The following is a 56,626-nucleotide window of genomic DNA, read 5'->3' as shown; positions in this document are numbered from 1 at the left end:
TCGCGTGGCACGAGACCGTGCCGGTGCGCGACGAGCTCACCGGCGAGACCTATCACTGGGGCAGGGCCGCTTACGTGCGACTGGAGCCGGGTGTCGCGCCCGCGCACGTACTCGCCCTGCGACCGTCCCCGCAGACCGGAGGGTCACCCGCATCATGACTGTCAACGAACCCGTCCCCGACACCTTCGAGGACACCCCCGCCAAGGACCGCGATCCCGAATGGTTCAAGCGGGCGGTCTTCTACGAGGTCCTGGTCCGTTCCTTCCAGGACAGCAACGGCGACGGTGTGGGCGATCTGAAGGGCATCACCTCCCGCCTGGACTACCTCCAGTGGCTGGGCGTGGACTGCCTCTGGCTGCCGCCGTTCTTCAAGTCCCCGCTGCGGGACGGCGGCTACGACGTGGCCGACTACACCTCCGTGCTGCCGGAGTTCGGCGACCTGGCCGACTTCGTGGAGTTCGTGGACGCGGCGCACGCGCGCGGGATGCGCGTGATCATCGACTTCGTCATGAACCACACGAGCGACGCCCACCCGTGGTTCCAGGAGTCCCGCAGCGACCCGGACGGGCCGTACGGGGACTACTACGTCTGGGCCGACGACGACAAGCAGTTCGCGGACGCCCGGATCATCTTCGTCGACACCGAGACCTCCAACTGGACCTTCGACCCGGTCCGCAAGCAGTACTACTGGCACCGCTTCTTCTCGCACCAGCCGGACCTCAACTACGAGAACCCGAAGGTGCAGGAGGAGATCATGTCCTCGCTGCGCTTCTGGCTGGACCTGGGCATCGACGGCTTCCGGCTGGACGCGGTGCCGTACCTCTACCAGGAGGAGGGCACCAACTGCGAGAACCTGCCCGCGACCCACGCCTTCCTCAAGCGGGTGCGGCAGGAGATCGACGACCACTACCCGGACACGGTGCTGCTCGCCGAGGCGAACCAGTGGCCGGAGGACGTCGTCGACTACTTCGGCGACTTCCGCTCGGGCGGCGACGAGTGCCACATGGCCTTCCACTTCCCCGTCATGCCGCGGATCTTCATGGCGGTGCGGCGGGAGTCGCGCCACCCGGTCTCCGAGATCCTGGCGAAGACCCCGGAGATCCCGGCGGGCTGCCAGTGGGGCATCTTCCTGCGCAACCACGACGAGCTGACCCTGGAGATGGTCACCGACGAGGAGCGCGACTACATGTACGCCGAGTACGCCAAGGACCCGCGGATGCGGGCCAACATCGGCATCCGGCGGCGGCTCGCCCCGCTCCTCGACAACGACCGCAAGCAGATGGAGCTGTTCACCGCGCTGCTCTTCTCGCTGCCGGGCTCGCCGGTGCTCTACTACGGCGACGAGATCGGCATGGGCGACAACATCTGGCTGGGCGACCGGGACGGGGTGCGCACCCCGATGCAGTGGACGCCGGACCGCAACGCGGGCTTCTCGTCCTGCGATCCGGGGCGGCTCTACCTGCCGACGATCATGGATCCGGTGCACGGCTACCAGGTGACCAACGTGGAGGCGGGGATGGCGTCGCCGTCGTCGCTGCTGCACTGGACGAAGCGGATGATCGAGATCCGCAAGCAGAACCGTGCCTTCGGGCTCGGCTCGTACACCGAACTGCCGTCCTCGAACTCGGCGGTGCTGGCCTTCCTGAGGGAGTCCGCCCCCGAAGAGGGACAAGAGGCCGACCTGGTGCTCTGCGTGAACAACTTCTCCCGGTTCGCGCAGCCGACCGAGCTGGACCTGCGCCGCTTCGCCGGGTCACGGCCGGTGGAGCTGATCGGCGGGGTGGAGTTCCCGGCGATCGGCGAGCTGCCGTACCTGCTGACGCTGGCCGGGCACGGCTTCTACTGGTTCCGCCTGAAGCGGTCCTGACGTAACGTCAATTCAGTCCCGACACGTGGGGCGGTTTCCTCCGCCCCACACCGGGAACTGTGTCCCACACACGATTCAGGTCAGTTCAGGTCCATACGGGCCTTCTTGCCGGGCCCATACGGATCTTCCCCTTCCGACACGTCCCGCACAGCCGGACAGCCCAAGCCGCCATCCGGGACACTCTGCGCATTTGAACGCATACGAACGCCTTGTGCGCGCCCCGGGGAAAGGACGCGATGCCATGCCGGAGACCGCATCCACCACCGAGGCCCAGGACGCCCTCCTTCCGTCACTCGCGCCGCTGCTGCACACCTGGCTGCCCCGGCAGCGCTGGTTCGCGGGCAAGGGCCGTCGGGTCACCGGATTCACGCTGGACGCGGCCACCGAGCTGCTGCCGCTCGACGGCAACGGGCCCGGGCTCCTCCATCTCCTCGTCCGGGTCGAACAACCGGCCCGCCCGGCCGGAACGCCCGCCGACTGCTACCAGTTGCTCCTCGGTGTCCGCCCCCAGCTGCCGCCCCGGCTCGCCCCCGCCCTGATCGGGCGGATCCGGCAGGGCCCGCTGGCCGGCCGGGCCGTCTACGAAGGGCTGCGCGACCCGCGGCTCGCCGGACTGCTCTACGACCGGCTGCGCACCCCGGGCCGGATCGGCCCGCTGCGTTTCCACGCCACCGCACCGCTGCCGCCGGCGCTCTCGCCGCGCATGCTGGACGCCGAGCAGTCCAACTCCTCGCTGATCTTCGGCGATTCGTTCATCCTGAAGATCTTCCGGCGGGTCTCGCCGGGCGCCAACCCGGACCTGGAGCTGCCGCTGGCGCTCGCCGGGGCCGGCTGCGCGCGGGTCCCGGCACCGGTCGCCTGGTTCGAGACCGGCGCGGCCACGCTCGGCGTCCTCCAGCCGTATCTGCGCGGCTCGCGGGACGGCTGGCGGCTCGCCCTCGACGCGCTCGCCGACGGCCGGGAGTTCACGACGGAGGCGCGCGCCCTCGGCCGGGCCACGGCGGAGGTCCACCTCGCGCTCGCCACCGCCCTTCCGACCGAGCGCCTCCCGCGCGACCGCGCCGCGCACCTCGCCGCCTCGATGGACGCCCGCCTGCACGCCGCCGCCCAGGCGGTGCCCGCGCTCCTGCCGTACGTGCCGGGGCTCCGCGCCGTCTTCGCCGCGGCCGGCGACTCGCTCGGCGCGGGGCGCCTCCAGCGCATCCACGGCGACCTGCACCTCGGCCAGACCCTGCGCGGCTCGGACGGCGCCTGGGCCGTCATCGACTTCGAGGGCGAGCCCGCCAAGCCGCTCGACGAACGCCGCAGCGCCCAGCCCCCGGTCCGCGACATCGCCGGCATGCTCCGCTCGTTCGACTACGCGGCCCGCACCCACCGCCCCTGGAACGCCGCCTGGGCGGCCCGCTGCCGCGCCGCCTACTGCGCGGGCTACGCGGAGGCGTCGGGCACGGACCCGCGCGAACAGCCCGCGCTGCTGCGGGCGTACGAGACGGACAAGGCGGTCTACGAGGTCGTCTACGAGGCCCGCCACCGCCCGGACTGGCTCCCGGTACCGATGGCGGCGATCGAACGTCTGGCGGGGGGAGCGTGAGGATCCTGCACGGCGTCGTGGGGCAATCGTTCCGCTCCGCCGTTCCGTTGTGGGCAGTCGTTCCGCGGGGCGGAACGGGTGGGCACACGGGATGGCGCCCCGGCGGGCGCGTTCCGCCCCTGTACGTACCCGCGCCACGACCACGCCGCCCATTCGGCCCAGTGCCGCCCCGAACGGCCGGGGCCACCGCCTGCGGCGACGCGGACGGTGCCCGTTCGGCCGAGTTTCCGAACGGACGCCCCCGCGTTCCGTACCCGTATCCCCCTCGCACCCCCAGGAGGCACCCCCGGTGACCGCCCGTCCCGCAGGAAAGCCCGCAGGAAAGAAGGCCGGCACGACGCCCCGTACGGCGCCCCCGCTCGACCCCGGTGACCGGGGCCGGCTGATCGCCGGGGAGCATCACGATCCGCACGGGCTGCTCGGGGCGCACCCGGTGCAGGGCGGGGTGGTGCTCCGGGTGCTGCGCCCGTGGGCGAAGGAGGTGGCGGCGGTCCTGCCGAAGGGGCGCCGGGTCGAGCTGCGGTCGGAGGGCGACGGGCTGTTCTCGGCGCTGCTGCCCCGGCTCCGCAAGGTGCCGGAGTACGAGCTCCGGGTCCGTTACGAGGACGCCGCCCCCGAACTCGAGCTCGACGACCCGTACCGCTTCCTGCCCGCGCTCGGCGAGCTCGACCTGCACCTCATCTCGGAGGGCCGCCACGAGGAGCTGTGGACGGCGCTCGGCGCCCGCGTGATGACCCACCAGGGCGTCACGGGCACCCGGTTCACGGTGTGGGCGCCCAACGCGCGCGGTGTGCGCGTCACCGGCGACTGGACGTACTGGGACGGCAGCGCGCTGCCGATGCGTTCGCTCGGGTCGTCCGGCGTGTGGGAGCTGTTCGTGCCGGGCGTCGGCGAGGGCGCGGTCTACAAGTTCGACATCGCCCGCCCGGACGGCTCGCACACGCTGCGTGCCGACCCGATGGCCCGCCGCACCGAGTGCCCGCCGAACACCGCGTCCGTCGTCACCGCCGACCACCACGTGTGGCAGGACGCCGAGTGGATGGCGCGGCGCGGCGCGCGCCCGGCCCACGAGGCGCCGATCTCGGTGTACGAGCTGCACCTGCCGTCCTGGCGGCCGGGCCTGACGTACCGCCAGCTCGCCGAGCAGCTCCCGGACTACGTCCGTGATCTCGGCTTCACGCACGTGGAGTTCATGGCGGTCGCCGAGCACCCCTTCCACGGTTCCTGGGGCTACCAGGTCACCGGCTTCTACGCGCCGACCGCCCGCATGGGCACCCCGGACGACTTCCGTCACCTCGTCGACGCGCTGCACCAGGCCGGCATCGGCGTGCTGATGGACTGGGTGCCGGCGCACTTCCCGCGCGACGACTGGGCCCTCGCCGAGTTCGACGGGCGGCCGCTGTACGAGCACGAGGACCCGCGCCGCTCGGCGCACCCGGACTGGGGGACCCTGGAGTTCGACTACGGCCGCAAGGAGGTGCGGAACTTCCTGGTGGCCAACGCGGTGTACTGGTGCGAGCAGTTCCACCTCGACGGCCTGCGCGTCGACGCGGTCGCCTCGATGCTCTACCTGGACTACTCGCGCGAGAACGGCGAGTGGCTGCCGAACGAGTTCGGCGGCCGGGAGAACCTGGACGCGGTGGCGTTCCTGCAGGAGATGAACGCCACGGTCTACCGGCGCTGCCCGGGCGTGGTCACCTTCGCCGAGGAGTCGACCGCCTGGGACGGCGTGACCCGGCCGACCGACCAGGTGGGGCCGGGCGGCTTCGGCGGGCTCGGCTTCGGCATGAAGTGGAACATGGGCTGGATGCACGACTCCCTCGGCTACGTCGAGAAGGACCCGGTGCACCGCAAGTACCACCACCACGAGATGACCTTCTCGATGGTGTACGCGTACAGCGAGAACTACATCCTGCCGATCTCGCACGACGAGGTCGTGCACGGCAAGCGGGCGCTGGTGTCGAAGATGCCGGGCGACTGGTGGCAGCGGCGCGCCAACCACCGCGCGTACCTGGGCTTCATGTGGGCGCACCCGGGCAAGCAGCTGCTCTTCATGGGGCAGGAGTTCGCGCAGGGCGCGGAGTGGTCGGCGGAGCACGGTCCCGAGTGGTGGCTGATGGACGAGACCTACCACTCGGCCGGCGACCACCGGGGCGTACGGGACCTGGTGCGCGACCTGAACACGGTGTACGCGGCGACGCCGGCGCTCTGGGAGCGGGACACCTCGCCGGAGGGCTTCCAGTGGATCGCGGGCGACGCGGCCGAGGACAACGTCTTCGCGTTCCTGCGCTTCGACGCGTTCGGCTCGCCGCTGCTCGCCGTCTGCAACTTCTCGCCGGTGGTGCGGCACGACTACCGGCTCGGCGTGCCGGACGACTTCGCCGCCTGGTCGGAGGTGCTGAACACGGACGCGGCCCGGTACGGGGGCGGTGACGTGGTCGCCACCGACCCGGTGAAGACCGAGTCGGTGCCGTGGCACGGGCGGGCGGCGAGCGTCCGGATGACGCTGCCGCCGCTGGCGACGGTCTGGCTCAGGCCCGCCTGACCGGAGGGCCTGCGTGATCGGGCCGCGTGCTGATCGGACCGCGCGCACGGTCGGACCGGGTGCCTGATCGGGCCGGGTGCCTGATCGGGCCGCGCACCCGGCCGGACGGCGTGCCTGGTCGACCACGCGGCCGGTCGCACCGCGTGCCTGATCAGGCGGCCTGCCGGACCACGCCCAGGCGCTGGGTGGCCCGGGTCAGCGCCACGTACAGGTCGTTGATGCCGTGCGTGGCGCCGGCCCGGATGCCGTCCGGGTCGACGACGAGGACGGTGTCGAACTCGAGGCCCTTGGCCTGCCGCGGGTCGAGCAGCACGACCCGGCGGGTCAGGTCGGGCTTCGGGCCGTGGGCGGCGTCGGGGAGGGCGGCGAGCAGCTCGGGGTGCAGGGCCTCGGGGGCGATGACGGCGAGCCGGCCCTCCTGCCGTGCCCTCAGCTCGGCCGCGACCGCGTCGGCGGTCTCCTTCACCGGGTCCTCGACCGTGCGGTCCCAGGGCTCGACGCCCGTGGAGCGGACCGAGCGCGGCGGCTCGAAGCCGGGGTCGGCCGCCCGGCGCACGTCGGCGGCGACGGCCATGATCTCGGCCGGGGTGCGGTAGTTGACGCCGAGCCGGACGAGCTCCCAGCGGTCCGCCACGTACGGGTCGAGGATGTCCTGCCAGGCGCCGACGCCGGCCGGGTCGCCGGTCTGCGCCGGGTCGCCGACCAGGGTCATGGAGCGGGTGGGGCTGCGGCGCATGAGGAGGCGCCACATCATCGCGGACAGCTCCTGCGCCTCGTCGACGATGATGTGGCCGAAGGCCCAGGTGCGGTCGGCGGCGGCGCGTTCGGCGGCGCTGCGGTGGTCGGCCTCCTCGTGGCGCTCGGCGAAGCGCTCGGCGTCGATGATGTCGTGCGCGGAGAGCACCTCGGAGGCGTCCTTGTCGACCTCCTCCTTGTCCTCGAACTCGTAGGTCCGGGAGGCGAAGGAGACGTCGAGGACGCCCTGCGCGTAGGCGATCTGCTTCTGCCGCTCGGCCTCCTCGGCGGCCCGGGCCGCGGAGTCGTCGTGGCCGAGGAGTTCGGCGGCCTCGTCGAGGAGGGGCACGTCGCCGGGGGTCCACGGACCGCCGTCCCGGCGGATCGCTTCGAGGTCGGCCTCGTCGTCGAGGTGGGTGGGCTCGGCGAGGTAGTCGGCGAGGAACTCCTGCGGGGTGAGCGCCGGCCACAGGGTGTCGAGGGCCGTGTGCACGTCGGGGTTGGCGGCGACGCCCTTGGCGAGCAGGGCGCGGTCGTCGGGGCCGAGGAAGTTGGGGCCGCCGTAGGGGTCGGCGCCGATGCGGTCGGCGAGCTGTTCGGCGAGCGCGTCGAGGACGTGGAAGACGAAGTAGGGGCGGGCCAGGTTGTGCGGGAGGAAGGTCTCGCGGGCCTTGTGCCGGGCTTCGAGGGCCATGTCCCAGTCGATGATCAGGTCGCCGTCCTCGTGGGCCACGATCAGCGGTTCGCCGCGCTCGGGGACCTGCTGCCGGTCCCGTACGGCCGCGGCGAGCGCCTCGGCCATCCGTGCCGAGCCCTTGACGGCGGCGGCGCGCGGGGTGTCCGTACCGGTGGCATGCACGCCGGGGAACAGCTCGCCGGGCGTGGCGAGCAGGACGCCGGTCTCGCCGAGGGAGGGCAGGACGTTGCCGATGTAGCCGAGGAAGGCGGGGTTGGGGCCGACGATCAGCACGGCGCGCTTGGCGAGCTGCTCGCGGTGCGCGTAGAGCAGGTACGCGGCCCGGTGCAGGGCCACGGCGGTCTTGCCGGTGCCGGGGCCGCCCTCGACGACGAGCACACCGCGGTGCGGGGAGCGGATGATGGCGTCCTGCTCGGCCTGGATGGTCTGCACGATGTCGTGCATCCGGCCGGTGCGGGCCGCGTCGAGCGCGGCGAGCAGCACCTCGTCGGCGTCGCGGTTCTCGTGCCCGGTGCGGGTGGCGTCGGCGAGGTCGAGCACCTCGTCGTGGAGCTGGACGACCTCGCGGCCCTGGGTGGTGATGTGCCGGCGCCGGGTCAGGCCCATCGGCTCGTAGCCGGTCGCGAGGTAGAAGGGGCGGGCGATCTCGGCGCGCCAGTCGACGACCAGCGGGGTGCGCTGGGCGTCGTCCTCGCGGACGCCGATGCGGCCGATGTGGTGGTCCCGCCCGTCCTTGAACACGAGGCGTCCGAAGCACAGCCCGCTCTCCCCGGCGTTGAGGGCGGAGAGCAGCCCGGACTGCTCGGCGACGAGCACGTCGCGTTCCAGGCGGGCCTGCGCGTTGCCCACGCCGGGGGTGCCGAGGGCGTGCGCGACGCCGGCTTCGGCCTGGTCCCTCAGGTCGTCGAGTCGCGCGTAGAGCTCGGTGATGAATCGCTGCTCTTTCCGAAATTCCTCGGTTGACAATTCGACTCCCGGCGGGTTACAGTGCTTTTAGTGAACTTCTCCGCGTCTTTCGGCTGCCATCTTTCGATTGCCAGACACGGAATCCATGAATATACGCGATGCACGACCCCGGCTGTCAATTCTAGTCCGGGGTATTTTTGTGCCCCATGGGAAGCGACCCGACCGACCCCGCCGCCTTCGCCGCGGCCCGCGACCTGCTGACCCGCCGCGGAGCGGCCACCCTCCCCCACCCCGGCGGCACCCTCCTCGCCCACCTCGAACGCGTCGAGTCCCGCCTCGCCGCCTGGGGCGGCCGCTCCGACCTGCGCCTCGCCGGCCTCTGCCACGCGTTCTACGGCACGGACGGCTTCGCCGAGAGCCTGCTCCCCCTGGAGCGGCGCGGCGAACTCGCGGCGGCGATCGGGACGGAGGCCGAGGAGCTCGTCCACTTCTACGCGAGCTGCGACCGGGAATTCTCGTACGGCCGCCTCGCCGCCGAGGACGGTCCCTTCCGCGACCGCTTCTCGGACACGACCTTCCTTCCGACGGCCCGGCGGCGAGCCGACTTCGCGGAACTCACGGCGGCGAACGAACTCGACCTGGCGGCGGCGAATCCGGAATTCCGCACCGCCTGGGGCGGCCCGCTGCTGCGCCTCTTCACCCGGTGGCGACCGCGCCTGAGCGAGCGGGCGTTCGCCGACGCGCGGGCGCTTCTCGTCCTGGACGCCGAGGAGCGCCGCAGCTTCCTGCGGGAGCTCCGGCTGGGCGAGGTCCGCACCGGCGTGGTGTCCCGGATCGAGGACTTCGGCGTCTTCGTGGAGCTGGGCGGTGTCGAGGGCATGGTCAACGCGACTCGGCTGACCCGGCACCACTACATCCGCTTCACCGACGTCGTCACGGTCGGCGAGGCGATCCGGGTCGAGGTCCTCGACATCGACCACGAGCGGGAGCGGATCTCCCTCTCCGCGAAGGGGCCGCTACGCCGATAATCGCCGCGCGCGGCGGGGCGCGGGCTGCTAGCGTCAGCGGCATGAAGCGCGCTGCCGTCCACACGACGACGCCGGAGAGTGTCCCGGCGCGCTGACAGCTGTCTTTGTCCGAAGCCCCGGGGCGAGTGCCCCGGGGCTTCGGCGTTTCCACGGGTGCTCGCCCCCTCCCTTCGACTTCACCGAACCGAGGAGTGACCATGAGCGAGTCCCACGACGTCGTCGACCACCGCAGGCTGGGCCGTGAGCTCGAACTGTTCGACACCGATCCGCTGATCGGGGCCGGGCTGCCCTACTGGCTGCCGGACGGGGCCGTCGTACGCCACGCCCTCGAGGAGTACGTAAGGGAGGCCGAGCGGCGGGCCGGGTACCGGCACGTGTACTCGCCGGTGCTCGGGAAACGCGAGCTGTACGAGATCTCCGGGCACTGGGCGCACTACAGCGACGACATGTTCCCACCCATGGACGTCGGCGGGGAGGAGATGGTGATGCGGCCGAGCCTCTGCCCGCACCACGCCGTGATCTTCCGCTCCCGCACCCACAGCTACCGCGAACTACCGCTGCGGATGGCCGAGTTGGGCGGCATGTACCGCTCCGAGCTGTCGGGCGTGCTCGGCGGCCTCACCCGGGTGCGGGCCATCCAGCTCAACGACGCGCACATCTTCTGCACCCTCGACCAGGTCGCCGAGGAGGCCGCCGGCGCACTGGAGCTGATCCGGGCGGCGTACGCCGCGATGGGCATCGTCCCGGTCCGCTACCGGCTCTCGCTGCCGGGCCCCGGCGGGAAGTACGTCGACGCGCCGGAGAAGTGGGAACGCTCGATCTCCCTCCTCCGCGAGGTCCTGGACGCGTCCGGGCTCGACTACGAGGAGGCGGAGGGCGAGGCCGCGTTCTACGGGCCGAAGATCGACGTCCAGGTCGCGGACCCGGCCGGGCGCGAGTCCACCCTCTCCACCGTGCAGGTCGACTTCCACCAGCCCGAGCAGTTCGACCTCCACTACATCGGCGCCGACGGCGCCAGGCACCGCCCCGTGATGGTCCACCGCTCCGTCGTCGGCAGCGTCGAACGCGCCGTCGCCCACCTCGTCGAACTCCACGCCGGCGCCTTCCCGGCCTGGCTCGCCCCGGTCCAGCTCGCCGTCCTCCCCGTCTCCGACGCCGAGTACGACGCCGCCGCCCGCCTCGCCGCCCACTGCACCGCCCTCGGCCTGCGCGCCGACATCCTCCCCCCGTCCCGCGGCACCCTCGGCGCCCGCATCCGCGCCGCCCGCCTCGCCCCGTACCAGGCGGTCATCGGCGCGAAGGAGGCGGCGGCGGACGAGGTCTCGGTCCGCCTGCGGGACGGCCGCCGCCTCGACCCGATGCCGGCGGAGGAACTCCTTGATCGGGTACGGGGGTTGGTGGCGGCGCACTCGACCGAGTTGTGGGCCTAGAGGAGCGGGGCCACGACCGCGAGGAGGCGGGCGCCGAGCTCGCGTCGCGCCTCCTCGGAGTCGGCGTGCGGGTCGCCGAAGCCGTCCCAGTCGACCTCGCCGAGCGCGGCCTCGAACATGCCCAGGGTCAGCGACTCGTTCGCGTACCCCGGCCACTCGTCCGCCTCCCGCAGCAGCCGCTCCACGAGCGCGAGCGGCGGCGGGCAGCTCTCGGCCAGGAGCACCGCGTCGTACAGGTCCTTGCCCTGCGGGTACATGTCGCTGAGCAGCCACATGAGTTTCCAGGCGAGGGAGAGTTCGCGGCTCGCGGCCGTCACGCCCACGCCCGCGACCTCGGCCGGCTCCGCGGACAGCGGAAGGGGCTCGTTGAAGACGAAGTCGAGCTGGACCTGGCCGCCGGGCAGGCCCGGCATCGTCCACGGGATCACCAGCCGGTGGCCGGGCACCCGCTCGTAGGTCCAGATCTCCTCGGTCACGGCCCCGGCCGCGGAGAGTTCGACCTCGGCCCCCACCGTACGGGCGTGCCGCTCGGCCGCCCCGGTGATGCCGTCGAGCATGGCGCGAGTGCGCGGCTCCTCGATGCGCCATGTCTCGGGGACCACGACGAAGTCGATGTCCTTGGGCGCGCGGGCGGCCTCGCCGAACCAGGCCGACATCAGCATGCTTCCGCGCAGGACCAGGGAGTCCGCCCAGGGCGAGCCGGCGACGGCAGCGAGGACCAGGTCGAGGGCGGAGCGGCGGGCGGTCTGCCAGCGGGCGCGGAGCTCCGGGTCCTGGACGACGGTGTCCGTGGGGGCGAAGGCCCGGTCGAACTGCTTGAGAGCCGGGTCGAAGGCCCGATGCCGGACGGCCGCGTCGCCGATCCCGGCGGTCAGGGTGCGGGGCAGCTGGTCTCGGTACCGCAGGTAGTCGGAGTCGGGGTCGGTCACGGGGTTTCCTCTCGTACGGTCTCGTCCAGCCAGCCCTCGTCGAGCGACAGGTCACTGTCCGACAGCACGAACTCCAGTTCCTGCGACAGGAGTTCGTGCCCGGCCTCGACCAGTGCGGCGCGCAGCGCGGCGCAGGCCCGGCCCGCCACGTCGGCGGGTCCCGGGTGCCGCTGTGTCACGAAGCGCTCATGCCGACCGCCCGGGCCCGGCAGCACCCGGCGGGCGTTCCAGGAGACATGGGCTCCGTGCGGGACGACGAGCGCTTCGAGCATGGCCCGGTCGTAGCGCGCGGGCAGCGCCAGCTTGAGGTGGTGCTCGTAGTAGCCGCCGCCCGGGCCCGCGGGCTCCTCGCTCCACGGCACCGTCTCGACCTTCACCCGAACCGGCTCGAACCCGTCGGCCCGCAGGGCGGCCACGACTCCCGGATGGCTCGTGCGGTCCGGCAGCGTCAGCATCGGCTGGACGGGCATGCGACCTCGGGCGAGGACGATGGTGGTGAGCTTCAGCCCCCGGTCCGCCGCCCACGCGCCGAGCCGGGTCCGCTCCCCCTCGGTCCCGCAGCGGACCGTGACATGCGTCTCGTGGATCTCGTACACCCGAGCGAGTCTGACACGCGGTGCGCGGGCGTATCACCCGGTTTCCCGGCGCACTGCTGCTCAGGGAGACCCTGGCCCGGCCCCGCTAAGCGCCCACCGGCTCCAGTACGTCCGACAGCTCCTCCAGGAGGCGGCGCTTCGGGCGGGCGCCGACCATGGACTTCACCGGTTCGCCGGAGCGGAAGACCAGAAGGGTGGGCATGGAGAGGACGCCGAAACGGGTGACGGTGGCCGGGTTGGTGTCGGCGTCGATCTGGACGATCTTGAGCCGGCCGGTCTGTTCCTCGGCGATCGCGCTGAGGACGGGGGCCAGTTGGCGGCAGGGGCCGCACCAGTCGGCGGTGAACTCGACGAGGACCGGGAGTTCGGCTCCCAGGACCTCGGTGTCGAAGTCGGTGTCGGTGACCTCGGCCACGCCCTTCGCTCGGATCATGATGTCCGCTCTCCCTGTTTCCGCTCGTGTGGTGTGAGTTCGCACCGCGGCTCCGGGCCGGCGGGCAGTTCCGCCTCGGCCCGGAGCAGCTGCGCGCCGACCTGGGCGCGCACCTGCTGGAGCTGTGCGATGAGTCCGTCGATCTCGGCGAGCTTGCGCCGGTAGACGGCGAGGGACGCGGGGCACGCGTCGCCCGCCAGGTGGCCGGCGCGCAGGCAGTCGACGAAGGGCCGGGTCTCCTCCAGGTCGAACCCGAAGTCCTGCAGGGTCCGGATCTGCTGGAGGAGCCGCAGGTCGTCCTCGTCGTAGGTGCGGTAGCCGTTCTCCGTGCGCCGTGCGGTCAGGAGGCCGCGGGACTCGTAGTAGCGCAGAGTCCGCGTGGTCGTACCCGCCCGCTCGGCCAGCTCGCCGATTCGCATGTCCACGAACGTAAGCCTTGACGCCGACGTCAGGGCAAGGAGGAATCCGTCAGACGCCCGGCGGGAGCAGTGGCTTGCGCTCGACCGGTGAGGAGAGCACCACGGAGGTCGTGGTGCGGCCGAGGGCCGAGGTCTGTTCCAGGATCTCCTCCAGATGCACCGTGTCGGTGACGGCGACCTTGAGGATCCAGCAGTCCTCACCGACCACGTGGTGGACCTCGCGGATCTCGGGGCGGGCGATCAGCTCCAGGGTGCGCGGGTGCTTGAGGTTGTAGCCGCCGTGCGGGTTGACCCGGATGAACGCCTGGATGCCGTAGCCGAGGCGGGCCGGGGCGACCTGGGCGCCGTAGCCGGTGATCGCGCCGCACGCCTCAAGGCGGCGGACCCGTTCGGTGACGGCGGCGGGGCTGAGCCGGACCCGGCGGCCGAGCTCGCTGAGCTTGATGCGGCCGTCGCTCTGCAGCAGGTCCAGGATCTGCCGGTCGATGGGGTCGAAGGCGCCCGCCGAGGTTTCGACGGTGGCGGCGCGCGGATGCCGTGGTTCCTTCGGTGCGACGGCCTGGACTCCCATGTTTCCCCCTTCAGACAGCGAGCGCTCAACGTAACACTTGAGGCATGGAGATTCTGATCATCGGCGGCAACCGCTATTTCGGAAAGCGCCTGACGGCGCGACTGCTCGACGGCGGGCACAGGGTCACGGTGCTCAATCGGGGTTCCTCACCGGCACCGGCCGGGACGATATCCCTGGTAGCCGACCGCGACGACGAGGCGGCCCTGGAAAAGGCGCTCGCCGGGCGGACTTTCGACGTCGTGGTGGACCAGGTCTGCTACACGCCGCGCCAGGCGGATATCGCCCGGCGGGTTTTCGCGGGGCGGACCCGGCGTTATGTGATGACGTCGACGGTGGAGGTGTACGAGTACGAGGACTCCGCCGTCCCGGTCGCCGAGGACGCGCTCGATCTGGACACGGTCACCGTCGACCTCGGACTGCCGTGGCAGGACCCGGAGTTCCTGGAGGCGCACTACGGGGAGGGCAAGCGGCAGGCGGAGGCGGTGTTCGCGGCGGCCGCGGCCGAGGCCGGCTTCCCTTGGGCCTCGGTGCGGGTCGCGCACGTGCTCGGCGGCGCCGACGACTTCACCGGGCGGGTGGCGCACTACGCGGACCGGATCCGGTCGGGCGAGCCCGTCGCCGTACCGACGACGAACCGGCCGGCGACCTATGTCTACGTGGAGGAGATCGCCGCGTTCCTCGCCTGGGCGGCGACCGGTTCGGAATTCACCGGGCCGGTGAACGCGCATTCCCACGGGCCGCTGACGACGGCGGAGATCTGCGCGGAGATCGAGGGCCTGGTGGGCGGCCGGACGATTTTCCAGGAGGTGGAGGTCGGGGAGGTGTCGCCGTTCTCCTTCGCGCGCGGATACGCGATGGACAATTCCCGCGCGGAGCAGCTCGGATATCGTTTCTCGCATTCCCGGGAATGGATCCGCACGGCCCTTTCCGAGACGATCACGGCGGAGGTCGCCCGATGATGCACCGCACGCTCGGCGACCGCGTCACCGTCAGCGCCATCGGGCTCGGCGCGATGCCCCTCTCCATCGAGGGCCATCCGGACGAGGCCCGCGCGCTGGCCACCGTCCATGCCGCCCTGGACGCGGGCGTGACCCTGCTCGACACGGCGGACTCGTACCATCCGCCGGGCGGCGCCACCGGCGCGAACGAGCGGCTGGTCGCGCGCGCCCTCGCCGGCCGGGACGACATCCTCGTCGCCACCAAGGGCGGCCGGGGCCGCAGCGCCGACGGCGGCTGGACGGTCGACGGCCGCCCCGAGCACCTGCGGCGCGCGGCGGAGGGCTCGGCGCGGCGGCTGGGCGGCGGCGCGATCGGCCTGTACCAGCTGCACAAGCCGGACCCGTCCGTCCCGTACGCCGAATCCCTCGGCGCGCTACGGGAGTTGGTCGACGCGGGCACGGTCCGGCTGGCCGGGATCTCCAACGTGGACCGCGAGCAGATCCTGCTGGCCCGCGAGATCCTGGGCGACGCCCTCGTCTCCGTACAGAACCAGTACTCGCCCGCCGTCCGGGACAGCGAGCCCGAACTCCGCCTCTGCGCCGAGCTCGGCCTGGCCTTCCTGCCGTGGAGCCCGCTCGGCGGGATCTCGCGCAGCTCCCTGGACGGGCCGTCCGGCCGGCAGGCCGACCCGCGCTTCGCCGCCTTCCACCGGGTGGCCGCGGCGCGCGGGGTCAGCCCCCAACGGGTGGCGCTCGCCTGGCTGCTGGCCCGCCCGGGTGGACACGTCCTGCCGATCCCGGGCGCGAGCCGCCCGGAGACCGCTCGCGACTCCGCCCTCGCCGCCGAACTGCGGCTGACGGCGGAGGAGTTGGCCGAGCTCGGCGAGTGAAACGGCGGAGGGCGACGGGATGCTCCCGGCCGCGATCGCCTGCTGCGCGACGGCGACGGAACGCCCAGGCCGGGCGAACCCCGCGACGACGACGGAACGCCCCCGGCCACGCGAACCACAGCGACGGAAGCCCCCGGCGCGCGGACCCCGCCACGACGACGGAACGCCCCCCCGGCCGCGCGGACCCCGCCACGACGACGGAATGCCCCCGGCCGCGCGGGCTGCGCGACCAGGGGCATTCCGTACCGGGACCCGGATCCGGCTCAAGGCCCGGGGCCCGGGGGTGCAGGGGCCGTCGGTGACCGTCGGCCGAGGGGTCAGACGCCCGCCCGCGCCTTCTCCTCGCCCTCGTCCGCAGGGCGCTGGTCCGGCACCGCCGAGGGCGCGCCGTGGCCGTCGTCGACGAGCGTGGTCTCGTCGAAGGGGACGCGGCCGGCGAGGACCTCGGCGGCCCGGGCCTTGTCGATCTCCTTGGTCCACGTGCCGACGAGCACGGTGGCGACGGCGTTGCCCGCGAAGTTGGTGAGGGCGCGGGCCTCGCTCATGAAGCGGTCGATGCCGACGATCAGGCCGACGCCGTCGACGAGCTCGGGGCGGTGGGACTGCAGGCCGCCGGCGAGCGTCGCGAGGCCGGCGCCCGTCACGCCCGCCGCGCCCTTCGAGGCGATGATCATGAAGACGAGGAGCGAGATCTGCTCGCCGAGCGCCAGCGGCTTGCCCATCGCCTCGGCGACGAACAGCGAGGACATCGTCAGATAGATCGCGGTGCCGTCGAGGTTGAAGGAGTAGCCGGTCGGGACGGTGATGCCGACCACCGGCTTGCTGACGCCCAGGTGCTCCATCTTGGCGATGAGCCGCGGCAGCGCCGACTCGGACGACGAGGTGGACAGGATCAGCAGGAACTCGCGGCCGAGGTACTTGAGCAGGGCCAGGATGTTCACGCCGGCGACGAGCCGCAGCAGCGTGCCGAGGACCAGGAAGACGAAGAGCGCGCAGGTGACGTAGAAGCCGACCATGATGACGGCGAGCGACTTCAGGGCGGCGGTGCCGGTCGCGCCGACGACGGCGGCCATCGCGCCGAAGGCGCCGACCGGGGCGGCCCACATGATCATGGCGAGGATGCGGAAGACGAGCTTCTGGATGTGTCCGATGCCGCGGAGCACCGGCTCGCCGGCCTTGCCCATGGCCTGGAGCGCGAAGCCCGCAAGCAGCGCGACGAGCAGGGTCTGGAGGACCTCGCCCTCGGTGAAGGCGGAGACCATGGTGTGCGGGATGATCCCGAGGAGGAAGTCGGCCGTGCCCTCGTGCGCGCCCTCCGCCTGCTTGGCGCCGGCGGCGGCGAGGTCCTTGGTGAGGTGGAGGCCGGAGCCGGGCTCCAGGATGTTGCCGACGACCAGGCCGATGGCGAGGGCAACGGTCGACATGACCAGGAAGTAGCCGAGGGCGAGGCCGCCGACGGCGCCGACCTTGGCGGCCTTCCGCACCGAGCCGACCCCGAGCACGATCGTGCAGAAGATGATCGGCGAGATCATCATCTTGATGAGGCTCACGAAGCCGGCGCCGAGCGGTTTCAGCTCGACGGCGAAGTCGGGCGCCAGGAACCCGACGGCGATGCCGAGCAGGACGGCGCCGATCACGGCCAGGTACAGATAGTGGGTGCGGTCCCGTCGTGCGGTTGCGGCCACGGGGTCCTCCTCGTGCTCGGGGGGTGTCCACGTCCCGGTGGACTCCGCGACTATCCACCAGCCTGTGACCGGGGTCACCCTTGCGTACGTTTCGTTCACGGTCGAACGGAAGTCCGCGACCGGCGATCGGCGGAACGGTCGGCATCCGGTCGACATAACGATTCGGGTCGCGCGGTACGAGGGAGCAAATCGGGCGGGGCACACTGGCAGTCATGCGTCTCCCCCTCCCCCGGCCCCGCAGCCTCGCAGCTCAGCTCTTCGCGATGCAGGTCGTGCTCGTGGCCGTCGTCGTCGCGGGATGCGCCGTCTTCGCGTACGTGACGGACCGCGCCCAGGCCGAGGAGACGGCGCGCCGCCAGTCGACGGCGACCGCGACGGCCGTCGCCGCCTCGCCCTCGGTGGTCGCGGCGGCGCGCGCGGCACGGACCGTGAACCCGACGACGGTGCTCCAGCCGTACGCGGAGGAGCTGCGCCGCCGGACCGGCGTCACCTTCGTCGTGATCATGGCCCCGGACGGCACCCGCTGGACACATCCGGAGCCGGAGCAGATAGGCCGCAGCTACCTGGGGCACATCGCGCCCGCCGTGCGCGGCGAGACCTTCTCCGAGACGCACCTGGGCGTGCTCGGGCCGTCGGTCCGCACGGTCGCGCCGGTCCGTGACCATGCCGACCACGACCGGGTGATCGCCCTGGTCAGCGCGGGCATCACGATCGAGCGGATCAGCGAGCAGGTACGGGAGCAGGTGACCGCGCTGCTCGGGATGGCGGGCGCGGCGCTCGCGCTCGGCGGCGTCGGCACGTACGTGATCAACGCCCGGCTGCGCCGGCACACCAAGGGGATGAACGCGACGGAGCTGAGCCGGATGCACGACTACCACGAGGCCGCGCTGCACGCGGTGCGCGAGGGTCTGGTGATGCTGGACGGGCAGCGGCGGATCGCGCTGATCAACGACGGGGCGCGGGAGCTGCTCGGGCTGGCGGACGACGCCGTGGGCCGCTCGGCGGCGGAGCTCGGGCTGCCGGCGCCGCTCACGGGCGCGCTGCTCGCGTCGGAGCCGCGGGTGGACGAGCTGCACCTGACGGACGAGCGGGTGCTCGTGGTCAGCACCCGCCCGGTGGTGGGCGGCGAGCGCCGCGGCACCGTCGTGACGCTCCGGGACCGCACCGAACTCCAGGCCCTTTCCGGCGAGTTGGATTCCGAGCGGGGCTTCACGGAGGCGCTGCGCTCGCAGGCCCACGAGGCCGCGAACCGCCTCCACACCGTCGTGTCGCTCATCGAGCTGGGCCGGGTCGAGGAGGCGGTGGACTTCGCCACGGCCGAGCTGGAGCTGGCGCAGGCACTGACCGACCGGGTGGTGAGCGCGGTCGGCGAGCCGGTGCTCGCCGCGCTGCTGCTCGGCAAGGCGGCGCAGGCCAACGAGCGGGGCGTGGAGCTGGTGCTGACCGAGGACAGCCGGATCGACGACGGCGTCCTGCCGGTGTCGCTGCCGGCCCGCGACCTGGTGACCATCCTCGGCAACCTCGTCGACAACGCGGTGGAGGCGGCGGGCGGCACCGTCCCCGCACCCCGCTCGGCCGGCCCGGCCCATGAACCCGGCTCGCTCGGTGACGCGCCGACCGCGCCGCGCAGCGGCCGGGTCACGGTGACCGCGCTCGCCGAGGGCGGCGAACTGCTGCTGCGCGTCGGCGACAACGGCCCCGGCGTACGGCCCGAGGACCGGGCCGCCGTCCTGGACCGCGGCTGGTCGACCCGGGGCCCGGGCCGCGGCCTCGGCCTGGCGCTCGTCCAGCAGGCCCTGACCCGGGCGTCCGGAAGCCTCACGCTCGCCGAGTCCGCGCTGGGCGGCGCTGAGTTCACGGCCCGGCTGCCCCTGGACCGTACCGCCGGCGGGGACGCCGGCCGTGTCCCCGCCGGCGCCCCCGCCCGTACCGCCCCGGAGACCGCCGCGGAGGTGCGCGCATGAGCGACGTCGCAGCGAAGCCCGGCATCCGGGTGCTCGTCGTCGAGGACGATCCGGTCGCCGCCGACGCGCACGCGCTGTACGCGGGACGGGTGGCCGGCTTCACGGTCGTCGGGGTCGCGCACTCGCGGGCCGAGGCCGTGCGGGTGCTGGACCGGGTGCCGGTGGACCTGATCCTGCTCGACCTCTACCTCCCCGACGGGCACGGGCTCCAGCTGCTGCGGGCGCTGCGCGCGGCCGGGCACGCGGCGGACGTGATCGCGGTGACCTCGGCGCGCGACCTGGCCATCGTCCGGGAGGGCGTGTCGCTGGGGGTCGTGCAGTACGTGCTCAAGCCGTTCACCTTCGCCACGCTGCGGGACCGGCTCGCCCGGTACGCGGAGTTCCGCGCGTCGGCCGGGGAGGCGTCCGGACAGGACGAGGTGGACCGGGCGCTCGCGACGCTGCGCGCCCCGCAGCCCGCCGCGCTGCCCAAGGGTCTGAGCGGGCCGACGCTGGAGGCGGTGACCCGCTCGCTGCGGGCGGCGGCCGACGGGCTCACGGCGGCGGAGGCGGGGGCGGCCGTCGGGATCTCGCGGATCACCGCGCGCCGCTATCTGGAGCACCTGGTGACGGCTGGCCGGGCGGCCCGGGCCCCGCAGTACGGACAGATCGGGCGGCCCGAGCTGCAGTACCGCTGGCTCGGGCCGACGGAGCGAACGCCCCGCGCCTACTGATCAGTTCCCATCTTCCTACGACCGTGAGCGTTGGGTGAACGCACCGTAGCCAACGGTCACCCTGCGCTCCTACCGTGGCGGGGTGCACCAACCCTCTCCGCCCTTCAACGCCCTCGCCGCTCGCCGTCTGCGCGAGGGTCTCGGCATGCAGCCCGGCCATGTCGCCTACGGTCTGCGTGCCCAGTACGGCCTCCTCGTCACCCCCGAGATCGTGATGGCCTGGGAGCGCGGCAGGATCGCCCCCACCTCCCAGGAGCTGACCGCGCTCGCCGGGGTCCTGTGGTGTTCCCCGGCCGAGCTGCTCGCCTCGGCGACCACCCTGCGCGAGCACCGGCTGGCCCGCGGCCTGGCGCCCGAGGACCTGGCCCGCCGGGTGGGCCTGGACGCCGCCGCCTACGTACGGATGGAGGAGTCGGACCAGTGGCGCGGCAACGAGCGGCAGACCGCGGCCCTCGCCGAGGTCCTGGGCCTCGCGCCGCGCGCCCTGCTCACCGCGACCGGCGCCGACGAGAAGCTGGCCGGGCTGCTGCGGGACGCGGCGACCACGCGCTGGCAGGGGTACGTGAAGCCGGTCGTGAAGCTGGTCCTGCTGCCGAAGCGGTCGGTGGAGGACGCGCTCCAGCAGCTGTTCGACGACTACCACTCCCGGATGGCGGCGACGAGCAGCTGGGGCGCGTCGGGGGCGACGGGCGACGCGGGCCGTGCGTACCTCGACGAGATCACGGAACACTTCTGGGCGGCCGTCGGCCAGTAGCTCCGGTGGCCGTGACCTCCGGTGGTCGTGACAGCGCGGCTGCCGTGCCTCAGTCCCGGCGGTCGAAGCTGAAGAGCTGGCCGCGGGCGTCCGGCCGGCACGGCGCCTGGGCGAGCGACGCCCACGCGGCCCTCGGGTCGCCGATGACGGTGACGCAGCCGCCGGGGACGCCGGAGCCGGCCGGGAGGATGCGCCAGCCGGTGACCGGGGTGCCGTACGGCGCCAGGACGAAGCCTTCGACGCGGGTCGCGTCGCCGCACTCGGCGTCCTCGAGCGCGGCGCCGGGTATCCGGCCGCGGGCCGGTATCCCGGCGCAGCCGGGGCCGCGGTCCGGGTGGTCCGTGGCGATCCGCCAGGTCGTGGATCCCAGTCGTCGAAGGGCGTAGGACGGCACGTCCGGGTCCGCGCAGTCCCGCTGGTGGACCTGCCCGCCGGGGCTGTCCCGGCGCTCGCCCAGGCACAGGTCCGAGCCGACGGCCCGGATCCGCACCGGGCCTTCGCCGGGCGCCGTGAGCACCGGGCGCCGGCGGGTGTCCGGGGGGCCGTCGCGCATGACCGCGACGACGCTGACGGTCGCGAGGACGAGCCCGGTCACGGCGATGCCGGCGACGAGGGTGCGGCGCAGCCGGGAGCGCGGGCCGGGCGGCTCCTCCTCGGGGAGGGGCGGCTCGTCGTCGGGGTCCGCCGCGTCGCAGCCGGGCCAGACGAGCGGGCCCTCGTCCGGCTCGTCCCTCGGCTCGTCCCTCGGCTCGTTCCCCGGCTCGTCCCCCGTGGTCATGCCTGCCGCCCCTTCGCCGCGAACCCAGGGGTCAAGCCTTGTTGATCGCGGCGCCGGGCTCAAGCGGGGATTCGGCCCGGCTCGTACGACCGGCCGTACGACGGCTCGTACGGCTCAGAAGACCGACTCGGCCTCGCGCATCCGGTCCTCCGGCACGGTCTTCAGCTGGGTGATGGCCTCGGCCAGCGGCACCATCCGGACGTCCGTGCCGCGCAGCGCCGTCATGTTGCCGAAGTCGCCGCGGTGCACGGCCTCCACCGCGTGCCAGCCGAAGCGGGTGGCGAGCACCCGGTCGTACGCGGTCGGGGTGCCGCCGCGCTGGACGTGGCCGAGGATGACGGGCCGGGCCTCCTTGCCGAGGCGGCGCTCCAGCTCGTACGCGAGGGCGGTGCCGATGCCCTGGAAGCGCTCGTGGCCGAACTGGTCGATCTCGCCCTTGCCGTAGTTCATGGTGCCGTCGGCGGGGTGGGCGCCCTCGGCGACGCAGATGACGGCGAACTTCTTGCCGCGCGCGAAGCGTTCCTCGACCATCTTGACCAGGTCGGCCGGGTCGAAGGGGCGCTCGGGCAGGCAGATGCCGTGGGCGCCGGCGGCCATGCCGGACTCCAGGGCGATCCAGCCGGCGTGCCGGCCCATGACCTCGACGACCATGACGCGCTGGTGGGACTCGGCGGTGGTCTTGAGCCGGTCCATCGCCTCGGTGGCGACACCGACGGCGGTGTCGAAACCGAAGGTGCGGTCGGTGGAGGAGATGTCGTTGTCGATGGTCTTCGGCACGCCCACGACGGGCACGCCGGCCTCGGACAGCATCCGGGCGGCGGTGAGCGTGCCCTCGCCGCCGATCGGGATGAGGGCGTCGAAGCCGCTCTTCTCGACGATCTCCTTGGCGTTGTCGCAGGCGGCTCGGAAGCGGGCGCGCTCCAGCCGGGAGGAGCCGAGGATGGTGCCGCCGCGGGCGAGGATGCCGCTGACGGCGTCGAGGTCGAGGCGGCGGTAGCGCCCGTCGAGCAGACCCGCGTAGCCGTCCTCGAAACCGATGACCTCGTCGCCGTAGTGCGTCACGGCCCGGTGCACGATCGACCGGATCACTGCGTTCAGGCCGGGACAGTCGCCGCCCGCTGTCAGAACTCCGATACGCATCGTGCTGGGTCTCCTGCTCGGTAGTGGTACGTGTGAGCCTCGTCGATTCTCACACGGTCGGCGGTGCGGGCGCGCTCGCTGCTACTCCGCGTCCGCGGCCCGGGCAGGCCCTCGGGGGCCTTTGGTCCCGGGCTTCGGGGCCCTTCGTCCAGCGGGCGTCGTATCGAGCCGCAGGGGTATTGTCAAGAGGGCATTGCCGCCCTATCGGTGGTTTTTACACACACCGGCTTGACATCAAGCCCATGGGAATTCGGACAGGAGACCACGGCGTGACGCGCAGCGTGTACGTGACCGGGATCGACCGCGGAGACGGCCGGCAGGTCGTCGAGCTGGGAGTCATGGAGCTCCTCACCCGCCAGGTGGACCGCGTGGGGGTGTTCCGGCCGCTGGTCCACCACCGCCCGGACCGCCTCTTCGACCTGCTGCGCAGCCGCTACCGGCTCACCCAGGACCCGGCCACCGTCTACGGCATGGACTACCACGAGGCGTCCGCGCTCCAGGCCGAGCGGGGCACCGACGAGCTGGTCTCCGTCCTGGTCGACCGTTTCCACGTCGTCGCCCGCGACTACGAGGTCGTGCTCGTCCTGGGCACCGACTTCGCCGACACCCAGCTGCCGGACGAGCTGGCGCTGAACGCCCGGCTCGCCAACGAGTTCGGCGCCTCGGTGATCCCGGTGGTCGGCGGCAAGGGCGCGACCGCCGAGTCCGTACGGGCCGAGGCGCGCAACGCGTTCCGCGCGTACGACGGGCTCGGCTGCGACGTGCTCGCGATGGTGGTCAACCGGGTCGCCGGCGAGGACCGGGCCGCGATAGCCGAGCGGCTCGCTGCCAGGCTGCCGGTGCCCTGCTACGCACTCCCGGACGAACCGGCCCTCGCCGCGCCGACCGTCGCCCAGATCACCCACGCGCTCGGCGCCTCCGTCGTCCTCGGGGACGACGCCGGGCTCGCCCGCGACGCCCTGGACTTCGTCTTCGGCGGCGCGATGCTGCCGAACTTCCTCAACGCGCTGACCCCGGGCTGCCTCGTCGTCACCCCCGGCGACCGCGCCGACCTGGTCATCGGCGCGCTCGCCGCGCACTCGGCCGGCACCCCGCCGATCGCCGGCGTGCTGCTCACCCTCAACGAGCGGCCCAGCGACGAGATCCTCACCCTGGCCGCGAAGCTCGCCCCCGGCACCCCGGTCATCTCCGTGCCCGGCAACAGCTTCCCCACCGCCGCCGAGCTCTTCTCCCTCGAGGGGAAGCTGAGCGCGGCGACGCCGCGCAAGGCGGAGACGGCGCTCGGTGTCTTCGAGCGTCACGTCGACACCGGCGACCTGCTGCGCCGGCTCTCCGTGGCCCGCAGCGGCCGGGTCACCCCCATGATGTTCGAGCACGAGCTCCTGGAGCAGGCCCGCGCCGACCGGCGCCGGGTGGTGCTGCCCGAGGGCACCGAGGAGCGGGTGCTGCGCGCCGCCGACGTGCTGCTCCGCCGTGACGTCTGCGACCTCACCCTGCTCGGCGACGTCGAGACCATCCGCAAGAAGGCCGCCGACCTGGGCGTGAGTCTCGGCGAGACCCAGCTGATCGACCCGCAGACCTCCGAGCTGCGCGACGCCTTCGCCGAGAGGTACGCGCGGCTGCGCGCCCACAAGGGCGTGACGGTGGAGCTCGCGTACGACGTCGTCTCGGACGTGAACTACTTCGGCACCCTGATGGTCGAGGAGGGCCTGGCCGACGGCATGGTGTCCGGTTCGGTGCACTCCACGGCCGCGACGATCCGCCCCGCGTTCGAGATCATCAAGACGAAGCCGGACGCGTCGATCGTCTCGTCGGTCTTCTTCATGTGCCTGGCGGACAAGGTGCTGGTGTACGGCGACTGCGCGGTCAACCCGGACCCCGACGCCGAGCAGCTCGCCGACATCGCCGTGCAGTCCGCGGCCACCGCCGCCCGCTTCGGCGTCGAGCCGCGCATCGCGATGCTCTCGTACTCCACCGGCACCTCGGGCTCCGGCGCCGACGTCGACAAGGTGCGCGAGGCGACCAAGCTGGTCCGCGAGAGCCGCCCGGAGCTGATGATCGAGGGGCCGATCCAGTACGACGCGGCCGTCGAGCCGTCCGTGGCGGCGACCAAGCTGCCCGGCTCGGAGGTGGCCGGCCAGGCGTCCGTGCTGATCTTCCCGGACCTCAACACCGGCAACAACACCTACAAGGCCGTGCAGCGCTCGGCCGGCGCGGTCGCCGTCGGCCCGGTGCTCCAGGGTCTGCGCAAGCCCGTGAACGACCTCTCGCGCGGCGCGCTCGTCAGCGACATCGTCAACACCGTCGCCATCACGGCGATCCAGTCCCAGGCCCAGGAGCTCCCGGCATGACGACCCCCACCCGTGTACTGGTCCTCAACTCCGGCTCCTCGTCGGTGAAGTACCAGCTGCTCGACATGCGAGACGACAGCCGCCTGGCGCAGGGGCTCGTCGAGCGGATCGGCGAGGAGACCTCGCGCCTCGTCCACACCCCGCTCCGGGGGAGCGGCCAGGAGAAGCGGGAGAAGAACGGGCCCATCGCCGACCACGCGGCCGCGCTGAAGGCCGTCGCCGAGGAGCTGGCCGCCGACGGCATCGGCCTGGACTCCCCCGAACTCGCGGCGATAGGCCATCGGGTGGTGCACGGCGGGCTGCGGTTCACCGCGCCGACGGTCATCGACGAGGAGGTCCTCGCCGAGATCGAGCGCCTGGTGCCGGTGGCCCCGCTGCACAACCCGGCGAACCTCACCGGCATCCGTACCGCGATGTCGCTGCGCCCCGACCTGCCGCAGGTCGCCGTCTTCGACACCGCCTTCCACACCACGATGCCGGAGGCGGCGGCGCGCTACGCGATCGACGTGGAGACCGCGGACGCGCACCGGATCCGCCGCTACGGCTTCCACGGCACCTCGCACGCCTACGTCTCCCGGGAGACGGCGCGGCTGCTCGGCAAGGCGCCCGAGGAGGTGAACGTGATCGTGCTGCACCTGGGCAACGGGGCCTCCGCGTCGGCGGTGGCGGGCGGCCGGTGCGTGGACACCTCGATGGGGCTGACCCCGCTGGAGGGCCTGGTCATGGGCACCCGTTCCGGCGACATCGACGCCGCGGTCACCTTCCACCTGATGCGGAACGCCGGCATGTCGGCGCAGGAGATCGACGAGCTGCTGAACAAGAGGTCCGGGCTCGTCGGGCTGTGCGGCGACAACGACATGCGGGAGATCCGGCGCCGGATCGACGAGGGCGACCAGCGCGCGGCGCTCGCCTTCGACATCTACGTCCACCGGCTGAAGAAGTACATCGGCGCCTATTACGCGGTGCTCGGCCGGGTCGACGCGGTGGTGTTCACGGCCGGGGTCGGCGAGAACGCGGCCCCGGTGCGGGAGGCCGCGATCGCCGGCCTGGAGGAGCTGGGCCTGGCGGTGGACGCGGACCTCAACGCCGTGCGGTCCGACGAGGCCCGGATCGTCTCGCCGGAGTACGCGCGGGTGGCGGTGGCCGTCGTGCCGACCGACGAGGAGCTGGAGATCGCCCGACAGAGCTACGCACTTGTGCGCGAATCGACCCCCGAAGGAGTGAACGCCTGAGCGGCCCCCCGCCCATTTGTACTTTCCACCAGACGGAATATTCCGCCGCGAAACAAACCGATAGGATCCGCCTCATGCGCCGTTCCAAAATCGTCTGCACGCTGGGCCCCGCCGTCGACTCCTATGAGCAGCTGAAGGCTCTCATCGAGGCCGGCATGAACGTGGCCCGATTCAACATGAGCCACGGGACCCAGGCAGAACACCAGGAGCGGTACGACCGTCTCCGCCGGGCGGTGGCGGACACCGGCCGTGCCGTCGGCGTCCTCGCCGACCTGCAGGGCCCCAAGATCCGTCTGGAGACCTTCGCGGAGGGCCCCGTCGAGCTGGTGCGCGGTGACGAGTTCACCATCACCACCGAGGACGTCCCCGGCGACAAGTCCATCTGCGGCACCACGTACAAGGGCCTGCCCGGCGACGTCTCCAAGGGCGACCAGGTCCTCATCAACGACGGCAACGTCGAGCTGCGCGTCGTCGAGGTCGACGGCCCGCGGGTGAAGACCGTCGTCATCGAGGGCGGGGTCATCTCCGACCACAAGGGCATCAACCTGCCCGGCGCGGCCGTCAACGTCCCGGCCCTGTCCGAGAAGGACGTCGAGGACCTCCGCTTCGCCCTCCGCATGGGCTGCGACATGGTCGCCCTCTCCTTCGTCCGCAACGCCGAGGACGTCAAGGACGTCCACAAGGTGATGGACGAGGAGGGCCGCCGGGTCCCCGTCATCGCCAAGGTGGAGAAGCCGCAGGCCGTCGAGAACATGGCGGACGTCGTCGCCGCCTTCGACGCCGTCATGGTGGCCCGTGGCGACCTCGCCGTGGAGTACCCGCTGGAGCGCGTCCCGATGGTGCAGAAGCGCCTCGTCGAGATGTGCCGCCGCAACGCCAAGCCGGTCATCGTCGCCACCCAGATGATGGAGTCGATGATCACCAACTCCCGGCCGACCCGCGCCGAGGCGAGCGACGTCGCCAACGCGATCCTGGACGGCGCGGACGCGGTCATGCTCTCCGCCGAGTCCTCGGTCGGCGCCTACCCGATCGAGACCGTGAAGACGATGTCGAAGATCGTCGCCGCGGCCGAGGAGGAGCTGCTCTCCAAGGGCCTGCAGCCGCTGGTCCCGGGCAAGAAGCCGCGCACGCAGGGCGGTTCGGTCGCCCGTGCGGCCTGCGAGATCGCGGACTTCCTGAACGGCAAGGCGCTGGTCGCCTTCACCCAGTCCGGCGACACCGCCCGCCGCCTGTCGCGCTACCGCACGCAGCAGCCGATCCTGGCCTTCACGACCGACGAGGGCACCCGCAACCAGCTCACCCTGAGCTGGGGCGTCGAGCCCCACCTGGTGCCGTTCGTGGACAACACCGACGCCATGGTCGACCTGGTCGACGCCGAGCTGCTCAAGCTCCAGCGCTACAACCCGGGCGACACCATGGTCATCACCGCCGGCTCGCCCCCCGGCGTCCCCGGCACCACGAACATGGTCCGGGTGCACCACCTGGGCGGCGCCGAGAGCGCCTGACGCCCGCGGCACACGACGGAGCCCCCGTCCCTCCTCGGAGGGGCGGGGGCTCCGTCGTGTGCGGCTCCCGGAAGGGTCTCGCGGGTTCCCGTGCGGTGCTCCGCGGTACGGGGACTCAGCTGGGCTCGATCGTGTTCCGCAGGCCCGGCACCGTGAGCGTGCCGCCGAACTGGCCGGCCTGCTTCACGGTGCAGCTGGTGAAGACGGCCCACGGCACGTCGAGCGGCGGCGGCGTCTCGGGGCTGAAGGTGACCGGGATGAGGCCGAAGAGGTTGCCCTTCAGCTCCTCCGTGTACATGGTCACCGTGCCGTTGCGCATCGTCGACTCCGACCCGGGGTTGGAGCGGACGTGGCCGGTCAGACCGTCGGAGTGGACGGTCAGCTGGTGCAGGTTCCAGATGTCCACCTCGTTCGCGGTGAACTTGAGGACCTTCTTGACCTTGCCGCTGCCCGTCTTCACCTCGACGATGCCGTGGTACTTGAGACCGCGCAGCTCCAGCTTGCTGGTCTGGAGGATCCACGGGTCGTCCGGGAGCAGCGGCACGCCCTCGTCCAGGTCGGCCGCGGCGAGCGCCTGCGGGTCGGCCGTCGGGCACGGGAAGCGCGGCTTGGCGCCGTCCGGGATGTCCGTGTCCTTCTTGACGTCGAGGCCCTTGGCGGAGTCGGCCAGCTCGGTGGTGGTGGCACCGGCCTTGTCGGCGGCGGCCTTGATGGCGTCCCTGGTCTTGTCGATGGTCGTGTCGGTGGACGTACCGGCAGTCGGCTTGTCGGCAGTCGGCTCCGGCCTCGGGGCCGTCGAGGCCGTCGGCTTCGGGGCCGTGGTCGTCGTCGCGGTCGCGGTCGGCTTCGGCGTGGTGGTGGGCTCCTGGGTCTTGCCCGGCAGGCCGAGCAGGTCCCCGAGCGCGTCGCCGACACCCAGAGGGTCGAGCGGGTTGACCGACTTGGTGGCGGTCGGCGTAGGCGCGGGCGCCTCGGCCTGCTTTTGCGCCGTCACGCCGGTGCCGGCGGTCGCGGTCGGCGTGGGTGCGGTGCTCGGCCCGGTGCTCGCGGAGGTGTCCGGCGACGGCGTCCCGGTCGCGGTGGCGCTCGCCGTCGGCTTCGGGGACTGCGTCCCGTCGGGCTTGGCGGTGGCGGTCGCGTCGGGGGTCGGCTCGTCCGAGCGGGTCACGCAGGGACCGGGAGCGAAGGGAATGTCCGTGCCGTTGGTGTCGGCGAGGGCGAGCCGGGGTGCCAGGCCCATGCCCACGAGCACCGCGGTGGGCATGGCCGCGAGGGCCATCGCCTTGCCGGCGGGCACGTGGATCTTGTTCAGGAAGGACTTGCGGGGCGCCGCGTGGCGCGGCCCTCTCGTCGTCCCGGCCGACTGTGTTTCGTCACCCCGCACTGTTCCTCCCGCCGTTGGCGTCGGTCGTGGTCTCGGCAACCGGCGCCTCGGCACCCTGCTGGGGGATCAGCGGCTGCGTCATTCCGGTCGTGCCGTCGTGCAAGTGGTGCTCGCCCGGGGCGGTCTCGGCCAGGGCCGCCACCACGGGCTGTTCCTCCGCCGGCTCTTCGGCCGGCTGCTCCGCCTCGGGGTCGGCCGGCGCCCAGGACGCGGACATGCCGCCGCCGACGAGGGCGAAGAGGAAGCCGACGACCAGGCCGCCGAAGTTCGACACGGGGATGGAGATGAGCCCGAGCACGATCGCCGCGACGCCCGCGAAGACTCTGACCGCGGGCTGGAACCACATCGTGAGTCCGAGCGTGATGAGCAGGACGCCGATGATCAGCGCGCCGGCGCCCGCCGTCGTCGACATGGCCAGCGTGACGTTGCCGAGCCGCATGTCGCCGTACGGCAGGTAGGCGATCGGCACGCCGCCGATCATGGTGAACAGGCCCGCCCAGAAGGGCCGCGTCTGCCGCCAGACACGGAACCGGTTCTCCTTGCGAACTCCGCGGGAAGCAGTGGTCTCGGCGCTCATGGAAACAGCTCCCTGAAAGCGGTGGTACTGAGAAAAAGGTGCTCGATGCGCGGGCGCTGGCCCGGGGAGCGGGTGAGGGGCCGCACTGGGCGGCCCCACACCCCAGGCGTCAGTCCGTCAGGGACCTTCGCGTCAGAAGCACTCGGCCTTGCCGCGGTGCAGCGACAGGTCGAGGTCGGGCAGCTTGAAGGTGCCGGCGGTGGTCGCCCACGCGGTCTGGTGGACGTCCGTCAGCTTGGCCTTCTCCGCGCGCTGGCCGAAGCCGTACGGGTTGGCCTTGGTGCCCGGCTGGATGCCCGGCTTGCCCGGAGCCTTGGGCAGCGCGCCCGCCGCGACGCCGATGTCGATGTTCTCGAACTCGGCGTTGGTCTTCAGCGAGGAGACATCCAGGTAGATGTTCTTCGCGTAGACCTTCTTCGCGTCGTCGTTGGCGCCCTCGGTACCGGCCTTCAGGACCAGCGTCACGTCGCCGACGAACGGGACGTTCGGCGTCACGACGGACTGGCACATGTTGGTGATCCAGGCCTCGGAGAAGCCGGACACGGCGACCGGGGCGGCGAAGTCCTTGCCCTCCAGGTCCTTGCCACCGTCGACGCTGCCGTACTGCACGAAGTCAGTGCCGACGAGGCTGTCGGCCTTCACCTTGAACTCCTGGCCGGAGATGCTGAAGGACGCGGCGAGCGCGCCCTGGGCCAGGCCGACACCGATGGCGGCCGTCGCGGCCACGCTCGGCACCATGACGACGGCGAACCGCTTCCATCTGGTCCCGCCACGAACCTGGGACTTCATGAGAATTCCTCCTTCTCGGACGTACATCTCCGGATGGGCCCAGGGGCCCGTCCTGGGATGGGAGAAGTGCTACGTCCTCGGGAAGGAGAGCGCCGAGGGCTCAGGCGGCACGACGCGCGTCCGAATCACCGGCGATCACCCCCGAGCGACAACCACTGGCCACGCCGTATGCGCGGCCGGATTGGACAGGCCCTGCCGGTCAGAGCAGGAACCCCCCTGTCCACGGCCGACGGCGGGGCCGTCGGCCCGCTCGGTGGGGACCCTCCGCCGCGCCGTTCGGCGGGTGTGCCGGGCTGGTGCGGTGTCGGACCGAGCGTGGCCGATCGTGGTCCATTACGGGCGCCCGCACAAGGGGGTTCGTTACTCGCTAGTAACGGCCTGATAACCACGAGACGACGGGCTGCCGCCGTCCGGGCACACAGGGTGCCACCGGGTCACACGACAAAGGGCGATGAGACCGGAGGAACTCGGACAGAATCGCGAGATCGATTTACTGCAAGTAACAGCGGCCACGATTACCAAGTTTTGGTAAAGCGCGGCCGCCGAATGTCACTGTGTCGCCAAATCGTCCCCTTCCGGGGGCGGACTGACGACCCGGAACGCCTAGAACAGGGCGCTCGCCAGGGCCTGCCGGGCCGAGATCACCCGCGGGTCCTCGGGGCCGATCACCTCGAAGAGCTCCAGGAGCCGGACCCGCACCGCGTCCCGGTCCTCGCCGAACGTGCGGCGCACGGTGTCGACGAGCCGCCCGAAGGCGTCCGTCACATGACCGCCCACCAGATCCAGGTCCGCGGCGGCGATCTGCGCGGCCACGTCGGCCGGGTTGTCGGCCGCGTTCTTGCGCACCTCGGCCGGGTTCATGTCCTGCACCCGCGCGAGCAGTTCGGCCTGGGCGAGGCCGAGCTTGGCCTCCGGGTGCTCCGGGTCGTCCGCGAGCACGTTCTTGTACGCCTGGACCGCGCCCGCCATGTCACCCGCGTCGAGCGCGGACATGGCCGCTTCGAGCAGCGCGTCGTACGGGCCGGCCGGACGCGCGGCCGGGCCGCCGTCCGCCGTCGCGTCCGCGTCGACCCGGAGCCCGGTGAGACCGAAGCGCTCCTCGCCGACCTGGATGAGCTGGTCGAGGGTCTGCCGGATCTGCGCCTCGGGCGCCGCGCCCTGGAAGAGCGGCAGGGCCTGGCCGGCGACGACCGCGAAAACGGCCGGAATTCCCTGGATGCCGAACTGCTGCATCAGCATCTGGTTGGCGTCGACGTCGACCTTGGCGAGCAGGAAGCGGCCGTTGTACTCGACGGCGAGGCGCTCGAGGAGCGGGCCGAGCTGCTTGCAGGGCTCACACCACTCGGCCCAGAAGTCGATGACGACCGGGACCTCTGCGGAGCGCTCGAGCACGTCGCGCTCGAAGCCCGCCTCATCGACGTCGATCACCAGGGCGGAGGGGGTGACGGCCGGCGAACCGCCGTGCCGCGCCGCCTCGGCGCGCGCCTGCTCCGCCTTCGCCTTGGCCTCACCGGCCGCCTTCACCGCGGCGAGGTCGACGACGCCGCTCATGGACATGTTTCGGGGCTGCATGGGTCCATCCTCCCCCTTCCGCGCGCGTAACCGGTAAGCCATGGCCGAACCGTGCCGTCCGGGGCCGGACGGCACGGTTCTCGTGTTCGTGTGCGCCGGGTCCCCACCCGGCGCGGTGGTTGTCGCGAGGTGACCGGGCGAGTGCCGCGGAGTCTTTCGCTACGGGTCGTAGCGTAAGGGGCGAGCATGGAGCGCCGCAGCGGGAAGACGGGTGAACTGCCTCACATCACCGCCCCCTGGCGCAATACCTACTGACGGGTATGGTCGTCGTCCATGTCCCCCATGTGCCGCCGCACCAGCCCCCACAGCCGTACCGGACGCCCGCGTTCAGCCGAGGCCGGCACGGCCATCCTGGAGGCGACCCGGGCGGCCCTGGTGGACCTCGGCTGGTCCAAGCTGACCATGGGCGACGTCGCCACCCGCGCCGGGGTCGCCAAGACCACGCTCTACCGGCGCTGGGGCAACAAGAACGAACTCGTCGTCGACGCCGTCGCCGTCCTCTTCGACGAACTCGAACTCCCCGATCTGGGTTCCCTCCAGGCGGACATCGAACACGTCGTGCTGCAGTTCGCCGCACTCCTCGAACGCCCCGAGACCAAGACCGCCCTGATGGCCGTGGTCGCCGAGTCCACCCGCGACGAGCCACTGCGCGAGCGCATCCGCGCGTCCATCGTCGACCGCCAGAAGCGCCTCGTCCTCCAGGGCCGCCAGCGCGCCCAGGAACGCGGCGAACTTCCCGGGGAGCGCGAGCCGGCGACCGTGGCCGCCCTCGACGACCTCATCTTCGACGTGGTCGCCGGCGCGGTGGTGCACCGCGCCCTGGTGAGCGCCGAGCCGGTCGACGGACCCTGGGCGGCCCGCCTCTCCGCGCTGCTCCTCGGCGGCCTGGGCGCGGCGGCCGCGACGTAGGACGGCACCCGGGCGGCCGGTGCACGACGGAGGGGCGGTACGGGAGTTCCCGTACCGCCCCTCATGCGTCACAAGGCGTCAGAAGCCGGCCGGCTCCGTGTAGACGCCCCACTCGTCGCGCAGCACGTCGCAGATCTCGCCGAGCGTGGCCTCCGCCCGTACGGCGTCGAGCATCGGCGGGATCATGTTGGAGCCGTCCCGGGCCGCCGCCAGCATGGCGTCCAGGGAGGCGCGCACCTTGGCCTCGTCGCGCTTGCCCTTGCGGTCGCCGAGGACCCGGACCTGCTCCCACTCGACCTCGTGGCTGACCCGCAGGATCTCCAGGTCGCCGGTGACCGAGCCGTGGTGCACGTTGACACCGACGACGCGCTTCTCGCCCTTCTCCAGGGCCTGCTGGTACTGGAAGGCGGACTCGGCGATCTCGCCGGTGAACCAGCCGTCCTCGATGCCGCGCAGGATGCCGGAGGTGATCGGGCCGATCGGGTGCTTGCCGTCCGGGTGGGCGCGCAGACCGCGCTCCTTGATCTGCTCGAAGATCTTCTCGGCGTCGGCCTCGATCCGGTCGGTGAGCTGCTCGACGTACCAGGCGCCGCCCAGCGGGTCGGCCACGTTGGCCACGCCGGTCTCCTCCATCAGCACCTGCTGGGTGCGCAGCGCGATCTCGGCGGCCTGCTCGCTGGGGAGCGCGAGGGTCTCGTCGAGGGCGTTGGTGTGGAGGGAGTTGGTGCCGCCGAGGACGGCCGCGAGGGCCTCGACGGCGGTCCGCACGACGTTGTTGTACGGCTGCTGGGCGGTGAGCGAGACACCGGCGGTCTGGGTGTGGAAGCGGAGCCACTGCGCCTTGTCGGTCTTGGCGCCGTAGACCTCCTTCATCCAGCGGGCCCAGATCCGGCGGGCGGCGCGGAACTTGGCGATCTCCTCGAAGAAGTCGAGGTGCGCGTCGAAGAAGAAGGAGAGGCCGGGCGCGAAGACGTCGACGTCAAGGCCGCGGGAGAGGCCGAGCTCCACGTAGCCGAAGCCGTCGGCGAGGGTGTACGCGAGCTCCTGCGCGGCCGTCGCACCGGCCTCGCGGATGTGGTAGCCGGAGACCGAGAGCGGCTTGTACGCGGGGATGCCGGCCGCGCAGTGCTCCATCAGGTCGCCGATCAGGCGCAGGTGCGGCTCCGGCGGGAAGAGCCACTCCTTCTGGGCGATGTACTCCTTGAAGATGTCCGTCTGCAGCGTGCCGTTGAGGACGGCCGGGTCGACGCCCTGCCGCTCGGCGGCGACCAGGTACATGCAGAAGACCGGGACGGCCGGGCCGGAGATCGTCATCGAGGTGGTGACGTCGCCGAGCGGGATGTCCTTGAAGAGGACCTCCATGTCGGCGGCGGAGTCGATGGCGACACCGCAGTGGCCGACCTCGCCGAGCGAGCGCGGGTCGTCGGAGTCGCGGCCCATCAGGGTCGGCATGTCGAAGGCGACCGAGAGCCCGCCGCCGCCGGCGGCCAGGATCATCTTGTAGCGCTCGTTGGTCTGCTCGGCGTTGCCGAAGCCGGCGAACTGGCGGATGGTCCAGGTGCGGCCCCGGTAGCCGGTCGGGTGCAGACCGCGGGTGAAGGGGTACTCGCCCGGCCAGCCGATGCGCTCGAACCCCTCGTAGGTGTCCCCGGGGCGCGGGCCGTAGACCGGCTCCACGGAGTCGCCGGAGAGCGTGGTGAAGTCGGCGTCGCGCTTGCGGGCCTTGTCGTAACGGGCCTGCCAGCGACGGCGGCCTTCCTCGATCGCGTCAGCGTCCATGCTTCAAATTTACTAGGACGTCCTAGTAAATGTCGATGGCAAAGCCCCGCACATATGTGCGGGGCTTCAGCGTCAGGCGTTGGCCGGGGCCGGCTGCGCGCCGCTGACCAGCGGAAGCGTCTCGGCGACGACCTTGCGCTCGACGAAGAACGCGGCCGTCGGAATCGTGCCCGACACCAGCACCCAGATGAGCTTGCCGAACGGCCACTTGGCCTTGGAGCCCAGATCGAAGGCGAAGACGAGGTAGATGATGTAGAGGACGCCGTGGATCTGGGAGACCACGAGGGTCAGGTCCTTGCCGACGCCGAAGCCGTACTTGGCGACCATGCAGGCACACAGAACGAGGAGCATGACCGCGGTCACGTACGCCATGACGCGGTAGCGGGTCAGCACGCTGGATTTCATGGCATCGAGACTAACCGCCCGATCCGGGCGATCTTCGCGCGGGTCGGGCTCGCCCGGGACGCGTGACAGGGCCCGGTCAGGACCGGTCAGGACTCGTCGAAGTCGCCCGCCGCCACCCGCAGCGGACGCAGCATCGCGAAGATCTCCGCGCACTCCTCCGCGTCGTAGGCCCCGAGGCCGAACTCCATCCCCATCAGGTCGCGGGTCGCCGCCTCGACCACCTCGCGGCCCTTCCCGGTGATGGAGGCGAGGGTGCCGCGGCCGTCGTTGGGGTTGGGCCGCTTGGCGACGAGGCCGGACTTCACCAGTCGGTCCACCGTGTTCGTCACGGACGTGGGGTGGACCATCAGCCGCTCACCGATCTTGGACATCGGCAGCTCGCCGGCCTTGGAGAAGGTCAGCAGCACCAGCGCCTCGTACCGGGCGAAGGTCAGCCCGTACGGCTTGACCACGGCGTCGACCTCGGCCAGCAGGATCTGGTGGGCGCGCATGATCGAGGTGATCGCGGCCATCGACGGGACCGGGCCCCAGCGCTTCTGCCACAGTTCGTCGGCGCGGGCGATGGGGTCGAAGGGGAGACTGAGCGGCTTCGGCACGCGTCGACCTTACCCATGGGTCATCTGACGGTCAGCCGCGTCTCGCCTTTCGGTCGCCTCCGCCGCCGCCCGGGCCGTCGCGCGGACCTCCGCCACCAGCCAGACGAGCACCGCGGTGCCGAGGACGCCGGTCCCGGCGACGACGGCGCGCACCGAGGCGAACTCGGCGGCGACGCCCGCGCCCGCCATGCCGACGCCCTGCGTGGTCATCATGCCCGCGGTCATCAGCGTCATCGCCCGCCCGCGCCGCCCGTCCGGCACGGCGGCGACGAACCAGGCGTCGAGCCCGAGGGTGTACGCGCCGGTCGCGCCGGCCAGGAACAGCGCGGCGGCCGCGAGACCTGGGCCGGGCCCCACCGCGTACAGCAGGAACGGCAGCAGCCCGGTCGCCGCGAGCGGCAGCACGATCCGGGCCCGCGCCCCGGCGCTCAGGAACGCGCCGGCGGCCAGCTCGCCCGCGATCGTGCCGACCGGCAGCGCGCACATCAGCAGCCCGAGGGCGGCCGTCGAGATCCCGGTCTCGTCGGCGTAGGGCGCGGCGAGGGCCTCCGGCACGACGGCGAACAGCGGCGGCAGCCAGAACATCAGCATCAGGGCCCGCAGGCGCCGGTCGCGCAGCAGGCCGAAGGTGGAGCGGAGTCCTTCGCGCCGCCCGTCGGCGGCGCGGGCCGGGCGGCGGGCGGTGCCGAGGCGCAGCAGCAGCGCGGAGGCGAGGAAGGTCAGGGCGGTGATGACGAGGGCGCCGCGCGGCGGTACGACGGTGAGCAGCACCCCGCCGACCCCGAAGCCGGCGAGCATCGCGCTCTGCGCGACGATCCGCAGCAGCGACCGTCCGAGCACGAACAGATCGCCCTCGCCGAGGATGTCGGCGAGCGTCGCCATCCGGGTCCCGGTGAAGACGGGTGACACGACGGCGACCACGGCCCGCAGCACCAGGAGCCCGGCGACCGGGACCGCGGGCGCGACCATCAGCGCCACGCACCCGGCGCACACCAGGTCGCAGACGACGAGCACCCGGCGCGGCGGATGCCGGTCGGCGGTCCCCGCGAACAGGGTCCCGCCGAGGAGGCGGGGCAGGAAGCCGAGCGCGAAGGTGAGGGCGGACATCAGCGGGGAGCGGGTGAGGTCGTACACGAGCACGGTGAGCGCGAGCTCGCTGACGACGACGCCGAGGAGCGAGCAGAGGTGGGCGGCGAAGACGAAGCGGAACTCGCGTACGGCGAAGACGGCGCGGTAGCCGGGTTTCCGGGCAGCGTCGGCCGCGGGCGCGCCGGTGCGCGCCCGGGTGTCGTTCGTGGGCATGACGGCAGCGTGCGGCCTGTCCGGCCGCCGCCCTAGACTTTCGGCTCCAGCCGAATCTCTGCCGCGCTTGCCGCGCTTCCCGGGGGGGCCGTGCCGTACCACCTGCACTTCGGCGAGGCCGATCCGCTGCGAACCCGGTTCGCGATCTCTCCGCTGTGGGAGACGCAGTGCGCGGTGCGGGTGCTCGCCCGGCCCCGGCAGCAGGGGTACCACCTGCCGTGGCTGCGGCGGATCACGGAGGCGGCGCGCGGCCTGGATCTCGCGCCGCTGCATCTGCTGATGCCGCTGCGCGGACACAACCCGGACTTCCTCTACCCGCCGCCGATCGGACCCGCGGCGACGTTCGAGGAGGAGATCGCGGCCGTACGCGACACCGATCCGGCCCTGGTGCCGGATGACCTCGCCCGGGCGCTGGCCGAGACTCCGGGCGCGGCGCGGACCCCTGCCGGGCGGCGGATGCTCGCGGATCCGGCCGGTTCCGTGCGCTGGCTGGCGGATCTGGTGGAACGGGCCTGGGAGGCGCTGGTGGCGCCCGAGTGGCCGCGGCTGCGGGCGCTCCTGGAGGCGGACGTGGCGTACCACTCGCGGCGGCTCGCCGAGGTCGGTCTGGAGCGGCTGCTCACGGAGCTGCACCCGGCCTTCGCGTGGTCGGAGGAGACGGCCACGCTCGTCGTGGACCACTACCGCGGCGAGCACGTGCGCGCCCTGGAGGGCCAGGGGCTGGTCCTGCTGCCGTCCGTCTTCATCTGGCCGGACGTGGTGAGCGGTTTCGATCCGCCGTGGCAGCCGACGGTCGCGTACCCGGCGCGGGGCATCGGCGGGCTGTGGACCGAGGCCCGGGAGCGCACCCCGGACGCGCTGGCGCGGCTGCTGGGTCGGGCCAGGGCGGACGTGCTGTGCGCGCTGGACGAGCCGGCCGGGACCTCGGCGCTCGCGCACCGGCTGGGGCTCGCGCCCTCGTCCGTGTCGGCGCATCTGTCGGTGCTGCGCGGGGCCGGCCTGCTCACCTCGCGCCGCTACGGGCACCAGGTGCTGTACGAGCGGACGCCGCTGGGGATCGCGCTCGCGGTGTCGCAGCCGGACGCCGACTGACCGTTATGTCACGATGGCCCGACCTGTCACGAGCCATCGTCCCGTAGCCCGAACCTGGGGGCCGGATGTCCCGCCGCCGTCACGTCGTCGTCCCCGCCCGTGTCTGCTCCCTCGCCCTGGCCGGCGCCCTGCTGCTCGCCGGCTGCGGTACGGGCGCCGACGGGCCCGCCGCTCCGGTCGGCCCGCCCTCCGCGCGCGGCGAGGCGGCGCCCCCGACCGCCGGCTCGCCGTTCTGGGTGGACCCGGACAGCGACGCGGCCCGGCAGGTGAAGGCGTACGAGGCGCAGGGCCGTATGGAGGACGCGAAGGTGCTGCGGCGGATCTCGGAGCGGCCGGTCGCCGAATGGCCGGACGGCGCCGACCCCGTACCGGACGTCACCAAGGCGGTCCGGGGCGCGGCGCGCGATCTGCGCACGGTGGTCTTCGTCGCGTACAACATCCCGCACCGCGACTGCGGGAAGTACTCGGCGGGCGGGGCGCACGACGGGCAGGCGTACCGGGGCTGGGTGGACGCGTTCGCCCGGGCGATCGGGGACGCGCCGGCGGTGGTCATCCTGGAACCGGACGCGGTGCCGCACATCGTGGACGGCTGCACCCCGGACGAGTACCACGAGGAGCGGCTGCAGCTGCTCGCGGAGGCGGTGGACCGGTTCAAGCGGCAGCCGCGCACCCGGGTCTATCTCGACGCCGGAAACCCGGCCTGGCTGCACACCCCGGACAAGCTGGTGGAGCCGCTGCGCCGGGCGGGCGTCGGGCGGGCCGACGGTTTCGCGCTGAACGTGTCGAACTTCCAGACCAACGACGTCGTACGGGGCTTCGGCGCGGGTCTGTCGCGGCTGCTCGGCGGCGCCCACTTCACCATCGACACCAGCCGCAACGGCGACGGGCCGCTGCCTGGCGACCGGGCCGAGGGGTGGTGCAACCCGCCCGGCCGGGCCCTCGGCACTCCGCCGACGGACCGGACCGGGGACGAGCTGGTCGACGCGTATCTGTGGATCAAGCGGCCCGGCGACTCGGACGGCACCTGCCGGGGCGGCCCGGCCGCGGGGACATGGTGGCCGGAGTACGCCCTCGGTCTGGCGCGCCGGGCCAAGGGATGAGCGGACCGAGGCCGGTCAGGACACCTGGATCCACTTCGCCTCGGACGGGATCCCGTCCCGGTCCGTCACGAACAGCATGTACCAGCCGGGCGGCACGAGGGTCCGGTCCTTCGGCACCTGCACGGTGACCGTCACGCCGTCCGGGTCCTTCGTCAGGCCCAGTTCCACCGAGCGCTGTTCGACGTCGGTGGTGTGGGTGACGGCGCTCGGGCGCATCAGCCGGGCCTTGGCGATCCGGCCGGCGTCCCTGGTCTTGAAGGTGGCGCGGCCGTTCTGGTCGAGTTCCCGCGGGCCTTCGCCGAGCACCGGCCGGTCGGCGCCGGCCCGGTGCAGGGAGGGCGGGGTGAAGACCTCGATGCGCTGCTCGAAGGTGCCGAGCTTGGTGTTGTCGGCGTCGTCGAAGAGCGGGTCGGAGCCGAAGGTGGCGACCCGGCCGTCGGGCAGGAGCAGCGCCTCGGAGTGGTAGTTGCGGCCGACGGTCGGCTCGGCGGCCTCGCTGAAGGCGTTGCTCTTCGGGTCGTAGAACTGCGCCTTGAGGATGTCGCTGCCGCTGCGTCCCCGGTAGTCGCCCGAGCCGCCGCTGGTGAAGACGGTGTCGTCGGGCATGAGCACGCTGCTGAGGTAGCGGGTGCCCCGGGGCAGCCGCGGGCCGTCCTGGAAGACCGGGCTGTCCTTGGACAGGTCGATGATCGAGGTGCGGGCGGTGGAGGCGGGCGACTCGCCGACCCCGCCGCCGCCGAGGACCATCACCTTCTGGTGCTGCGCGGGCGGCAGCAGCAGGGAGGCGGAGGTCTCCAGCTGGTCGGGGTCGGTGAGGCCGGGGAGCTTGGTGAAGGAGTTCTTCCTCAGGTCCCACAGGCCGGGTTCGCGGCCCTTGTCGGCGGGGCCGTAGCCGGCGTTGGAGCCGGTGTAGAGGAGCTTGCCGCCCTTGGTGAGGAAGAGCGCGGGGTAGGTCGGGAAGTAGTGGAACGGGCCCTTGGACCACTTCCTGGTGGCGGGGTCGTAGATCTCGTTGTCGCCGGGGACGACGTCGCCGACGTCGTTGAGGCCGGAGACGGCGAGCACCTTGCCGTCGTCGAGGGTGACGAGGGTGGGGTACCAGCGGGCGTCCTTCATGGGCGAGACCGGGATGTAGCGCTCGGCCTTCGGGTCGAACTCGTAGGCGGCCTTGATGCCCTGGAAGTCCTGCTTCTCGGTGGTGAGCTTCTGGGCGAGGCCGTAGACGTTGTCGGCGTCGTCGCCCTTGAGGCCGACGACCTCGTACTGCGCGGCCTCGGTGGTGAGCGCCTGCGGGCCGGCCTCGACGGCCTCGACGAAGACCCGTGCCTCGGCGGCGGTGACCTTGGTCTTCCACGGTTTCATCTGGCCGCTCTTGAAGTACGAGATCTCGAACTCGCGCTTGGCCTTGGGGACGGTGACGTCGAACTTCGACACGTACTCGACGCCGGACGGGGAGCGGAAGACGGTGCCCTTCCTGAGGGTGACGGCCTTGTCGGGGCTCTCGTTCTTGACCCGCATGCCGCCGCCGGCCTTCTTGACCTTTCCGTCGAGGACCTCGTAGCGGGCGGTGCCGCCGGCGATGAGGAGGTGGCCGTTCGCGAGCTGGGTGTGGCCGGAGCAGAAGAAGTCCTCGGGGGTGGGGATCTTCTTGAAGGTGTTCTTCGCCGGGTCCCAGAGGATGGTGTCGAAGGTGCCGGCGTCGAACTTCTTCTGGTTGTTGCCGGAGCCGGCGACAAGCAGCACCTTGCCGGTGTGCAGCAGGGCGGCGTGGATGGCGTTGATCTTGTACTGCGGCGGCACGTCGACGACGGCCCAGGAGCCGTACTTCTTCTGGTAGCCGGGCTGGGCGATCTTGTACGCGTGGTACTTCTCGGTCGCGAAGGAGACGGCCGCCGGGGCGTTGAGGGCCGCGAGGACGAGGACGGCGCCGCTGCCGAACAGGGTCTTCTTGAACTGCTTGGACGGCCGGTAGGCCATGGCTCAGTTCCCTCCGGTCGTCGTGGGCGCGGTGGTGGGGGCGGGTCCGGTCTTCGCGGCGGCCGGGGCGGCGACGACGGTGACCTGGCCGGCGCCCTCGGCGGCGTCCGTACGGCCGCGGGCGCGGGCCCGGGCCCGGGCCCGGGCGGCGGTGCGGACCCCGGTGCGGACCCGCTCCCGGCGGCGGGCGCGCAGGCTCGTGAAGGTCCAGACGGCGAGCGGGGCGAGCGCGATGAGCAGGGCGAGGACGGCCCAGGTGCGCATGGCCGCGTGGGTGTGGCCGTAGTGGACGGAGGCGGCGAGGGAGGCGACGAGCACGGCCGCCCAGTAGAGGTGGATGCGGAAGGTGAGGACGCGGTCGGGGCTGGCCTCGCCGCCCTTGGGGGTGACGACGAAGCGGCCGCGGGTGCGCAGCAGCGCCGAGCCGAGCGACTTGAGGTAGATGGGCGCGGACAGCGCGGACATCGCCATGCCGGCGAGGCCGCCGGAGCCCTCGGGTTCGTGGGGCGAGACGTTGTGGCGGCGGTTCCACAGGTAGAGGCCGATCTGGAGGGCGACGGCGTCGCTGTAGATCATCAGCCAGACCGAGGAGGAGACCTGGGTGCCGGAGGCGCCGATCCAGAGGAAGAGGACGCAGGAGAGGATGCCGAGGAGCCAGTTGACGGCCGTCATCGGGTAGTAGACGAGCATCAGCGTGTAGTTGAGGAGCCGCCCGGGCGGGGTGCGGAAGGGTGCCTTCCAGTACTGCCTGAGCAGCGTCTCGTACGTGCCCCGGGACCAGCGCAGCTGCTGGGTGAAGAAGTCCGTCCAGGAGGCGGGTCCCTCCCCCACGGCGAGCACGTCGGGCGTGTAGACGGAGCGCCAGTGGCGGCCGGTGCGCGGGTTCTTCCTGCGGTGCAGTTCGAAGCCGGTGGCCATGTCCTCGGTGATGGAGTCGACGAGGCCGCCGATCTGCTTCAGGGCGGCGATCCGCACGACGTTGTTGGTGCCGACGAACATGGGGGCGCGGTAGCGGTTGCCGGCCCGCTGGATCAGCGCGTGGAAGAGGAACTGCTGCGATTCGGCGGCCTTGGTGACGGCGGTGGTGTAGTTGCCGTAGACCTGCGGGCCGACGACGAAGGCGACGTCGGGGTCGCGGAAGAAGCCGAGCATCCGTTCCAGGAAGTTCGGCAGCGGCACGTGGTCGGTGTCGACGGAGGCGAAGAACTCGTAGGCGTCGCCGTGCAGGGCGAGCCAGGCGTTGTAGTTGCCGTGCTTGGTGCGGGCCTTGTGGACGCCCTTCCTGCGGTTCCACTCGGGGACGCCGGCCCGGGTGAAGTGCCGGACGCCGAGCTCCTCGCACAGGGCCTTGGCGTCGGCGTCGTCGCCCTCGTCGAGCAGCCACACGTCGAGCGGCCCGTCGTGCCGCAGCCGGACCGCGGCTTCGAGGGTGGCCCGGACCATGGAGAGCGGTTCCTTGCCGGGCACGTACGTGGTGAGGAAGGCGACCCTGATGCCGGGTTCGGCGCGCACGGGTACGGGGTCGCGGGCGACGAGCGTGGCGTGGGCGATCGACGTGACGTTCACCAGCATGAAGAAGCAGATGAGCCCGATCGAGACCAGCATCACGGTGTCGTACGGGACGCGCCAGACGTCGTCGCCCTCGCGGACCGTCCAGTGGCTCGGCCAGACGAGGTAGACCAGGAGCAGCGCGGAGAGCAGGGGCGCTAGGCCCATGAGGAGGACGGCTCGTATTCGGTGCGGTTCCTTCGAGAGCAGGCTTCTGTACCGCACCCGGTAGCCCCCGGCCGCCGGATCCGGGTCGGGGTCCGTGAGGGGACCGGCGAGTCGGCTGTAGGTGTCGTAGTCGTAGCCTTCCGGCCGCACGGTGCCTCCAGCTGGTGTCGAACAGGTCGATAGCCCCACGAAACGGGACATGAATCGGCGTGTCGACCGGAAGCGTCCGAGTGAGCGGTTTTACGGAAGACGACCCTTTCGGCGCAGTGCGAGGCGGACGGCCTTCTGGGCGACCGGACCGAGCCCGTCGAGCGCGGCCATCAGTGCGCCCAGGTGTTCGAGCGTGTCCAGTGCGGCGCCGGCGCCGTCCGGGTCGACCCCCTCGTACAGTTCGAGCCCCACGAAGGAGGCGGCGACCGCGCGGGCGAGGCCGGCCGGGTCGACGACGCCGTCGAGCGGGCCGCCGGCGAGCACCCGCCGCAGCACCTGCTCGATCTCCGTGATCCACAGATCGAGCCCGGCGGCCGTGGCGGGTCCGAGCCGGGGCTGGGTCTGCGCCCCGGCGAGCAGCTGCCCGAGCACGGCGACCTGTCCGGCGGCCCGCTCCTCGACGTGCATCTCCCGGGCGAAGGCCAGGAGTTCGGAAAGGCTGCCGACATCACGGAGCCGCTCCCGGTACTGCGCGACCCGCTGCTCGGCGCCGTACCGGCAGGCGGCGGCCAGGAGTTCGTCCATCGAGCCGAAGTGATAGAAGACCAGCGCCTGGTTGACCCCGGCGGCCGTCGCCACCGATCGCGCCGACGTCTTGGCGATGCCCTGCCTGACGAGGACTTCCAGGGCGCCTTCGAGCAGCTTGCGCCGGGTCTCCTCGGTGCTCACGCGCGCGCCTCCTCGCGTACGGGGCGGAGCCCCGGGCGGACGCCGCAGGCGCGCACGGAGGCGTACGAGGCGGTGAAGGAGCCCTCGTATCCGAACAGCGGCCCGACGTACGGGTTGACCACCCGGACCCGGATCCGGAAGCGGCCGGTGCGCTCGTCGAAGGACTCGCGCACCTCGGCGTCGGCGCCGACGAGCGCGGGCACGCGGACGTCCACCGGGCCCTCGCGGAAGCGGTGTTCGCCGGAGCGGATGAGCAGCGACCCGTCGGGCTCGGCGGACAGGCGCAGCTCGCTGGCGAGGTGCTGGTGGGTGCCGAGGTAGTCGAGGACGGTGCCGGGCGCCGGGCCGGCCACCATCGTGGCGTCGAAGCGGCGCGGCCCGCCGGGGAGGAGGAAGGTCCGTACGAAGGTGACGGTCTCGCGGCCGTACGAGTCGGGGTACGGCACGTTCTCGATGGTGAAGGGCACGTCGCGGCCGGTGTGCGGGAGCAGGATGTTGCGGGTGGAGCCGAGCGCCAGGAACGGGCGGACGAGGTGCCGGGTGAGCCCACGGCCGTGCCAGATCCGGTCCATGACGCCGCGTCCCACGCAGAGTTCACCGCTCGCGAGCCCGACGGAGAAGCGCCGCCGGAGCTCCGGGTGCAGGCGGGCGAAGGCGTCCTCGCCCATGGCGGTGCGGAAGATCGAACTCGGGCTCTCGGCTCTCACGGCTTCTCCGGTGGGGTGCGCAGACAACGGCGGGCGGCGGGGGTGCGCGGTGACGGCGGTACGAGGAGGGCGGCGGCGCAGGCGAGGGCCAGGGCCGCGGGGTGGACGGCGGCGCCGAGGGCCGTCAGCAGGGCGCGGGCGGCGAGTTCGAGCTGCCAGTGGGTGCGGGCGCGCTCCGGCGTGAGGCCGTGCTCGCACCACAGGCGCAGCCGGTCGAAGGACCAGGCGGTGGCCCAGCCCATGAGGGGCCGGAGGACGAGCCGGTCGGCGAGCCGGCCGAAGCGTCCCCAGCGGGGCCGGTAGTCGTAGCCGGTCAGGAACCGGATGCCGGCGGCCCGGTCCGGTCCCGGGACGTACCGCCAGTACCCGCTTCCCTCGGCGAGGAGGGACAGCGGGTCCGGCGAGGCGAACCGGAGCGAGGAGACCCGCTCGCCCCCGGCCTGGTGGCGCTCCCCCGCGGAGACACCGGTGCCGGCGACGACCAGGAAGGGCAGCACGCGCACGGCGTACCGGAACCGCCGCGGCTCGCCCTCGGCCTCGGCGCCGGGCTCGCCGGGCAGGTAGGCGATCTCGGTGAACCGCAGATCCCACCGCTCGTGCTGCGCCGGATCCTGGGTCCGCTCCCAGAGCGTCTCCAGACCGGCGCGCACGCGCGCCTCGACGTAGAGCCCCAAGGCTCCGCCCCCTCCCCCGTTTTGAGCGACCGCTCAAGCGACGCTCATGGAGGACGTTAGCGGGGTTTGAGCAGTCGCTCAAGATCTCCGCCGAGCCCGGGCCCCGACGCCCCCTCAGGACACCGTCGCCGACGCCTCCCGCACCGTGACGTTCGCGTGGCTCTCCTGGAAGCTCTGGTCGGAGACGAGGGTGAGGCGGGCCGTGGACTGGAACTCCGGGAGGGTGGTGGAGCCGCAGGAGACCATCGTGGTCTTGAGCTTGGCGACGGTCAGGGCGAGGCCCTCGTTGAGGTCGCCGGCGTAGGGGACGTAGCCGTCCACGCCCTCCTCGAAGAGGAGTCCCTGGCCTCCCTGCCCGTAGCGCTGCCAGTTGCGGGCGCGGTTCGAGCCCTCGCCCCAGTACTCCTTCACGAAGCCGTCGCGGGTGGGCAGCTTCGCGCCGGCCGCCTGGTCGAAGCGGGCGAAGTAGCGGCCCATCATCACGAAGTCGGCTCCCATGGCCAGCGCCAGGGCCACGTGGTAGTCGTGCACGAGGCCGCCGTCGGAGCAGATCGGAACGTAGGCGCCGGTGCGCTCGCGGAAGGCGTCGCGGGCCGCCGCGACGTCGAGGACGGCGCTGGCCTGGCCGCGGCCGATGCCCTTCTGGTCGCGGGTGATGCAGATGGAGCCGCCGCCGACGCCCACCTTGACGAAGTCGGCGCCCGCCTCGGCGAGGAAGGTGAACGCCTCGCCGTCGACGACATTGCCGCCGCCGACCGGGATCTCCGGGTAGTGCTTCTTCACCCAGGTCAGGGCCTGGGCCTGCCAGTCGCTGTAGCCGTCGGACGAGTCGAAGCACAGCGCGTCCACGCCCGCTTCGAGCAGGACCGGGACGCGCTCCTGGTAGTCGTGGGTGTTGATGCCCGCGCCCACGCGCAGCCGCTTGGCGGAGTCGACGAGCTGATGCGGGAAGCGCTTGTTGTCCGTGTAGTCGGAGCGGAACACCAGATGCTGCAGCCGGCCCTCGGCATCGAGCACCGGGAGGCAGTCGAGGCGCTCGTCCCACAGCCGCGCGTTGGCCTCGGACAGGGTGATGTCGGGCCCGGCGTGGGCCAGGTCGGCGACGGCGGTCATCCGGCCGCTGACCGGTCCGTCCAGGTCATGCCGCTGGGGGTGGAAGTCCCGGGAGGTGACCAGGCCGAGCAGGCGGCCGGTGGCGGTCCCGTCGTGGGTGACCGCGGCGGTGTCGTGGCCGGTGCGGCGCATGACCTCGGCCAGGACGCCCAGGCTGTCGTCGGGGCGGACGTTGGTGTCGCTGGTGACGAATCCGGCCTTGAAGTTCTTCACCTGGCGGACCGCCGCCGCCTGGTCCTCGATCGGCTGGTTGTGGTGCACGAAGCTGAGCCCGCCGCTGCGCGCGAGCGCGATCGCCAGCTCGGGCGTGCTGACGGCCTGCATGATCGCCGACGTGAACGGGGACTGCAGCTCGATCGCCGACGCCTCGCCCACGGTGTGCCTCACCAGGGGCGTGCGCAGGTCGACGGTCGCGGCCGAGCAGTCGGTCCGAGTCCGGTTCGGCAAGAGCAGGAACTCGTTGAACGTCCGCGAGACCTCGGCGATGATCTGTGCCACTCGTTCCTCCTGGCCCGTCGGCCGGGGCCGACTGCCCCGCGCCGTGAGGACCGCCCCCCGTGTCCCGGGGCCCGGGCAGGCAGAGATCGGCACGGCAGCCGTGGAGTTGCCACGCACCGCGGCAGAGCCCTGACCGGCCCACGGATCGAACGAGGGTGCGGTCGTTGACCGAGGACCCTATCGATCAGGGCGGCCGCGGCGCGAATCGGACCGCCGGGCGGGCCGCCCGGGCCGGGGAGAAGCGGCGGCCGTCAGTCGGCCAGGTGGCGCTCCACCGTCGCGACCTTCGAGGTGAGGCCGTCCGTGACGCCCGGACGGATGTCGGCCTTGAGAACGAGGGAGACGCGGGGCGCCCGCGCCTCGACGGCCGCGACGGCGCGCTTGACGACGTCCATGACCTCGTCCCACTCGCCCTCGATCGAGGTGAACATGGCGTCGGTGCGGTTCGGAAGGCCGGACTCGCGCACGACGCGGACGGCGTCGGCGACGTACTCGCCGACGTCCTCGCCGACGCCGAGCGGTGTGACCGAGAAGGCGACGATCATGCGTTCACGACCCCCTCGCGGCGGGCGCGGGAGGCGATGACCGCGTCCTCGGCCTCGCGCTTGAGCCGGCGCTCGGCGACGAAGCCGCCGAAGGGCAGGACGGAGAGGACGAAGTAGAGGGCCGCGGTCCTGAAGGCCCACTTGGTGCGGTTCCAGGCGTCCAGCCAGAAGAGCACGTAGAGGATGAACAGCACGCCGTGGACCATGCCCATGACCGGCACCGCGTCGAAGCTCGTCGTCCGCTTCAGCACCGAGCAGACCAGGAGCAGCAGGAACGAGACGGCCTCCGGCGCGGAGACGAGCCGGAGCCGGTGCAGTGAGGATGCGGTCTTGATGTCCACGACAGGGGTCACCTTCGTTCGATCTTGTGAACGGATGCACAAGGGCCGTTCCATTGTGCATGGCGACTTTGCTGTTCCTTTGTCCGGGGGGCCAGTACGGTCCCTCCGTGGCAACGTTTCGACTCCAGGGCAGCAAAGTGCTCGCCGTGACGATGACCGGCGACGCCGTGAAGGCGAAGAACGGCTCGATGGTGGCCTATGACGGCCAGATGGCGTTCAAGAAGATGAGCGGCGGCGGTGAGGGCCTGCGCGGCATGGTGACCCGCCGGCTCACCGGGGAGCAGATGGAGGTGATGGAGGTCCGCGGCCAGGGCACCTGCTGGTTCGCCGACCGGGCCTCGGAGATCAACCTGGTCCAGCTGCACGGCGACAAGCTGTACGTCGAGGCGAGCAATCTGCTCTGCACCGACGCCGGCCTGCGCACCGGCACCACCTTCACCGGGCTGCGCGGCGGCGCGACGGGCAACGGCCTGTTCACCACGACCGTGGAGGGCACCGGGCAGGCCGCGATCATGTCGGACGGCCCGGCGGTGGTGCTGCGGGTGAGCCCGCAGTACCCGCTGTCCGTGGACCCCGGCGCGTACATCGCCCACCAGGGCAACCTCCAGCAGCACTTCCAGTCGGGTGTGACCTTCCGCACCTTCCTGGGCGAGGGCGGCGGCGAGGCGTTCCAGATCCGCTTCGAGGGCGACGGCCTGGTCTACGTGCAGCCGAGCGAGCGGAACACGATCGGGGGCGACGTCTGATGCCGTTCCGCGAGGTGAATTCCAAGATGGTCGAGGCCACGGTCGTCCCGGGGCAGCGGCTCTTCAGCCAGCGCGGCGCGATGCTCGCGTACCGCGGCGAGGTCAGTTTCACGCCGAACCTGACCGGCGGTCAGGGCGGTCTGATGTCGATGATCGGCCGCCGGGTGGCCGGCGAGGCGACGCCGCTGATGACGGTGGAGGGCAGCGGCACGGTGATGTTCGGGCACGGCGGCCACCACGTCCACGTGATCCGGCTGACCGGCGACACCCTCTACGTGGAGGCCGACCGGCTGCTCGCCTTCGAGGGCACGCTGGAGCAGGGCACGATGTTCATGGGCTCGCAGGGCGGGGTCATGGGCATGGTGCGCGGCCAGGTCACCGGGCAGGGCCTGTTCACCACCACCCTGCGCGGTCACGGCGCGGTGGCGGTGATGGCGCACGGCGGTGTCATCGAGCTGCCGATCACCCCGGGCCGCCCGGTGCACGTGGATCCGCAGGCGTACGTGGCCCACCACGGCGACGTGAACAACAAGCTGTCCACCGCGCTCGGCTGGCGCGACATGGTGGGGCGCGGCTCGGGCGAGGCGTTCCAGCTGGAGCTGAGCGGGAGTGGCGCGGTGTACGTGCAGGCGTCGGAGGAGAAGCTGTGAGCACCCCTGTGATCCACGATCCGCAGTCCCTGCCGTCGGACGACAACGTCAACGCCTACACCTTCTGCGTCGAGCTCAAGGGCTCTCCGTGGTTCCTGCAGAAGGGCAAGATGATCGCCTACTACGGGCGCATCGAGTTCAACGGCATCGGTCACGGCCGGCTCGACCGGCTGGTCCGCACGTCGTTCCACTCGCCGCTGCACGCGAGCGACTGGGTGGTGGCCGAGGGCAGCGGGAAGATGCTGCTCGCGGACCGGGCCTTCGACGTCAACTCGTACGACCTGGACGAGGGCAACCTGACGATCCGGTCCGGCAATCTGCTGGCCTACCAGCCCTCGCTGGCGCTGAAGCAGTCGATCGTGCCGGGCTTCGTGACGCTGATCGGCACGGGCAAGTTCGTGGCGGCGTCGAACGGGCCGGTGGTCTTCATGGAGCCGCCGCTGCGGGTCGATCCGCAGGCGCTGGTGGGCTGGGCCGACTGCCCGTCCCCGTGCCACCACTACGACCACGGCTATCTGACGGGCGTGATGGGCGGGCTGCGGGCGCTCACGGGCATCGGCGGCTCGTCGGGCGAGGAGCACCAGTTCGAGTTCGTCGGGGCGGGTACCGTGTTGCTCCAGTCGACGGAGCTGATGATGCCGGACCGGGCGATCGGCGAGCCGGGTGCGCAGCCGGGGGTTCCGGGCGGTCACGGCGTGCCCGGGGCGCATGGTTCCGGCCAGGGGCCGCTGGGCTCCGTACCGCGTCTTCCCGGCCAGCTCGGGGACCTGCAGCGGCGCTTCGGTCTGTGAGCGGTAGTCTGCGGAGCGTGACGCGTCGAACACACTCCCAGAATTCGTCAAGTATTCAACTTCTTAGGTAGAATCCATACATGGAGACCGAGACGGCCACCCCCTGGCTCACCGACGCCGAGCAGTGCGCCTGGCGCACCTATCTGGACGTCAACAGAATGCTGACGTACCAGCTGGAGAAGGACCTCCAGCCCTTCGGCCTGACGATGAACGACTACGAGATCCTGGTGAACCTCTCGGAGTCGGCGGAGCGGCGCCTGCGCATGAGCGACCTCGCGGCGGCCACCCTGCAGTCGAAGAGCCGGCTCTCCCACCAGATCACCCGCATGGAGAACGCCGGTCTGGTCCGGCGGGCGAACTGCGAGTCCGACCGGCGCGGGCTCTACGCGGTGCTCACCGACCAGGGCATGGAGACCATGCGGAAGGTCGCCCCGCACCACGTCGAGTCGGTGCGCAGGCACTTCATCGACCAGCTCAGCGCCGAGGCCCTCGGCGACCTGCACGAGTCGCTGAAGCCCATCGCCGAGCAGCTGCGCGGCCTCCGCGGGAAGCCGTAGCCGCGGCCCCTCAGGGGTACGGCGAGGGCCCGGCGCCCCTCACGGGTGCCGGGCCCTCGCCGTACGCGTGCTCGTACCCGTGACGGCTACTTGCCCGTCAGGCTCGCGATCAGCTCGTCCGAGGCGGCGTACGGGTCGAGCTCACCGGCCGTGATCCGCTCCGCGAGCGCGTCGAGGCGCCGGTCGCCGTGCAGGTCGCCGATCCGCTCGCGCAGGGCCGTGATCGTGATCGTCTCGACCTCGCGGGCCGCCCGGGCCCGGCGGCGCTCCGCCAGGACCCCGTGCTCCTCCATCCAGGCCCGGTGCTTCTCCAGGGCCTCCACGACCTCGTCGACGCCCTCGCCGCGCGCCGCGACCGTCTTCACGATCGGCGGCCGCCAGTCGCCGGGCCCGCGCGCCTCGCCGAGGCCCAGCATGTGGTTGAGCTCGCGGGCGGTGGCGTCGGCGCCGTCCCGGTCGGCCTTGTTGACCACGTACACGTCGCCGATCTCCAGGATGCCCGCCTTGGCGGCCTGGATGCCGTCGCCCATGCCCGGGGCGAGCAGCACGACCGAGGTGTCGGCCTGGGAGGCGATCTCCACCTCCGACTGGCCGACGCCGACGGTCTCCACCAGGACCACGTCGCAGCCGGCCGCGTCGAGGACCCGGATGGCCTGCGGGGCGGACCAGGCGAGGCCGCCGAGGTGGCCGCGGGTGGCCATGGAGCGGATGTAGACGCCCGGGTCGGAGGCGTGCTCCCCCATCCGCACCCGGTCGCCGAGGAGCGCGCCGCCGCTGAACGGCGAGGACGGGTCGACGGCGAGCACGCCGACCCGCTTGCCCGCCTTGCGGTACGCGGAGACCAGCGCCGAGGTCGAGGTCGACTTGCCGACGCCGGGCGAGCCGGTCAGGCCCACCACGTAGGCGTTGCCCGTGAGCGGGGCGAGCGCCGCCATCACCTCGCGCAGCTGCGGGGACGCCCCCTCCACGAGCGAGATCAGCCGGGCCACGGCGCGCGGCCGGCCCTCCCGTGCCTGGTCGACCAGTGCGGGGACGTCCACCATGTGCAGCTGCTCCTTGAGGTGATTACTTGCCGGTTAGGCCGGGACCTTGACGATCAGGGCGTCGCCCTGGCCGCCGCCGCCGCACAGGGCCGCCGCGCCCACGCCGCCGCCGCGGCGCTTGAGCTCCAGGGCCAGGTGCAGCACCAGACGGGCGCCGGACATGCCGATCGGGTGGCCGAGCGCGATGGCGCCGCCGTTGACGTTCACCTTTTCAGGGGTGACGCCAAGGTCCTTCATTGACTGGTGCGACACGGCGGCGAACGCCTCGTTGATCTCGATCAGGTCGAGGTCGGAGACGTCCAGGCCCTCCTTCTTGAGGGCGTGCAGGATCGCGTTGGACGGCTGCGACTGCAGCGAGTTGTCGGGGCCGGCCACGTTGCCGTGGGCGCCGATCTCGGCGATCCACTCCAGGCCCAGCTCCTCCGCCTTGGCCTTGCTCATCACGACCACGGCGGCGGCGCCGTCGGAGATCTGCGAGGCGGTGCCGGCGGTGATGGTGCCGTCCTTGGTGAAGGCCGGGCGGAGCTTGCCGAGGGACTCGACGGTGGTCTCGGCGCGGATGCCCTCGTCCTGGGAGAAGACGACCGGCTCGCCCTTGCGCTGCGGGATCTCGACCGGGGTGATCTCGGCCTCGAAGACGCCGTTCTTCTGGGCGGCGGCGGCGCGCTGGTGCGACAGCGCGGCGAGCTCGTCCTGGACCTCGCGGCCGATGCCGAGGCGGGTGTTGTGCTTCTCGGTGGACTCGCCCATGGCGATGCCCTCGAAGGCGTCGGTGAGGCCGTCGTACGCCATGGCGTCGAGCATCTCGATGGCGCCGTACTTGTAGCCCTCGCGGGACTTCGGGAGCAGGTGCGGGGCGTTCGTCATGGACTCCTGGCCGCCCGCGACGACGATGTCGAACTCGCCCGCGCGGATCAGCTGGTCGGCGAGCGCGATGGCGTCGAGACCCGACAGACACACCTTGTTGATGGTGAGCGCGGGGACGTTCATCGGGATGCCGGCCTTGACGGCGGCCTGGCGGGCGGGGATCTGCCCGGCGCCCGCCTGGAGCACCTGGCCCATGATCACGTACTGCACCTGGTCACCGCCGATGCCGGCCCGGTCCAGGGCGGCCTTGATGGCGAAGCCGCCGAGGTCGGCGCCCGAGAAGGACTTGAGCGAGCCCAGCAGGCGACCCATGGGCGTGCGGGCGCCAGCGACGATCACTGAGGTGGTACCGGTCGTTCCAGACATGAGGCGCAGCCCCTTGGGATGAGGAGTGAACGAGGGTTTACCGCCAATGTACTGAGCCGTGGCGCGCCGGGTCACCGGCCTGCCGGTGTGACGGCGCGCACGTTGCGTAACCATCCGGTCGGCGCTGCACTGGAGGCATGCTGACGCGTATCGACCACATCGGGATCGCCTGCCGGAACCTCGACGAGACCGTGGAGTTCTACCGGGCGACCTACGGCTTCGAGGTGTTCCACGAGGAGGTCAACGAGGAGCAGGGCGTCCGCGAGGCCATGCTCAAGATCAACGAGACCTCGGACGGCGGGGCCTCCTACCTCCAGCTCCTGGAGCCCACCCGGGAGGACTCCGCGGTGGGCAAGTGGCTCGCCAAGAACGGCGAGGGCGTGCACCACATCGCCTTCGGCACGGCGGACGTCGACGGGGACGCCGCGGCCATCCGCGACAAGGGTGTCCGGGTCCTCTACGACGAGCCGCGGATCGGCTCCATGGGCTCCCGGATCACCTTCCTCCACCCCAAGGACTGCCACGGTGTCCTGACGGAACTGGTCACTTCGGCAGAGCCGTCCGCTGACCACTCCTCAGCGGAGCACTGACCTCCGGATTCCCGGCCCGGTAGAGTGGGCGGCTCCGGGCCGGGGCCGGTCGGGGCTGCGTGCGCGCGGCACCGAAGTCGGGATGTCGGGGTCGTCCGATCTGCGCCGATTCCCCGGGGGCCCGTCCTCGGCCGTGAGGGCGTGCTCGTTGGAGTGTTGCGACCAGGGGACGGATGGACCGCGCAGTGCGGGGCTACGAACGCCAGGAGAGCCACCGAGCTGAAGACGACCATCTCTCGCGCTTCGAAGCCGAGATGGAGCGGCTGAAGAAGGAGCGGGAGAAGGCCGTCCAGCACGCCGAGGACCTCGGTTACCAGGTCGAGGTCTTGCGTGCCAAGCTCCACGAGGCGCGCCGCACCATCGCGTCCCGGCCGGCCTACGACAGCGCGGACATCGGCTACCAGGCCGAACAGATGCTGCGCAACGCGCAGATGCAGGCCGAGCAGCTGCGCCAGGACGCCGAACGCGAGCTGCGCGAGGCCCGCGCCCAGACGCAGCGCATCCTCCAGGAGCACGCCGAGCAGCAGGCCCGCCTGCAGGCCGAGCTGCACACCGAGGCCGTCACCCGCCGCCAGCAGCTCGACCAGGAGCTCAACGAGCGCCGCCAGACGGTCGAGTCGCACGTCAACGAGAACGTGGCGTGGGCCGAGCAGCTGCGCGCCCGCACCGAGTCCCAGGCCCGCCGCCTGATGGAGGAGTCGCGCGCCGAGGCCGAGGCCTCGCTCGCCGCCGCCCGCGCCGAGGCCGCCCGGATCACCGAGGAGACCCGCCGCCGGGTCGGCGCCGACGCGGAGGCCGCCCGGGCCGAGGCCGAAGCGATTCTGCTGCGCGCCCGCAAGGACGCCGAGCGGCTGCTGAACACCGCGGCCGGCCAGGCGCAGGAGGCCACCAGCCACGCCGAGCAGTTGCGTTCGAGCACCGCGGCCGAGACCGAGCAGGCCCGCCGCGAGGCCGCCGAGCTGTCCCGCGCGGCCGAGGTCCGCGTCCAGGAGGCCGAGGAGCGGCTGCGCGAGGCCCGTACGGAGGCCGAGCGGACCCTCGCCGAGGCCAAGGAGGCCGCGGCCCGGCAGATCTCCGGCGCCGAGACCGCCAACGAGCAGCGCACCCGTACCGCGAAGGCGGAGATCGCCCGGCTGGTCGGCGAGGCCACCAAGGAGGCCGAGGCGCTCAAGGAGCAGGCCGAGGAGCAGCTCCGGGAGGCCACCGCCGCCGCCGAGAAGATGGTCTCGGAGGCCGGCGAGAAGGCCCGTACGGCCGCCGCCGAGGACTCCGCCGCCGCGCTCGCCAGGGCCGCCCGGCAGGCCGAGGAGATCCTCACCAAGGCGTCCCAGGACGCCCAGGAGACCACCCGCAAGGCCGCCGAGGAGGCGGAGCGGCTGCGCCGCGAGGCCGAGGCGGAGGCCGACCGGCTGCGGCACACCGCCGAGGAGCAGGCCGACGAGCTGCTCGGTTCGGCGAAGGACGACACCAAGGAGTACCGCGCCAAGACGGTCGAGCTGCAGGAGGAGGCCCGCCGGCTGCGCGGCGAGGCCGAGCAGCTGCGCGCCGAGGCGATCGCCGAGGGCGAGCGCATCCGCGGCGAGGCCCGCCGCGAGGCCGTGGGCCAGATCGAGGAGGCGGCGAAGACCGCCGAGGAGCTGCTCACCAAGGCCCGCACGGACGCCGACGAGCTGCGCGCGAGCGCGGGCGCCGAGAGCGAGCGGGTGCGCGGCGAGGCGATGGAGCGCGCCCAGACGCTGCGCACCCAGGCCGAGGAGACCCTGGAGCGCACCCGCGCCGAGGCCGAGCGGATGCGCGCCGAGGCCGAGGAGCAGGCCGAGTCCGTCACGGCGGCGGCGGAGGCCGCCGCCGTGGCGCTGCGCGAGGACGCCGAGCGGGCCGCCGCGGCCCGGCAGGCGGAGGCCGCCGACGAGCTGGCCCGGCTGCACGGCGAGGCCGAGACGAAGCTGACGTCGGCCGGCCAGGAGCTGACCGACGCGCGCGCCGAGGCCGAGCGGATCCGGCGCGAGGCCGCCGAGGAGACCGAGCGGCAGCGCGTCGAGTCCGCCGAGCGGATCCGTACGCTGCAGGCGCAGGCCGAGACCGAGGCCGAGCGGCTGCGCGCGGAGGCCGCCGCGGACGCGTCCACCACCCGTACCGAGGCGGAGACCGCGGCCACCGCGCTGCGCGAGTCCGCCGAGGCCGCGGCCGAGCGGCTGAAGTCCGAGGCGCAGGAGACCGCCGACCGGGTGCGCGCCGAGGCCGCGTCCGCCGCCGAGCGGGTCGCCGCCGAGGCCGCGGAGGCCCTTGCCGCCGCCCAGGAGGAGGCCAACCGGCGCCGCCGGGAGGCCGAGCAGACCCTGGACTCGGCCCGTTCCGAGGCCGGCCGCGAGCGCGAGCTGGCCCGGGAACAGAGCGAGGAACTGCTCGCCTCCGCCCGCAACCGGGTCGAGGAGGCGCAGACCGAGGCGCACCGCCTGGTCGAGGAGGCGGAGGCCCGCGCGACCGAGCTGGTCACGACGGCCGAGGCGACCGCGCAGGAGGTGCGGGACTCGGTCTCGGGCCTGCGCGAGACGGCCGAGGAGGAGATCGCCGGCCTGCGCAGCGCGGCCGAGCACGCCGCAGAGCGCACCCGCACCGAGGCGCAGGAGGAGGCGGACCGGGTCCGCGCCGACGCCTACGAGGAGCGGGAGCGGGCCACCGAGGACGCCAACCGCACGCGCGAGCGCGCCCAGGAGGAGTCCGAGGCGGCGAAGGCGCTGGCGGAGCGGACGGTCACGGACGCGCTCGCCGAGGCGGAGAAGCTGCGTTCGGACGCCGTCACCGAGACGGAGAAGCTCCGTTCGGACACCGCCGAGTACGCGCAGCGGGTACGGACCGAGGTCACCGACGCGCTGGCCTCGGCCGAGCAGGACGCGGCCCGCACCCGGGCGGACGCCCGCGAGGACGCCAACCGGATCCGTTCCGAGGCGGCCGCGGCCGGCGAGAACGTCGTCGGCGAGGCCCGTGCGGAGGCGGAGCGCATCGGCGAGGAGGCCGAGCAGCTCCTCGACGAGGCGCGCAAGGCCGCCGACAAGCGCCGTGCCGACGCCGCCGAACAGGCCGACACGCTGATCGGCGAGGCGACGGCCGAGGCGGAGCGCATCGGCGAGGAGGCCGCGCGGCTGCTCGCGGAGGCGGAGCAGGTCAAGGCCGACGGCGAGGCGGAGGCCGAGGCCCTGCGCGCCGCCGCGCGCGCCGACGGCGAGCAGGTCCTGGACGAGGCCCGCAAGGCCGCCGACAAGCGCCGTGCCGACGCGGCCGAGCAGGCCGACACCCTCATCAGCGAGGCGGCGGCGGAGGCCGAACGGCTCACCGCGGAAGCGGCCGAACTCGTCACCGAGGC

50 protein-coding genes (1 of these 50 cut by a window edge) are annotated in these 56,626 nt (G+C 72.3%); 23 read left to right on the top strand and 27 right to left on the bottom strand.

The window, feature by feature from the left end:
* From ACWEV0_RS18105 to glgB, 4 genes are all read left to right on the top strand, one after another.
* A protein-coding gene (locus ACWEV0_RS18105; RefSeq protein ID WP_453150278.1) for an alpha-1,4-glucan--maltose-1-phosphate maltosyltransferase crosses the window boundary here: on the top strand, positions 1-158 show its 3' portion. The gene continues 1,837 nt to the left of window position 1, outside the view; only the last 158 of its 1,995 coding nucleotides appear in the window; the start codon falls outside the window, past its left edge; its stop codon occupies positions 156-158.
* Positions 155-1,867 (top strand): maltose alpha-D-glucosyltransferase, encoded by a 1,713-nt coding sequence (gene treS / locus ACWEV0_RS18100; RefSeq protein WP_453150277.1) that lies wholly within the window; start codon positions 155-157, stop codon positions 1,865-1,867. Before ACWEV0_RS18105 ends, treS begins: the two co-directional genes overlap by 4 nt.
* 241 nt (positions 1,868-2,108) lie before the next feature.
* Entirely contained in the window at positions 2,109-3,458 is a 1,350-nt protein-coding gene (locus ACWEV0_RS18095) for a maltokinase N-terminal cap-like domain-containing protein (protein ID WP_453150276.1), read from the top strand.
* 289 nt (positions 3,459-3,747) lie between these two features.
* Entirely contained in the window at positions 3,748-6,003 is a 2,256-nt protein-coding gene (gene glgB, locus ACWEV0_RS18090) for a 1,4-alpha-glucan branching enzyme (RefSeq protein WP_453150275.1), read from the top strand.
* Positions 6,004-6,154: 151 nt separating this feature from the next.
* On the opposite strand, the gene ACWEV0_RS18085 is transcribed toward glgB, so the two are convergent.
* The gene (locus ACWEV0_RS18085; protein WP_453150274.1) at positions 6,155-8,401 is read right to left on the bottom strand and encodes a HelD family protein; all 2,247 of its coding nucleotides are present in this window, start codon (positions 8,399-8,401) and stop codon (positions 6,155-6,157) included.
* 146 nt (positions 8,402-8,547) lie between these two features.
* On the opposite strand from ACWEV0_RS18085, the gene ACWEV0_RS18080 reads away from it, so the two are divergent.
* Together ACWEV0_RS18080 and thrS are read left to right on the top strand one after the other, a co-directional pair.
* A complete protein-coding gene (locus ACWEV0_RS18080; RefSeq protein ID WP_453150273.1) occupies positions 8,548-9,369 on the top strand; it encodes a DUF6817 domain-containing protein in 822 nt (273 codons plus the stop codon).
* Positions 9,370-9,566: 197 nt separating this feature from the next.
* Positions 9,567-10,799, top strand: a complete 1,233-nt coding sequence (gene thrS / locus ACWEV0_RS18075; protein ID WP_453150272.1) for a threonine--tRNA ligase — start codon at positions 9,567-9,569, stop codon at positions 10,797-10,799.
* On the opposite strand, the gene ACWEV0_RS18070 is transcribed toward thrS, so the two are convergent.
* The 5 genes from ACWEV0_RS18070 to ACWEV0_RS18050 form a co-directional block, all read right to left on the bottom strand.
* Positions 10,796-11,728: a nucleotidyl transferase AbiEii/AbiGii toxin family protein gene (locus ACWEV0_RS18070; protein WP_453150271.1), complete on the bottom strand. Its 933-nt coding sequence runs from the start codon at positions 11,726-11,728 to the stop codon at positions 10,796-10,798. The two genes, thrS and ACWEV0_RS18070, sit on opposite strands and share 4 nt — an antisense overlap.
* Complete coding sequence (locus tag ACWEV0_RS18065) at positions 11,725-12,324, bottom strand: hypothetical protein (RefSeq protein ID WP_453150270.1); 600 nt, start codon at positions 12,322-12,324, stop codon at positions 11,725-11,727. Before ACWEV0_RS18065 ends, ACWEV0_RS18070 begins: the two co-directional genes overlap by 4 nt.
* Positions 12,325-12,409: 85 nt before the next feature.
* Positions 12,410-12,757, bottom strand: coding sequence for a thioredoxin (gene trxA / locus ACWEV0_RS18060; protein WP_453150269.1), 348 nt, complete (start codon positions 12,755-12,757; stop codon positions 12,410-12,412).
* Positions 12,754-13,176, bottom strand: coding sequence for a MerR family transcriptional regulator (locus tag ACWEV0_RS18055; RefSeq protein ID WP_453150286.1), 423 nt, complete (start codon positions 13,174-13,176; stop codon positions 12,754-12,756). The genes trxA and ACWEV0_RS18055 overlap by 4 nt, the downstream gene beginning before the upstream one ends.
* 49 nt (positions 13,177-13,225) lie before the next feature.
* Positions 13,226-13,747, bottom strand: coding sequence for an Lrp/AsnC family transcriptional regulator (locus ACWEV0_RS18050; protein ID WP_403791937.1), 522 nt, complete (start codon positions 13,745-13,747; stop codon positions 13,226-13,228).
* A 44-nt stretch (positions 13,748-13,791) separates the two neighbouring features.
* Between ACWEV0_RS18050 and ACWEV0_RS18045 the strand changes: the two genes are divergently transcribed.
* Together ACWEV0_RS18045 and ACWEV0_RS18040 are read left to right on the top strand one after the other, a co-directional pair.
* A complete protein-coding gene (locus ACWEV0_RS18045; protein ID WP_453150268.1) occupies positions 13,792-14,706 on the top strand; it encodes an NAD-dependent epimerase/dehydratase family protein in 915 nt (304 codons plus the stop codon).
* Positions 14,703-15,575: an aldo/keto reductase gene (locus tag ACWEV0_RS18040; RefSeq protein WP_453150267.1), complete on the top strand. Its 873-nt coding sequence runs from the start codon at positions 14,703-14,705 to the stop codon at positions 15,573-15,575. The genes ACWEV0_RS18045 and ACWEV0_RS18040 overlap by 4 nt, the downstream gene beginning before the upstream one ends.
* A 317-nt stretch (positions 15,576-15,892) precedes the next feature.
* On the opposite strand, the gene ACWEV0_RS18035 is transcribed toward ACWEV0_RS18040, so the two are convergent.
* Positions 15,893-17,260 carry a cation:dicarboxylate symporter family transporter gene (locus ACWEV0_RS18035; protein WP_453150266.1) on the bottom strand — a complete coding sequence of 456 codons (1,368 nt, stop codon included), beginning with the start codon at positions 17,258-17,260 and terminating at the stop codon, positions 15,893-15,895.
* Positions 17,261-17,472: 212 nt separating this feature from the next.
* Between ACWEV0_RS18035 and ACWEV0_RS18030 the strand changes: the two genes are divergently transcribed.
* The 3 genes from ACWEV0_RS18030 to ACWEV0_RS18020 all read left to right on the top strand — a co-directional run bounded on the left by ACWEV0_RS18030 (position 17,473) and on the right by ACWEV0_RS18020 (position 20,691).
* Positions 17,473-19,224 (top strand): sensor histidine kinase, encoded by a 1,752-nt coding sequence (locus ACWEV0_RS18030; RefSeq protein ID WP_453150265.1) that lies wholly within the window; start codon positions 17,473-17,475, stop codon positions 19,222-19,224.
* The gene (locus ACWEV0_RS18025; protein ID WP_453150264.1) at positions 19,221-19,937 is read left to right on the top strand and encodes a response regulator; all 717 of its coding nucleotides are present in this window, start codon (positions 19,221-19,223) and stop codon (positions 19,935-19,937) included. The genes ACWEV0_RS18030 and ACWEV0_RS18025 overlap by 4 nt, the downstream gene beginning before the upstream one ends.
* 145 nt (positions 19,938-20,082) lie before the next feature.
* Positions 20,083-20,691, top strand: coding sequence for a helix-turn-helix domain-containing protein (locus ACWEV0_RS18020; RefSeq protein WP_453150285.1), 609 nt, complete (start codon positions 20,083-20,085; stop codon positions 20,689-20,691).
* Between the two features lie 49 nt (positions 20,692-20,740).
* On the opposite strand, the gene ACWEV0_RS18015 is transcribed toward ACWEV0_RS18020, so the two are convergent.
* Positions 20,741-21,469 carry an RICIN domain-containing protein gene (locus ACWEV0_RS18015; protein ID WP_453150263.1) on the bottom strand — a complete coding sequence of 243 codons (729 nt, stop codon included), beginning with the start codon at positions 21,467-21,469 and terminating at the stop codon, positions 20,741-20,743.
* A gap of 114 nt (positions 21,470-21,583) precedes the next feature.
* Complete coding sequence (locus ACWEV0_RS18010; protein WP_453150262.1) at positions 21,584-22,609, bottom strand: 6-phosphofructokinase; 1,026 nt, start codon at positions 22,607-22,609, stop codon at positions 21,584-21,586.
* A 269-nt stretch (positions 22,610-22,878) separates the two neighbouring features.
* On the opposite strand from ACWEV0_RS18010, the gene pta reads away from it, so the two are divergent.
* The 3 genes from pta to pyk all read left to right on the top strand — a co-directional run bounded on the left by pta (position 22,879) and on the right by pyk (position 27,697).
* A complete protein-coding gene (pta, locus tag ACWEV0_RS18005) occupies positions 22,879-24,960 on the top strand; it encodes a phosphate acetyltransferase (RefSeq protein ID WP_453150261.1) in 2,082 nt (693 codons plus the stop codon).
* On the top strand, positions 24,957-26,192 hold the full coding sequence (locus ACWEV0_RS18000) for an acetate kinase (protein WP_453150260.1): 1,236 nt from the start codon (positions 24,957-24,959) through the stop codon (positions 26,190-26,192). Before pta ends, ACWEV0_RS18000 begins: the two co-directional genes overlap by 4 nt.
* Before the next feature lie 74 nt (positions 26,193-26,266).
* Positions 26,267-27,697, top strand: coding sequence for a pyruvate kinase (gene pyk, locus ACWEV0_RS17995; RefSeq protein ID WP_453150259.1), 1,431 nt, complete (start codon positions 26,267-26,269; stop codon positions 27,695-27,697).
* Between the two features lie 115 nt (positions 27,698-27,812).
* On the opposite strand, the gene ACWEV0_RS17990 is transcribed toward pyk, so the two are convergent.
* The 4 genes from ACWEV0_RS17990 to ACWEV0_RS17975 all read right to left on the bottom strand — a co-directional run bounded on the left by ACWEV0_RS17990 (position 27,813) and on the right by ACWEV0_RS17975 (position 32,019).
* Entirely contained in the window at positions 27,813-29,081 is a 1,269-nt protein-coding gene (locus ACWEV0_RS17990; RefSeq protein WP_453150258.1) for a hypothetical protein, read from the bottom strand.
* Complete coding sequence (locus ACWEV0_RS17985; RefSeq protein WP_453150257.1) at positions 29,071-29,658, bottom strand: DUF6114 domain-containing protein; 588 nt, start codon at positions 29,656-29,658, stop codon at positions 29,071-29,073. Before ACWEV0_RS17985 ends, ACWEV0_RS17990 begins: the two co-directional genes overlap by 11 nt.
* Before the next feature lie 132 nt (positions 29,659-29,790).
* Positions 29,791-30,447: a DUF6230 family protein gene (locus ACWEV0_RS17980; RefSeq protein WP_451608157.1), complete on the bottom strand. Its 657-nt coding sequence runs from the start codon at positions 30,445-30,447 to the stop codon at positions 29,791-29,793.
* A gap of 603 nt (positions 30,448-31,050) precedes the next feature.
* Complete coding sequence (locus ACWEV0_RS17975) at positions 31,051-32,019, bottom strand: tetratricopeptide repeat protein (protein ID WP_453150256.1); 969 nt, start codon at positions 32,017-32,019, stop codon at positions 31,051-31,053.
* A gap of 282 nt (positions 32,020-32,301) precedes the next feature.
* Here ACWEV0_RS17975 and ACWEV0_RS17970 point away from each other — a divergent pair, with 282 nt between their 5' ends.
* Entirely contained in the window at positions 32,302-32,928 is a 627-nt protein-coding gene (locus ACWEV0_RS17970) for a TetR/AcrR family transcriptional regulator (RefSeq protein WP_453150284.1), read from the top strand.
* A 78-nt stretch (positions 32,929-33,006) separates the two neighbouring features.
* Here the strand turns inward: ACWEV0_RS17970 and ACWEV0_RS17965 are convergent, their stop codons facing one another.
* From ACWEV0_RS17965 to ACWEV0_RS17950, 4 genes are all read right to left on the bottom strand, one after another.
* The gene (locus ACWEV0_RS17965; RefSeq protein ID WP_403791957.1) at positions 33,007-34,707 is read right to left on the bottom strand and encodes an acyl-CoA mutase large subunit family protein; all 1,701 of its coding nucleotides are present in this window, start codon (positions 34,705-34,707) and stop codon (positions 33,007-33,009) included.
* Between the two features lie 72 nt (positions 34,708-34,779).
* Positions 34,780-35,112 (bottom strand): DUF3817 domain-containing protein, encoded by a 333-nt coding sequence (locus ACWEV0_RS17960; protein ID WP_453150255.1) that lies wholly within the window; start codon positions 35,110-35,112, stop codon positions 34,780-34,782.
* Positions 35,113-35,198: 86 nt separating this feature from the next.
* Positions 35,199-35,708: a MarR family winged helix-turn-helix transcriptional regulator gene (locus tag ACWEV0_RS17955; RefSeq protein ID WP_453150254.1), complete on the bottom strand. Its 510-nt coding sequence runs from the start codon at positions 35,706-35,708 to the stop codon at positions 35,199-35,201.
* Between the two features lie 9 nt (positions 35,709-35,717).
* Complete coding sequence (locus ACWEV0_RS17950) at positions 35,718-37,010, bottom strand: MFS transporter (protein ID WP_453150253.1); 1,293 nt, start codon at positions 37,008-37,010, stop codon at positions 35,718-35,720.
* Positions 37,011-37,100: 90 nt separating this feature from the next.
* On the opposite strand from ACWEV0_RS17950, the gene ACWEV0_RS17945 reads away from it, so the two are divergent.
* A complete protein-coding gene (locus ACWEV0_RS17945) occupies positions 37,101-38,102 on the top strand; it encodes a DUF5937 family protein (protein WP_453150252.1) in 1,002 nt (333 codons plus the stop codon).
* A 65-nt stretch (positions 38,103-38,167) separates the two neighbouring features.
* Positions 38,168-39,202, top strand: coding sequence for a glycoside hydrolase family 6 protein (locus tag ACWEV0_RS17940; protein WP_453150251.1), 1,035 nt, complete (start codon positions 38,168-38,170; stop codon positions 39,200-39,202).
* A gap of 15 nt (positions 39,203-39,217) precedes the next feature.
* On the opposite strand, the gene ACWEV0_RS17935 is transcribed toward ACWEV0_RS17940, so the two are convergent.
* The 8 genes from ACWEV0_RS17935 to ACWEV0_RS17900 form a co-directional block, all read right to left on the bottom strand.
* Positions 39,218-41,179: a galactose oxidase-like domain-containing protein gene (locus ACWEV0_RS17935; protein ID WP_453150250.1), complete on the bottom strand. Its 1,962-nt coding sequence runs from the start codon at positions 41,177-41,179 to the stop codon at positions 39,218-39,220.
* A 3-nt stretch (positions 41,180-41,182) separates the two neighbouring features.
* Complete coding sequence (locus ACWEV0_RS17930) at positions 41,183-43,045, bottom strand: glycosyltransferase family 2 protein (RefSeq protein WP_453150249.1); 1,863 nt, start codon at positions 43,043-43,045, stop codon at positions 41,183-41,185.
* Positions 43,046-43,135: 90 nt separating this feature from the next.
* A complete protein-coding gene (locus tag ACWEV0_RS17925; RefSeq protein WP_453150248.1) occupies positions 43,136-43,774 on the bottom strand; it encodes a TetR/AcrR family transcriptional regulator in 639 nt (212 codons plus the stop codon).
* On the bottom strand, positions 43,771-44,442 hold the full coding sequence (locus ACWEV0_RS17920; RefSeq protein WP_453150283.1) for a DUF4166 domain-containing protein: 672 nt from the start codon (positions 44,440-44,442) through the stop codon (positions 43,771-43,773). The genes ACWEV0_RS17925 and ACWEV0_RS17920 overlap by 4 nt, the downstream gene beginning before the upstream one ends.
* A 35-nt stretch (positions 44,443-44,477) precedes the next feature.
* Complete coding sequence (locus ACWEV0_RS17915; RefSeq protein WP_453150247.1) at positions 44,478-45,155, bottom strand: hypothetical protein; 678 nt, start codon at positions 45,153-45,155, stop codon at positions 44,478-44,480.
* Between the two features lie 114 nt (positions 45,156-45,269).
* A complete protein-coding gene (locus tag ACWEV0_RS17910; RefSeq protein ID WP_453150246.1) occupies positions 45,270-46,766 on the bottom strand; it encodes an IMP dehydrogenase in 1,497 nt (498 codons plus the stop codon).
* Between the two features lie 251 nt (positions 46,767-47,017).
* The gene (locus ACWEV0_RS17905; RefSeq protein WP_453150245.1) at positions 47,018-47,311 is read right to left on the bottom strand and encodes an MTH1187 family thiamine-binding protein; all 294 of its coding nucleotides are present in this window, start codon (positions 47,309-47,311) and stop codon (positions 47,018-47,020) included.
* The gene (locus ACWEV0_RS17900) at positions 47,308-47,652 is read right to left on the bottom strand and encodes a DUF3817 domain-containing protein (RefSeq protein ID WP_453150244.1); all 345 of its coding nucleotides are present in this window, start codon (positions 47,650-47,652) and stop codon (positions 47,308-47,310) included. The genes ACWEV0_RS17905 and ACWEV0_RS17900 overlap by 4 nt, the downstream gene beginning before the upstream one ends.
* A gap of 107 nt (positions 47,653-47,759) precedes the next feature.
* Here ACWEV0_RS17900 and ACWEV0_RS17895 point away from each other — a divergent pair, with 107 nt between their 5' ends.
* From ACWEV0_RS17895 to ACWEV0_RS17880, 4 genes are all read left to right on the top strand, one after another.
* Positions 47,760-48,398: an AIM24 family protein gene (locus ACWEV0_RS17895; protein WP_453150243.1), complete on the top strand. Its 639-nt coding sequence runs from the start codon at positions 47,760-47,762 to the stop codon at positions 48,396-48,398.
* Complete coding sequence (locus tag ACWEV0_RS17890) at positions 48,398-49,048, top strand: AIM24 family protein (RefSeq protein WP_453150242.1); 651 nt, start codon at positions 48,398-48,400, stop codon at positions 49,046-49,048. Before ACWEV0_RS17895 ends, ACWEV0_RS17890 begins: the two co-directional genes overlap by 1 nt.
* Positions 49,045-49,839, top strand: coding sequence for an AIM24 family protein (locus tag ACWEV0_RS17885; RefSeq protein ID WP_453150241.1), 795 nt, complete (start codon positions 49,045-49,047; stop codon positions 49,837-49,839). Before ACWEV0_RS17890 ends, ACWEV0_RS17885 begins: the two co-directional genes overlap by 4 nt.
* 80 nt (positions 49,840-49,919) lie before the next feature.
* Positions 49,920-50,396, top strand: a complete 477-nt coding sequence (locus ACWEV0_RS17880; protein ID WP_453150240.1) for a MarR family winged helix-turn-helix transcriptional regulator — start codon at positions 49,920-49,922, stop codon at positions 50,394-50,396.
* Positions 50,397-50,482: 86 nt separating this feature from the next.
* On the opposite strand, the gene meaB is transcribed toward ACWEV0_RS17880, so the two are convergent.
* On the bottom strand, positions 50,483-51,439 hold the full coding sequence (gene meaB, locus ACWEV0_RS17875; protein ID WP_453150239.1) for a methylmalonyl Co-A mutase-associated GTPase MeaB: 957 nt from the start codon (positions 51,437-51,439) through the stop codon (positions 50,483-50,485).
* Between the two features lie 33 nt (positions 51,440-51,472).
* Entirely contained in the window at positions 51,473-52,672 is a 1,200-nt protein-coding gene (locus tag ACWEV0_RS17870) for an acetyl-CoA C-acetyltransferase (RefSeq protein ID WP_453150238.1), read from the bottom strand.
* 137 nt (positions 52,673-52,809) lie between these two features.
* On the opposite strand from ACWEV0_RS17870, the gene mce reads away from it, so the two are divergent.
* On the top strand, positions 52,810-53,262 hold the full coding sequence (gene mce, locus ACWEV0_RS17865; RefSeq protein WP_403791999.1) for a methylmalonyl-CoA epimerase: 453 nt from the start codon (positions 52,810-52,812) through the stop codon (positions 53,260-53,262).
* Between the two features lie 185 nt (positions 53,263-53,447).
* On the top strand, positions 53,448-56,626 hold a 3,179-nt coding region (gene scy / locus ACWEV0_RS17860; RefSeq protein WP_453150282.1), incomplete at its 3' end, for a polarized growth protein Scy.

This window comes from Streptomyces sp. NPDC003943 (assembly GCF_053605265.1).
The sequence above is the reverse complement of the archived record's forward strand: the minus strand, read 5'-3'. Positions and strand labels throughout refer to the sequence as shown.

What these genes read in the sequence shown, in the direction of transcription:
- treS (WP_453150277.1), top strand. Translation starts at nt 155, where the DNA reads ATGACTGTCAACGAACCCGTCCCCGACACCTTCGAGGACACCCCCGCC.
- ACWEV0_RS18095 (WP_453150276.1), top strand. Translation starts at nt 2,109, where the DNA reads ATGCCGGAGACCGCATCCACCACCGAGGCCCAGGACGCCCTCCTTCCG.
- ACWEV0_RS18080 (WP_453150273.1), top strand. Translation starts at nt 8,548, where the DNA reads ATGGGAAGCGACCCGACCGACCCCGCCGCCTTCGCCGCGGCCCGCGAC.
- thrS (WP_453150272.1), top strand. Translation starts at nt 9,567, where the DNA reads ATGAGCGAGTCCCACGACGTCGTCGACCACCGCAGGCTGGGCCGTGAG.
- trxA (WP_453150269.1), bottom strand. Translation starts at nt 12,757, where the DNA reads ATGATCCGAGCGAAGGGCGTGGCCGAGGTCACCGACACCGACTTCGAC.
- ACWEV0_RS18055 (WP_453150286.1), bottom strand. Translation starts at nt 13,176, where the DNA reads ATGCGAATCGGCGAGCTGGCCGAGCGGGCGGGTACGACCACGCGGACT.
- ACWEV0_RS18050 (WP_403791937.1), bottom strand. Translation starts at nt 13,747, where the DNA reads ATGGGAGTCCAGGCCGTCGCACCGAAGGAACCACGGCATCCGCGCGCC.
- ACWEV0_RS18045 (WP_453150268.1), top strand. Translation starts at nt 13,792, where the DNA reads ATGGAGATTCTGATCATCGGCGGCAACCGCTATTTCGGAAAGCGCCTG.
- ACWEV0_RS18040 (WP_453150267.1), top strand. Translation starts at nt 14,703, where the DNA reads ATGATGCACCGCACGCTCGGCGACCGCGTCACCGTCAGCGCCATCGGG.
- ACWEV0_RS18030 (WP_453150265.1), top strand. Translation starts at nt 17,473, where the DNA reads ATGCGTCTCCCCCTCCCCCGGCCCCGCAGCCTCGCAGCTCAGCTCTTC.
- ACWEV0_RS18025 (WP_453150264.1), top strand. Translation starts at nt 19,221, where the DNA reads ATGAGCGACGTCGCAGCGAAGCCCGGCATCCGGGTGCTCGTCGTCGAG.
- ACWEV0_RS18020 (WP_453150285.1), top strand. Translation starts at nt 20,083, where the DNA reads ATGCAGCCCGGCCATGTCGCCTACGGTCTGCGTGCCCAGTACGGCCTC.
- ACWEV0_RS18015 (WP_453150263.1), bottom strand. Translation starts at nt 21,469, where the DNA reads ATGACCACGGGGGACGAGCCGGGGAACGAGCCGAGGGACGAGCCGAGG.
- ACWEV0_RS18010 (WP_453150262.1), bottom strand. Translation starts at nt 22,609, where the DNA reads ATGCGTATCGGAGTTCTGACAGCGGGCGGCGACTGTCCCGGCCTGAAC.
- ACWEV0_RS18000 (WP_453150260.1), top strand. Translation starts at nt 24,957, where the DNA reads ATGACGACCCCCACCCGTGTACTGGTCCTCAACTCCGGCTCCTCGTCG.
- pyk (WP_453150259.1), top strand. Translation starts at nt 26,267, where the DNA reads ATGCGCCGTTCCAAAATCGTCTGCACGCTGGGCCCCGCCGTCGACTCC.
- ACWEV0_RS17985 (WP_453150257.1), bottom strand. Translation starts at nt 29,658, where the DNA reads ATGAGCGCCGAGACCACTGCTTCCCGCGGAGTTCGCAAGGAGAACCGG.
- ACWEV0_RS17980 (WP_451608157.1), bottom strand. Translation starts at nt 30,447, where the DNA reads ATGAAGTCCCAGGTTCGTGGCGGGACCAGATGGAAGCGGTTCGCCGTC.
- ACWEV0_RS17975 (WP_453150256.1), bottom strand. Translation starts at nt 32,019, where the DNA reads ATGCAGCCCCGAAACATGTCCATGAGCGGCGTCGTCGACCTCGCCGCG.
- ACWEV0_RS17970 (WP_453150284.1), top strand. Translation starts at nt 32,302, where the DNA reads ATGTGCCGCCGCACCAGCCCCCACAGCCGTACCGGACGCCCGCGTTCA.
- ACWEV0_RS17965 (WP_403791957.1), bottom strand. Translation starts at nt 34,707, where the DNA reads ATGGACGCTGACGCGATCGAGGAAGGCCGCCGTCGCTGGCAGGCCCGT.
- ACWEV0_RS17960 (WP_453150255.1), bottom strand. Translation starts at nt 35,112, where the DNA reads ATGAAATCCAGCGTGCTGACCCGCTACCGCGTCATGGCGTACGTGACC.
- ACWEV0_RS17950 (WP_453150253.1), bottom strand. Translation starts at nt 37,010, where the DNA reads ATGCCCACGAACGACACCCGGGCGCGCACCGGCGCGCCCGCGGCCGAC.
- ACWEV0_RS17940 (WP_453150251.1), top strand. Translation starts at nt 38,168, where the DNA reads ATGTCCCGCCGCCGTCACGTCGTCGTCCCCGCCCGTGTCTGCTCCCTC.
- ACWEV0_RS17935 (WP_453150250.1), bottom strand. Translation starts at nt 41,179, where the DNA reads ATGGCCTACCGGCCGTCCAAGCAGTTCAAGAAGACCCTGTTCGGCAGC.
- ACWEV0_RS17920 (WP_453150283.1), bottom strand. Translation starts at nt 44,442, where the DNA reads ATGGGCGAGGACGCCTTCGCCCGCCTGCACCCGGAGCTCCGGCGGCGC.
- ACWEV0_RS17905 (WP_453150245.1), bottom strand. Translation starts at nt 47,311, where the DNA reads ATGATCGTCGCCTTCTCGGTCACACCGCTCGGCGTCGGCGAGGACGTC.
- ACWEV0_RS17890 (WP_453150242.1), top strand. Translation starts at nt 48,398, where the DNA reads ATGCCGTTCCGCGAGGTGAATTCCAAGATGGTCGAGGCCACGGTCGTC.
- ACWEV0_RS17880 (WP_453150240.1), top strand. Translation starts at nt 49,920, where the DNA reads ATGGAGACCGAGACGGCCACCCCCTGGCTCACCGACGCCGAGCAGTGC.
- meaB (WP_453150239.1), bottom strand. Translation starts at nt 51,439, where the DNA reads ATGGTGGACGTCCCCGCACTGGTCGACCAGGCACGGGAGGGCCGGCCG.
- ACWEV0_RS17870 (WP_453150238.1), bottom strand. Translation starts at nt 52,672, where the DNA reads ATGTCTGGAACGACCGGTACCACCTCAGTGATCGTCGCTGGCGCCCGC.
- mce (WP_403791999.1), top strand. Translation starts at nt 52,810, where the DNA reads ATGCTGACGCGTATCGACCACATCGGGATCGCCTGCCGGAACCTCGAC.